The 56,172-nt window shown below is 37.8% G+C and carries 70 protein-coding genes and 2 pseudogenes; 18 read left to right on the top strand and 54 right to left on the bottom strand.

The window, feature by feature from the left end; translation table 11 throughout:
* Positions 1-63 precede the first annotated feature (63 nt).
* Entirely contained in the window at positions 64-255 is a 192-nt protein-coding gene (locus EYB29_RS09840; protein WP_082238391.1) for a MerR family transcriptional regulator, read from the top strand.
* Positions 256-344: 89 nt separating this feature from the next.
* The gene (locus EYB29_RS09835; protein ID WP_166627148.1) at positions 345-1,385 is read left to right on the top strand and encodes a tyrosine-type recombinase/integrase; all 1,041 of its coding nucleotides are present in this window, start codon (positions 345-347) and stop codon (positions 1,383-1,385) included.
* Between the two features lie 68 nt (positions 1,386-1,453).
* On the opposite strand, the gene rpsI is transcribed toward EYB29_RS09835, so the two are convergent.
* From rpsI to EYB29_RS09650, 37 genes are all read right to left on the bottom strand, one after another.
* Entirely contained in the window at positions 1,454-1,846 is a 393-nt protein-coding gene (rpsI, locus tag EYB29_RS09830) for a 30S ribosomal protein S9 (RefSeq protein WP_166627147.1), read from the bottom strand.
* Positions 1,847-1,865: 19 nt separating this feature from the next.
* A complete protein-coding gene (rplM, locus tag EYB29_RS09825; RefSeq protein ID WP_026865779.1) occupies positions 1,866-2,303 on the bottom strand; it encodes a 50S ribosomal protein L13 in 438 nt (145 codons plus the stop codon).
* 174 nt (positions 2,304-2,477) lie between these two features.
* On the bottom strand, positions 2,478-3,212 hold the full coding sequence (gene truA, locus EYB29_RS09820; protein WP_166627146.1) for a tRNA pseudouridine(38-40) synthase TruA: 735 nt from the start codon (positions 3,210-3,212) through the stop codon (positions 2,478-2,480).
* Between the two features lie 5 nt (positions 3,213-3,217).
* Positions 3,218-4,015, bottom strand: coding sequence for an energy-coupling factor transporter transmembrane component T family protein (locus EYB29_RS09815; protein WP_166627145.1), 798 nt, complete (start codon positions 4,013-4,015; stop codon positions 3,218-3,220).
* Complete coding sequence (locus EYB29_RS09810; RefSeq protein WP_026865781.1) at positions 4,008-4,868, bottom strand: energy-coupling factor transporter ATPase; 861 nt, start codon at positions 4,866-4,868, stop codon at positions 4,008-4,010. The genes EYB29_RS09815 and EYB29_RS09810 overlap by 8 nt, the downstream gene beginning before the upstream one ends.
* Positions 4,865-5,653, bottom strand: coding sequence for an energy-coupling factor transporter ATPase (locus tag EYB29_RS09805; protein WP_026865782.1), 789 nt, complete (start codon positions 5,651-5,653; stop codon positions 4,865-4,867). Before EYB29_RS09805 ends, EYB29_RS09810 begins: the two co-directional genes overlap by 4 nt.
* Positions 5,654-5,800: 147 nt before the next feature.
* A complete protein-coding gene (rplQ, locus tag EYB29_RS09800; protein WP_026865783.1) occupies positions 5,801-6,199 on the bottom strand; it encodes a 50S ribosomal protein L17 in 399 nt (132 codons plus the stop codon).
* A 19-nt stretch (positions 6,200-6,218) separates the two neighbouring features.
* Entirely contained in the window at positions 6,219-7,163 is a 945-nt protein-coding gene (locus EYB29_RS09795) for a DNA-directed RNA polymerase subunit alpha (protein WP_026865784.1), read from the bottom strand.
* 80 nt (positions 7,164-7,243) lie between these two features.
* Positions 7,244-7,633 carry a 30S ribosomal protein S11 gene (gene rpsK / locus EYB29_RS09790; RefSeq protein ID WP_026865785.1) on the bottom strand — a complete coding sequence of 130 codons (390 nt, stop codon included), beginning with the start codon at positions 7,631-7,633 and terminating at the stop codon, positions 7,244-7,246.
* A gap of 30 nt (positions 7,634-7,663) precedes the next feature.
* Positions 7,664-8,029 (bottom strand): 30S ribosomal protein S13, encoded by a 366-nt coding sequence (gene rpsM / locus EYB29_RS09785; RefSeq protein WP_026865786.1) that lies wholly within the window; start codon positions 8,027-8,029, stop codon positions 7,664-7,666.
* Between the two features lie 24 nt (positions 8,030-8,053).
* Positions 8,054-8,167, bottom strand: coding sequence for a 50S ribosomal protein L36 (gene rpmJ / locus EYB29_RS09780; RefSeq protein ID WP_003156543.1), 114 nt, complete (start codon positions 8,165-8,167; stop codon positions 8,054-8,056).
* Between the two features lie 30 nt (positions 8,168-8,197).
* The gene (gene infA / locus EYB29_RS09775) at positions 8,198-8,416 is read right to left on the bottom strand and encodes a translation initiation factor IF-1 (protein WP_017547668.1); all 219 of its coding nucleotides are present in this window, start codon (positions 8,414-8,416) and stop codon (positions 8,198-8,200) included.
* A 138-nt stretch (positions 8,417-8,554) separates the two neighbouring features.
* Positions 8,555-9,202, bottom strand: a complete 648-nt coding sequence (locus EYB29_RS09770) for an adenylate kinase (RefSeq protein WP_026865787.1) — start codon at positions 9,200-9,202, stop codon at positions 8,555-8,557.
* Between the two features lie 16 nt (positions 9,203-9,218).
* On the bottom strand, positions 9,219-10,520 hold the full coding sequence (secY, locus tag EYB29_RS09765; RefSeq protein WP_026865788.1) for a preprotein translocase subunit SecY: 1,302 nt from the start codon (positions 10,518-10,520) through the stop codon (positions 9,219-9,221).
* Entirely contained in the window at positions 10,520-10,960 is a 441-nt protein-coding gene (gene rplO / locus EYB29_RS09760) for a 50S ribosomal protein L15 (RefSeq protein ID WP_026865789.1), read from the bottom strand. Before rplO ends, secY begins: the two co-directional genes overlap by 1 nt.
* A gap of 27 nt (positions 10,961-10,987) precedes the next feature.
* Positions 10,988-11,167 (bottom strand): 50S ribosomal protein L30, encoded by a 180-nt coding sequence (gene rpmD / locus EYB29_RS09755; protein ID WP_026865790.1) that lies wholly within the window; start codon positions 11,165-11,167, stop codon positions 10,988-10,990.
* Between the two features lie 14 nt (positions 11,168-11,181).
* Positions 11,182-11,685: a 30S ribosomal protein S5 gene (gene rpsE / locus EYB29_RS09750; protein WP_026865791.1), complete on the bottom strand. Its 504-nt coding sequence runs from the start codon at positions 11,683-11,685 to the stop codon at positions 11,182-11,184.
* Between the two features lie 22 nt (positions 11,686-11,707).
* Entirely contained in the window at positions 11,708-12,070 is a 363-nt protein-coding gene (gene rplR / locus EYB29_RS09745; protein WP_026865792.1) for a 50S ribosomal protein L18, read from the bottom strand.
* Positions 12,071-12,094: 24 nt separating this feature from the next.
* Positions 12,095-12,631 carry a 50S ribosomal protein L6 gene (gene rplF / locus EYB29_RS09740; protein ID WP_026865793.1) on the bottom strand — a complete coding sequence of 179 codons (537 nt, stop codon included), beginning with the start codon at positions 12,629-12,631 and terminating at the stop codon, positions 12,095-12,097.
* A 25-nt stretch (positions 12,632-12,656) separates the two neighbouring features.
* Positions 12,657-13,055: a 30S ribosomal protein S8 gene (gene rpsH / locus EYB29_RS09735; protein ID WP_026865794.1), complete on the bottom strand. Its 399-nt coding sequence runs from the start codon at positions 13,053-13,055 to the stop codon at positions 12,657-12,659.
* 29 nt (positions 13,056-13,084) lie between these two features.
* Positions 13,085-13,270, bottom strand: coding sequence for a type Z 30S ribosomal protein S14 (locus tag EYB29_RS09730; RefSeq protein ID WP_017547659.1), 186 nt, complete (start codon positions 13,268-13,270; stop codon positions 13,085-13,087).
* Positions 13,271-13,289: 19 nt separating this feature from the next.
* Positions 13,290-13,829 carry a 50S ribosomal protein L5 gene (rplE, locus tag EYB29_RS09725; RefSeq protein ID WP_026865795.1) on the bottom strand — a complete coding sequence of 180 codons (540 nt, stop codon included), beginning with the start codon at positions 13,827-13,829 and terminating at the stop codon, positions 13,290-13,292.
* A 26-nt stretch (positions 13,830-13,855) separates the two neighbouring features.
* Complete coding sequence (gene rplX, locus EYB29_RS09720; protein WP_026865796.1) at positions 13,856-14,164, bottom strand: 50S ribosomal protein L24; 309 nt, start codon at positions 14,162-14,164, stop codon at positions 13,856-13,858.
* A gap of 27 nt (positions 14,165-14,191) precedes the next feature.
* Positions 14,192-14,560, bottom strand: a complete 369-nt coding sequence (rplN, locus tag EYB29_RS09715) for a 50S ribosomal protein L14 (RefSeq protein ID WP_026865797.1) — start codon at positions 14,558-14,560, stop codon at positions 14,192-14,194.
* A 28-nt stretch (positions 14,561-14,588) separates the two neighbouring features.
* Complete coding sequence (gene rpsQ, locus EYB29_RS09710; protein ID WP_026865798.1) at positions 14,589-14,852, bottom strand: 30S ribosomal protein S17; 264 nt, start codon at positions 14,850-14,852, stop codon at positions 14,589-14,591.
* A gap of 18 nt (positions 14,853-14,870) precedes the next feature.
* Positions 14,871-15,080, bottom strand: a complete 210-nt coding sequence (gene rpmC / locus EYB29_RS09705) for a 50S ribosomal protein L29 (protein ID WP_026865799.1) — start codon at positions 15,078-15,080, stop codon at positions 14,871-14,873.
* Positions 15,070-15,504, bottom strand: a complete 435-nt coding sequence (gene rplP, locus EYB29_RS09700) for a 50S ribosomal protein L16 (RefSeq protein ID WP_026865800.1) — start codon at positions 15,502-15,504, stop codon at positions 15,070-15,072. Before rplP ends, rpmC begins: the two co-directional genes overlap by 11 nt.
* 18 nt (positions 15,505-15,522) lie before the next feature.
* Positions 15,523-16,164 (bottom strand): 30S ribosomal protein S3, encoded by a 642-nt coding sequence (gene rpsC / locus EYB29_RS09695; RefSeq protein WP_026865801.1) that lies wholly within the window; start codon positions 16,162-16,164, stop codon positions 15,523-15,525.
* 21 nt (positions 16,165-16,185) lie between these two features.
* Positions 16,186-16,563 carry a 50S ribosomal protein L22 gene (gene rplV, locus EYB29_RS09690; RefSeq protein WP_026865802.1) on the bottom strand — a complete coding sequence of 126 codons (378 nt, stop codon included), beginning with the start codon at positions 16,561-16,563 and terminating at the stop codon, positions 16,186-16,188.
* A 34-nt stretch (positions 16,564-16,597) separates the two neighbouring features.
* Positions 16,598-16,876, bottom strand: coding sequence for a 30S ribosomal protein S19 (rpsS, locus tag EYB29_RS09685; protein ID WP_026865803.1), 279 nt, complete (start codon positions 16,874-16,876; stop codon positions 16,598-16,600).
* 54 nt (positions 16,877-16,930) lie between these two features.
* Complete coding sequence (gene rplB / locus EYB29_RS09680) at positions 16,931-17,761, bottom strand: 50S ribosomal protein L2 (protein WP_026865804.1); 831 nt, start codon at positions 17,759-17,761, stop codon at positions 16,931-16,933.
* A gap of 38 nt (positions 17,762-17,799) precedes the next feature.
* Positions 17,800-18,072 (bottom strand): 50S ribosomal protein L23, encoded by a 273-nt coding sequence (rplW, locus tag EYB29_RS09675; protein WP_026865805.1) that lies wholly within the window; start codon positions 18,070-18,072, stop codon positions 17,800-17,802.
* Positions 18,072-18,692 (bottom strand): 50S ribosomal protein L4, encoded by a 621-nt coding sequence (rplD, locus tag EYB29_RS09670; RefSeq protein WP_026865806.1) that lies wholly within the window; start codon positions 18,690-18,692, stop codon positions 18,072-18,074. The genes rplW and rplD overlap by 1 nt, the downstream gene beginning before the upstream one ends.
* 21 nt (positions 18,693-18,713) lie before the next feature.
* On the bottom strand, positions 18,714-19,376 hold the full coding sequence (gene rplC / locus EYB29_RS09665) for a 50S ribosomal protein L3 (protein WP_026865807.1): 663 nt from the start codon (positions 19,374-19,376) through the stop codon (positions 18,714-18,716).
* A 22-nt stretch (positions 19,377-19,398) separates the two neighbouring features.
* Positions 19,399-19,707, bottom strand: a complete 309-nt coding sequence (gene rpsJ, locus EYB29_RS09660) for a 30S ribosomal protein S10 (RefSeq protein ID WP_026865808.1) — start codon at positions 19,705-19,707, stop codon at positions 19,399-19,401.
* Between the two features lie 289 nt (positions 19,708-19,996).
* Positions 19,997-21,328 carry an NCS2 family permease gene (locus tag EYB29_RS09655; protein WP_026865809.1) on the bottom strand — a complete coding sequence of 444 codons (1,332 nt, stop codon included), beginning with the start codon at positions 21,326-21,328 and terminating at the stop codon, positions 19,997-19,999.
* A 23-nt stretch (positions 21,329-21,351) separates the two neighbouring features.
* On the bottom strand, positions 21,352-21,963 hold the full coding sequence (locus EYB29_RS09650; protein ID WP_483299987.1) for a YczE/YyaS/YitT family protein: 612 nt from the start codon (positions 21,961-21,963) through the stop codon (positions 21,352-21,354).
* Between the two features lie 236 nt (positions 21,964-22,199).
* On the opposite strand from EYB29_RS09650, the gene EYB29_RS09645 reads away from it, so the two are divergent.
* The 4 genes from EYB29_RS09645 to EYB29_RS09630 are packed head-to-tail and all read left to right on the top strand — an operon-like array spanning position 22,200 to position 24,143.
* Positions 22,200-22,367: an SE1832 family protein gene (locus EYB29_RS09645; protein ID WP_166627144.1), complete on the top strand. Its 168-nt coding sequence runs from the start codon at positions 22,200-22,202 to the stop codon at positions 22,365-22,367.
* Between the two features lie 44 nt (positions 22,368-22,411).
* Complete coding sequence (locus EYB29_RS09640; RefSeq protein ID WP_240921859.1) at positions 22,412-23,542, top strand: MFS transporter; 1,131 nt, start codon at positions 22,412-22,414, stop codon at positions 23,540-23,542.
* Positions 23,539-23,856, top strand: a complete 318-nt coding sequence (gene mspA, locus EYB29_RS09635; protein WP_235678838.1) for a membrane stabilizing protein MspA — start codon at positions 23,539-23,541, stop codon at positions 23,854-23,856. Before EYB29_RS09640 ends, mspA begins: the two co-directional genes overlap by 4 nt.
* Positions 23,857-23,867: 11 nt before the next feature.
* Complete coding sequence (locus EYB29_RS09630) at positions 23,868-24,143, top strand: hypothetical protein (RefSeq protein ID WP_084145634.1); 276 nt, start codon at positions 23,868-23,870, stop codon at positions 24,141-24,143.
* On the opposite strand, the gene EYB29_RS11715 is transcribed toward EYB29_RS09630, so the two are convergent.
* Both EYB29_RS11715 and EYB29_RS09625 read right to left on the bottom strand, forming a co-directional pair.
* On the bottom strand, positions 24,138-24,374 hold the full coding sequence (locus tag EYB29_RS11715) for a hypothetical protein (protein ID WP_370545421.1): 237 nt from the start codon (positions 24,372-24,374) through the stop codon (positions 24,138-24,140). The two genes, EYB29_RS09630 and EYB29_RS11715, sit on opposite strands and share 6 nt — an antisense overlap.
* Positions 24,268-25,446 (bottom strand): annotated as a pseudogene (locus tag EYB29_RS09625) (lipid II:glycine glycyltransferase FemX); the annotation flags it as partial. The pseudogene EYB29_RS09625 and the gene EYB29_RS11715, both read right to left, overlap by 107 nt.
* Before the next feature lie 64 nt (positions 25,447-25,510).
* On the opposite strand from EYB29_RS09625, the gene EYB29_RS09620 reads away from it, so the two are divergent.
* The 4 genes from EYB29_RS09620 to serA all read left to right on the top strand — a co-directional run bounded on the left by EYB29_RS09620 (position 25,511) and on the right by serA (position 29,670).
* Positions 25,511-25,759: a hypothetical protein gene (locus tag EYB29_RS09620; RefSeq protein WP_026865814.1), complete on the top strand. Its 249-nt coding sequence runs from the start codon at positions 25,511-25,513 to the stop codon at positions 25,757-25,759.
* Positions 25,760-25,826: 67 nt separating this feature from the next.
* Positions 25,827-26,879 (top strand): AAA family ATPase, encoded by a 1,053-nt coding sequence (locus EYB29_RS09615; protein ID WP_026865815.1) that lies wholly within the window; start codon positions 25,827-25,829, stop codon positions 26,877-26,879.
* A gap of 60 nt (positions 26,880-26,939) precedes the next feature.
* Entirely contained in the window at positions 26,940-28,073 is a 1,134-nt protein-coding gene (locus tag EYB29_RS09610) for a pyridoxal-phosphate-dependent aminotransferase family protein (protein ID WP_026865816.1), read from the top strand.
* Position 28,074: 1 nt separating this feature from the next.
* Complete coding sequence (gene serA / locus EYB29_RS09605; RefSeq protein WP_026865817.1) at positions 28,075-29,670, top strand: phosphoglycerate dehydrogenase; 1,596 nt, start codon at positions 28,075-28,077, stop codon at positions 29,668-29,670.
* Between the two features lie 89 nt (positions 29,671-29,759).
* Here the strand turns inward: serA and EYB29_RS09600 are convergent, their stop codons facing one another.
* Positions 29,760-30,872 carry an HAD family hydrolase gene (locus tag EYB29_RS09600; protein ID WP_026865818.1) on the bottom strand — a complete coding sequence of 371 codons (1,113 nt, stop codon included), beginning with the start codon at positions 30,870-30,872 and terminating at the stop codon, positions 29,760-29,762.
* Positions 30,873-31,103: 231 nt separating this feature from the next.
* Here EYB29_RS09600 and EYB29_RS09595 point away from each other — a divergent pair, with 231 nt between their 5' ends.
* A complete protein-coding gene (locus tag EYB29_RS09595) occupies positions 31,104-32,768 on the top strand; it encodes a Na/Pi cotransporter family protein (RefSeq protein WP_026865819.1) in 1,665 nt (554 codons plus the stop codon).
* Between the two features lie 85 nt (positions 32,769-32,853).
* Here EYB29_RS09595 and glnA read toward each other — a convergent pair whose 3' ends face one another.
* From glnA to EYB29_RS09575, 4 genes and pseudogenes are all read right to left on the bottom strand, one after another.
* Entirely contained in the window at positions 32,854-34,191 is a 1,338-nt protein-coding gene (gene glnA, locus EYB29_RS09590; RefSeq protein ID WP_026865820.1) for a type I glutamate--ammonia ligase, read from the bottom strand.
* 134 nt (positions 34,192-34,325) lie between these two features.
* A complete protein-coding gene (locus EYB29_RS09585) occupies positions 34,326-35,678 on the bottom strand; it encodes a sodium-dependent transporter (protein WP_240921862.1) in 1,353 nt (450 codons plus the stop codon).
* Positions 35,679-35,789: 111 nt separating this feature from the next.
* The gene (locus tag EYB29_RS09580; protein ID WP_166627143.1) at positions 35,790-38,147 is read right to left on the bottom strand and encodes an FdhF/YdeP family oxidoreductase; all 2,358 of its coding nucleotides are present in this window, start codon (positions 38,145-38,147) and stop codon (positions 35,790-35,792) included.
* A gap of 56 nt (positions 38,148-38,203) precedes the next feature.
* A pseudogene (locus EYB29_RS09575) lies at positions 38,204-39,445 on the bottom strand (L-lactate MFS transporter).
* 113 nt (positions 39,446-39,558) lie between these two features.
* On the opposite strand from EYB29_RS09575, the gene fdhD reads away from it, so the two are divergent.
* Entirely contained in the window at positions 39,559-40,356 is a 798-nt protein-coding gene (gene fdhD, locus EYB29_RS09570; protein WP_035855233.1) for a formate dehydrogenase accessory sulfurtransferase FdhD, read from the top strand.
* 25 nt (positions 40,357-40,381) lie between these two features.
* Here the strand turns inward: fdhD and EYB29_RS09565 are convergent, their stop codons facing one another.
* From EYB29_RS09565 to EYB29_RS09555, 3 genes are all read right to left on the bottom strand, one after another.
* Complete coding sequence (locus EYB29_RS09565; protein ID WP_026865824.1) at positions 40,382-41,161, bottom strand: N-acetylglucosaminidase; 780 nt, start codon at positions 41,159-41,161, stop codon at positions 40,382-40,384.
* A gap of 78 nt (positions 41,162-41,239) precedes the next feature.
* A complete protein-coding gene (locus tag EYB29_RS09560) occupies positions 41,240-41,416 on the bottom strand; it encodes a hypothetical protein (RefSeq protein ID WP_156889119.1) in 177 nt (58 codons plus the stop codon).
* Positions 41,417-41,619: 203 nt separating this feature from the next.
* Positions 41,620-42,933 (bottom strand): Na+/H+ antiporter family protein, encoded by a 1,314-nt coding sequence (locus tag EYB29_RS09555; RefSeq protein ID WP_166627142.1) that lies wholly within the window; start codon positions 42,931-42,933, stop codon positions 41,620-41,622.
* Between the two features lie 105 nt (positions 42,934-43,038).
* Here EYB29_RS09555 and EYB29_RS09550 point away from each other — a divergent pair, with 105 nt between their 5' ends.
* Positions 43,039-43,962 carry a homoserine O-succinyltransferase gene (locus EYB29_RS09550; protein WP_166627141.1) on the top strand — a complete coding sequence of 308 codons (924 nt, stop codon included), beginning with the start codon at positions 43,039-43,041 and terminating at the stop codon, positions 43,960-43,962.
* A gap of 33 nt (positions 43,963-43,995) precedes the next feature.
* Here EYB29_RS09550 and EYB29_RS09545 read toward each other — a convergent pair whose 3' ends face one another.
* Together EYB29_RS09545 and aroF are read right to left on the bottom strand one after the other, a co-directional pair.
* Positions 43,996-44,286, bottom strand: a complete 291-nt coding sequence (locus EYB29_RS09545; protein WP_166627140.1) for a chorismate mutase — start codon at positions 44,284-44,286, stop codon at positions 43,996-43,998.
* A gap of 15 nt (positions 44,287-44,301) precedes the next feature.
* The gene (aroF, locus tag EYB29_RS09540; RefSeq protein WP_026865828.1) at positions 44,302-45,339 is read right to left on the bottom strand and encodes a 3-deoxy-7-phosphoheptulonate synthase; all 1,038 of its coding nucleotides are present in this window, start codon (positions 45,337-45,339) and stop codon (positions 44,302-44,304) included.
* A 407-nt stretch (positions 45,340-45,746) separates the two neighbouring features.
* Here aroF and EYB29_RS09535 point away from each other — a divergent pair, with 407 nt between their 5' ends.
* On the top strand, positions 45,747-46,601 hold the full coding sequence (locus tag EYB29_RS09535) for a prephenate dehydrogenase (RefSeq protein WP_166627139.1): 855 nt from the start codon (positions 45,747-45,749) through the stop codon (positions 46,599-46,601).
* A 51-nt stretch (positions 46,602-46,652) separates the two neighbouring features.
* On the opposite strand, the gene guaC is transcribed toward EYB29_RS09535, so the two are convergent.
* Positions 46,653-47,636 carry a GMP reductase gene (guaC, locus tag EYB29_RS09530; protein ID WP_035855240.1) on the bottom strand — a complete coding sequence of 328 codons (984 nt, stop codon included), beginning with the start codon at positions 47,634-47,636 and terminating at the stop codon, positions 46,653-46,655.
* Positions 47,637-47,769: 133 nt separating this feature from the next.
* Entirely contained in the window at positions 47,770-48,687 is a 918-nt protein-coding gene (locus tag EYB29_RS09525; protein WP_166627138.1) for a prolipoprotein diacylglyceryl transferase, read from the bottom strand.
* A gap of 193 nt (positions 48,688-48,880) precedes the next feature.
* Here EYB29_RS09525 and EYB29_RS09520 point away from each other — a divergent pair, with 193 nt between their 5' ends.
* Positions 48,881-49,972, top strand: coding sequence for a PLP-dependent transferase (locus EYB29_RS09520; protein ID WP_166627152.1), 1,092 nt, complete (start codon positions 48,881-48,883; stop codon positions 49,970-49,972).
* A 59-nt stretch (positions 49,973-50,031) separates the two neighbouring features.
* Here the strand turns inward: EYB29_RS09520 and mqo are convergent, their stop codons facing one another.
* From mqo to EYB29_RS09505, 3 genes are all read right to left on the bottom strand, one after another.
* Positions 50,032-51,543 carry a malate dehydrogenase (quinone) gene (gene mqo / locus EYB29_RS09515; protein ID WP_256370671.1) on the bottom strand — a complete coding sequence of 504 codons (1,512 nt, stop codon included), beginning with the start codon at positions 51,541-51,543 and terminating at the stop codon, positions 50,032-50,034.
* Between the two features lie 178 nt (positions 51,544-51,721).
* Positions 51,722-52,051 carry a hypothetical protein gene (locus EYB29_RS09510; RefSeq protein WP_166627137.1) on the bottom strand — a complete coding sequence of 110 codons (330 nt, stop codon included), beginning with the start codon at positions 52,049-52,051 and terminating at the stop codon, positions 51,722-51,724.
* An 11-nt stretch (positions 52,052-52,062) separates the two neighbouring features.
* A complete protein-coding gene (locus EYB29_RS09505; protein ID WP_166627136.1) occupies positions 52,063-52,734 on the bottom strand; it encodes an HAD family hydrolase in 672 nt (223 codons plus the stop codon).
* 103 nt (positions 52,735-52,837) lie between these two features.
* Here EYB29_RS09505 and EYB29_RS09500 point away from each other — a divergent pair, with 103 nt between their 5' ends.
* From EYB29_RS09500 to EYB29_RS09490, 3 genes are all read left to right on the top strand, one after another.
* On the top strand, positions 52,838-53,278 hold the full coding sequence (locus EYB29_RS09500) for a YtoQ family protein (RefSeq protein ID WP_026865836.1): 441 nt from the start codon (positions 52,838-52,840) through the stop codon (positions 53,276-53,278).
* 170 nt (positions 53,279-53,448) lie between these two features.
* Positions 53,449-55,014 (top strand): sodium/proline symporter PutP, encoded by a 1,566-nt coding sequence (gene putP / locus EYB29_RS09495; RefSeq protein ID WP_166627135.1) that lies wholly within the window; start codon positions 53,449-53,451, stop codon positions 55,012-55,014.
* Positions 55,015-55,127: 113 nt separating this feature from the next.
* Complete coding sequence (locus EYB29_RS09490; RefSeq protein WP_166627134.1) at positions 55,128-56,135, top strand: YeiH family protein; 1,008 nt, start codon at positions 55,128-55,130, stop codon at positions 56,133-56,135.
* Positions 56,136-56,172: the final 37 nt, after the last annotated feature.

The raw sequence follows: 56,172 nt of genomic DNA, 5'->3' as shown, positions 1-56,172 counted from the left end.
TTAAAATACAATCGCCTCAAGACTTCAAAATGACCAATTAAAAACCATAATGAAGGTGATTTAATGTATAGAGATACCCATTATCCATTTTTATTAACACGAGAACAAGCTTCCCACTTCTTAGGCATTGACCCGAAATCTTTTGATAAGTATATTCGATCTCATAACGATTTAAAGCGTTTCATGATTGGAAAACAAGAACGATTCACTGTGGAGGAATTGGTCTATTTCGTTAAGAAGTATTCAGTTGCCTGAATTTATTTGTTGATAGATCAGTAAAATCATTCTAAGATAAACATGTATTCATTTTGCTGTCTATCAACTTTCTGAAAGGAAAATGATAAATGGCAAGTATTCAAAAAAGAGGCAAGTCTTGGCGAGCGACCGTCTCACTTTATAAGCACAGTAAACATGATAGAATCACGAAAACTTTCAATACAAAAAAAGAAGCAACGTTATGGACACTACAAACTGAATTAGCCAAAGGCAATGGGAAACAACTTGCAAAAAGAACTACTACATTTGCAGACTTTTTTGAGGATTGGCTTTATATCGTCAAAAAGAATGATATCAAGGAAACAACTTTCCAAAACTATGTCAGAACGCTTGCGGTTATTCGAAGTTTATTTGGAGATATTAAGTTGCAAGATTTAAATGATATTGTCGTGCAAGGGAAAATTGATGAATATGCGAAAACACATTCCCGCAAGACAACCCATGAAGTTCTACTCAAAATTAGAACTGCTCTACGTGATGCATATGCCCGTGGATATATTACAAATGATTTTGCACATTTAGTTAAAACCCGGGGAGAAAATCCGCCAAAAAGGAATAAAGCTTTATCCATCACAGATTTTAAAAAGCTGCGTAAATATGTTCTTGACCATACTGATGATGAATTTAATGTCCTGGTATTGGTTGCTTTAGAAACTGGTATGAGACGAGGAGAACTGCTCGCAATCCAACCTGACAGTCTGTTTGAATATGGTATTAAAGTCAGACATTCTATCAGCCCTACTTCTGAAGATATATCATTAAAAACAGATAATTCAAGAAGAGATGTCTCAATCAATAAAGAAGTATATGATATTTTGAAAAATATCGAAGCAAAAGAAAATGGATTCATTTTCAATTTCGATGGTTTCAAACAATCCGAACGTTTAGCCAGTTTATTGAAAAAATTAGATATTGAAAAAACTACATTTCATGGATTACGAGATACTCACGCCTCATTTTTGTTTGCTCAGGATATCGATATTTCTTATGTATCAAAGCGACTTGGACATATTAATATTCAAACAACGCAGAATTACTATCTCGAATTAATGCCAGAAAAAAGACACCAGCAAGATGCTGATGCCTTAAATCTACTCAATGCATTATAAGATTAACGTTAATTTGCACCAACTTGCACCAAAAATTGCTTGCAAACGTTGATATATCAACAAGTCTATTAACGTTTTGAGAACTGTGGAGAACGACGAGCCTTTTTAAGACCTGGTTTCTTACGTTCTTTCATACGTGGGTCACGTGTTAATAGTCCAGCTCTTTTCAGTGCTGAACGGTGTTCTGGATCTGCTTCTAGTAAAGCTCTTGCAATACCGTGACGGATTGCTTGTGCTTGACCAGTAAATCCACCACCGTGAACATTTACTAATACATCATAGTTACCTGCAGTTTCAGTTACTGCAAATGGTTGACTTAAATCTAAGATTAAACTTTCAAATGGAAGATATTCTCTCATGTCGCGTCCGTTTACTGTTACGTTACCTTCACCTGGTACTAAACGTACGCGTGCTACTGAATGCTTACGACGACCAGTTCCTAAATATTCTACTTTAGCCAAATGTTTTCCCTCCTAATCCTTAACCACGTAACTCGTAGTTTTCAGGTTGTTGTGCTACGTGTGGGTGATCTGCTCCACCGTATACGAATAATTTCTTACCTTGCTTACGTCCAAGTGGATTCTTAGGAAGCATTCCTTTGATAGAAGTTTCCAATAATCTCACAGGGTTGTTCTCTCTTAATTCACCAGCTGTAACAGATTTGATTCCACCTACGTGACCTGAATGTCTGTAGTAGATCTTTTGTGATTCTTTTTTACCAGTTAATTCGATTTCACCAGCATTGATGATGATTACATAGTCACCAGTATCAACGTGTGGTGTGAATGTTGGTTTATGTTTTCCGCGTAATAATGTAGCAACTTCTGTAGAAAGACGGCCGAGTGTTTTACCAGCTGCATCTACAACGAACCATTTACGCTCGATGTTTGACTCATTAGCCATAAACGTTTGACGCATATTATTTCCTCCTAAATCCATTCTATATTTCGTGTTTTTTTAATAGTCGTTTTTGTCTTTTTATATTCATAATCTTAAAAGGTTCCGGGGCCTTATAATCATGGATGGATATAAAAATGTACCGTTAGTTATTATATAATTATCCACCAACAAAGTCAATATGATTGATAGATTTTATATGTCTTCATACCAGACTTTTTCCAAATATAGTCCTTCTGCCGGTGCGGTTTTTGGAATGATTGTTCGATCTTTCGCCTTCAGCATATTCAAAGTATCCGCTTCTCTTTTACCCTTACCGACTTCAAGTAGATAGGCCACGATGATTCTGACCATATTATATAGAAAACCAGTGCCAGTAATGACGATATCAATGCCGTCTGTTGTTTCTTCGATGTCGAGTTGTTTAATCTCTCTTACCTTATTTTTAATCTCCGCTTTCGCACTGGAGAATGTGGTGAAGTCATGCACTCCAACAAAGGGTGCTGCTGCATCTCTAATCTTTTCTAAACTTAAGGTATCCATACAATGGGTCTTCAACCCTGCATAGAAAGGGTTCTTATTGCCAGTATAAATTTTGTAGCGATAGGTTTTTCCCTTGGCATTAAATCTCGAATGAAAGTCGTCATCAACGATATCTACTTTTTTAATATAAATATCGTCTGGCATAGATCTATTCAAAATAAATTGCCACTTATCTCGTGGTAAATCGATTGTCGTATCAAAGTGAATATATTGATCTATGGCATGCACACCACTATCGGTTCTAGAAGCACCGTGTAGTCTAGTATGTGTCTTATGCATGCGTTTGAGTTGTTTTTCTATAGTGCCTTGGACCGTACGGTAATCATGTTGATACTGAAAACCACTAAAGTTTTGACCGTTATAAGAAATGTTTGCTCTTACTCTCATTTTATTCACTGCCTTACCCATAATAATATCAATCCTAATATTAAGAGAATAATAATGGCGACCGTATCTTTTAACTGCCAATTTAATACTCTGTAGTGTGTTCGTCCTTCTTCACCCTTGTAGCCTCTCACTTCCATAGCAATTGCCATCTCATCTGCACGTTTAAAGGCAGACATGAATAAGGGAATGAATATCGGCACTAAGGCTGTGATTCTTGATTTTAGACTTCCCGTCATAAAAGTAGACCCACGGGCACTTTGTGCTTTAATGATTTTCTCTGTTTCATCCATTAGAGTTGGAATGAAACGTAATGAGATGGACATCATCATGGCGATTTCATGAACAGGTATCTTAACTGCTTTTAACGGTTTACATAGTTTTTCTATAGCATCTGTTAATTCTATTGGACTCGTCGTTAAGGTCATCAGTGTAGTGATAACCACTAGTAGAGCAAGTCGAATTGTAATATAAATCCCGGTAATCAGACCGTTGGATTCTATCGTAAAGAAGCCACCGTCAACAAGTATAGTACCACCCTTGGTTAAGAATATATGCATTAAGAAGGTGAATATCAACAGTATCAAAACGAGTTTTAAACCATTGAAGAGGAAGCGAACTGATAAGCCGGCAAGTTTAGTCACAGCCAGTACAAAAAGTATGAGTATGCCGTATCCTAGCCAATCTTTTGCAAAGAATACAATAATCATAAAAAGAATAACTGAAATCAACTTAGCCCTAGGATCTAAGCGGTGAATCACACTCTCACCAGGAATATACCGACCAAGTAACATTGAACTAAGCATGACTATCCCTCCACTCTTTATAGAGAGAAATAAAGTCCTTAGTATTTAAAGGGATTTCTTTAAGATATACCCCTTTTTTCTCGAGGTCCTTAGTCAATCTAATAATATGTGGTATTTCAAGATTGTAAGCTGTCATAAAGCTTTCATCGGTTAAAATATCTGTCGTTTTTCCTTCTCTAACTAGTTCTCCTTGATCCATCACCTTAACGGCATCTGTATACTCTAATACATCATCCATATCGTGCGTTATCAAAATAACAGTCACATCAATCTTGTTGAAGACATCGTTAAATAATCGCATTGTCTCATCATGACTCACCGGGTCTAGGCCGGCTGTAGGTTCATCTAAAATTAGAATATCTGGTTCCATAGAGAGAATTCCCGCAATCGCTACTTTTCTCATCTGTCCACCAGATAATTCAAACGGACTACGCTCATAGAGTGTTTCTGGTACGCGGAGGAGTTCTAAGTATTGAAGTGCCTTTTCTCTTGCTTCTTCTTCACTCGCTCCCATATTCATCGGTCCAAACATGACATCTTTTAAGACTGTACTTTCAAACAATTGATGCTCCGGAAACTGAAACACCATACCCACTTTCATTTTAGCTTCATGAATTACCTTTTGCTTGGTCTTCTTAGAAAGCTTAATGCCATCAACATTTAAGTCACCTGTTGTCGGTAAAATCAAACCATTCATTGTTTGAATTAAAGTCGACTTACCACTACCTGTATGACCAATTAATCCATAGAACTTACCTTTTTCAAAAGACGTTTCAATCTGTTTTAAAGCTCTGAACTCAAATGGGGATTTCGGATTATATACTACACTCACTTTATGAAAATCTATAATCATAGGCGGTCCACCAACATTTCATGCGTCAGGTAAGTCCCATCTAAAAGTGCTTCTGATAGTTCCATTGTATAAGGCACCTTCAGGTTGCTTTCTTTTAGCAGCTCTTTGTCCCTGTAGATTTCATCAATGCTACCCTCAGCAACTGCTTTTCCTTGGTTCATAACAACGACCTTGTCACTTCTATAAATTTCAGTCAGATCATGGGTGATATATATAATGGTCGTCTCCAACCGTTCATGTAAATCACAAAGTATGCTCAGCACTTCTTGTCTGCCTTTTGGATCTAACATAGAAGTTGCCTCATCAAGGATGAGGACCTCAGGTTTCATAGCCAAGGCTCCCGCGATCGCAATTCTTTGTTTTTGACCACCTGATAAACGATGTGGTTCATGTTTTTTAAAATCAAGCATGTCAACTAACTTTAAGGCATAGTCTGTTCGTTCAATCATTTCTTCTCTTTCTATGCCCATATTCTCTAAACCAAAAGCGACATCATCTTCCACTGTCGCACCAACAAATTGATTATCAGGATTCTGAAACACAATTGCAAAACGACTACGCAAGTCTTTCATATTATCATTATTTAACTGTTTACCATCTATATATATGTTGCCTTCATAGGACTCTGTAATCCCCATCAGGACTTTAACAAGCGAACTTTTACCAGAACCATTATGCCCGATAATCGATGTCCACTTTCCTTTTTCAAAGTTAATGGAGATATGATCAAGAGCATATGCTTCTTCTTCTCTATACTTAAAAGCGACATTCTCTAGTTTAATCATATCTCCACTCCTTTAAAAATTTATGTAAAAAAAGCGCGTACCCTGCAATAAGAGTCGCGCACTGATTATTTACTGCAGGATACGTCGAGCTAGACGAAAGAGCCCTGATGGGCTCATCATCATAACACTCACTCTGCTTTTAAGAATTTACGCTTCTTCAGTTGTAACTGGAGCGCCTTCTACGAATTCAATAATTACAAGTTCAGCTCCGTCACCGCGACGGCTACCAAGTTTCTTAATGCTTGTATAACCACCTTGACGATCAGCAAAACGTGGAGCGATATCTTCAAATAACTTTTGAAGTGCATAACTTGTTGAACCATCTTCATTGATGATTTCTACGTTGCGTACAGTTTGACCAGCACGTCTTTTAGCTGCTAAGTCGCCTTTTTTACCAAGTGTAACAAGACGGTCAGCTAATTTACGAAGTTCTTTAGCACGGTCTTCAGTTGTAGTGATTCTTTCACTAACGATTAAAGACGTCGCTAAGTCGCGTAACATTGATTTTCTTTGGTCAGATGTACGTCCAAGTTTTCTGTAACCCATTATTTCTCCTCCTTTATGACTAGTCTTCTTTCTGTAGACCTAAGCCTAAGTCTTCAAGTTTAAATTTAACTTCTTCAAGTGACTTACGTCCTAAGTTACGTACTTTCATCATATCAGCTTCTGTTTTATCAGTGAGTTCCTGAACAGAGTTGATACCAGCACGTTTTAGACAGTTGTATGAGCGTACTGACAAGTCAAGCTCTTCAATTGACATCTCAAGTACTTTTTCTTTCTGATTTTCTTCTTTTTCGATCATGATTTCAGCATTTTGAGCTTCATCAGTCAGACCAACAAAGATGTTTAAGTGTTCAGTTAGAATTTTAGCACCTAATGATACAGCTTCTTGAGGCGTAATTGAACCATCTGTCCATACGTCTAAAGTAAGTTTATCGAAGTTTGTACTTTGTCCTACACGTGTATTTTCAACCGTATAATTCGCACGTTCTATCGGTGTGTAGATAGAGTCGATTGGAATTACACCAATTGGCATGTCAGCTTTATTGTTGCCATCTGCAAGTGTGTAACCTCTACCACTATCAGCAGTCATGCGTAATTTCAAGCTTCCACCTTTAGATACTGTTGCAATCTTAAGATCTCTGTTTAAAATTTCAACATCACTATCATGAGTGATATCAGCTGCAGTAACGACACCTTCACCGCTGAAATCAATTTCTAAAGTTTTCTCATCTTCAGAGTAGATTTTCAGTGCCAGGCTCTTGATGTTGGTAATAATTGTAGTCACGTCTTCAACAACATTGTCGATTGTCGAAAACTCATGAAGTACATTTTCTATTTCAATCGTCTTAACTGCCGCACCTGGTAATGATGATAAAAGAATGCGACGCAAGGAGTTCCCAAGTGTTGTTCCATAACCTCTTTCCAAAGGTTCTACAACAAACTTACCAAACTTAGAATCTTCCGATACTTCTACTGTCTCAATTCTAGGTTTCTCGATTTCGATCATGTGTAACATATCCTCCCTTTAAACGCCGAAAATATTAGAAAATTATATTGTTCCCAACTACTTAAGCGATTAAATAATTATTATACACGGCGGCGTTTAGGTGGACGGCAACCATTGTGTGGAACTGGAGTTACGTCTTTAATAGCTGTAATCTCAAGACCAGCAGATTGAAGTGCTCTGATTGCTGCTTCACGTCCCGCACCAGGACCTTTTACTGTAACTTCTACAGTTTTAAGACCGTGTTCCATCGCTGCTTTAGATGCTGTTTCAGAAGCCATTTGTGCTGCGAAAGGTGTAGATTTTTTAGAACCTTTAAAACCTAAGGCACCAGCAGATGACCATGATAAGGCATTACCGAACTCGTCAGTGATTGTTACGATTGTATTATTAAATGTTGAACGGATATGTGCAATTCCTGCTTCGACATTCTTTTTCACTCTGCGTTTACGACTAGTTTGTTTGCGAGCCATTTGTTATCCTCCTTTACTAAAGTAAGCTATTTATTTCTTCTTGTTCGCTACTGTTTTGATTGGTCCTTTACGTGTTCTTGCATTGTTTTTAGTCTTTTGACCATTAACAGGCAAGCCACGACGGTGACGCATACCTTTGTATGATCCAATTTCCATTAAGCGTTTAACGTTAAGGTTTGTTTCACGGCGTAAGTCACCTTCAACTTTGTAACCATCAACGACTTCACGGATCTTGTTTAATTCATCTTCAGTAAGGTCTTTAACACGAGTACTTTCATCAACTGAAGCTTCAGCTAAAATTTTAGCAGCTGTGCTTGGTCCAATACCGTATACGTAAGTTAAAGAAATTACAACACGTTTGTCACGTGGTACGTCAACTCCTGCAATACGAGCCATATTTTTGCACCTCCAAATTATATATTAACCTTGTTTTTGTTTGTGTTTAGGGTTTTCACAGATTACCATTACTTTTCCTTTTCTGCGGATAACTTTACATTTCTCACAGATAGGTTTAACTGATGGTCTTACTTTCATGTTTTTTACCTCCTTAGAATATGGAGTCTCTTATTTAAAACGATAAGTGATTCTGCCACGTGTTAAGTCATATGGTGACATTTCAACTGTTACCTTATCACCAGGAAGTATGCGTATATAGTTCATACGAATTTTACCTGATACATGAGCTAAGATCTCATGACCATTTTCTAATTCTACTTTGAACATTGCATTTGGTAAAGTATCAAGCACTGTACCTTCCAGTTCAATTACATCTTGTTTACTCACTTTTTATCCTCCTTATACAGCATTTCAATTCCGTATTCGAAATTTGCTCTAGGTGACGATTCACTACGTCTAATAACGACTCACTCGTATACATATAGACAATAAACATTCACCTAAAGGCTGCGAAGGTGAATATCTCTATAAGTCATTAAGAATTTCATCGATTTCCTCGAATACTTCTTCTATATCTTTTGAGCCATCTACAGTAGACAGAACTCCAAGTTCTTTATAGAAATCTAAAAGCGGTGCTGTTTGTTTAACATTAACTTCAAGACGGTTCTGAACAGTTTCAGGATTATCATCTTCGCGTTGGTAAAGTTTACCGCCATCTAAATCACAGATACCCTCTGTTTTAGGTGGGTTAAACACGAGGTGATAAGTTGCTCCGCAAGTTTCACAGATGCGTCTACCTGTCAGTCTATTCATTAACTCTTCTTCAGGCACCTCGACGTAAATCGTTTGGTCGATCTGAGAACCTAACTCTTCCATAATCTTATTAAGGGCTTCAGCTTGTTCAACAGTTCTTGGGAAACCATCTAACAAGAAGCCACCTTTAGCATCACTTTGAGATAGGCGCTCTTTGACGATACCGATTGTTACTTCGTCAGGAACAAGTTCACCTTGATCCATAAATTCTTTAGCTTGTTTCCCTAAATCCGTCTCGTTTTTAATAGCGAGTCGGAACATGTCTCCCGTAGAGATATGAGGAATTGAATGTTTCTTAATTATCTTGGCAGCTTGAGTGCCTTTACCGGCACCTGGCAAGCCCATAATAATAATATTCATCTATATTTCCTCCTGCTTATCTGCGCTTTCTAAATCCACGATATTCCCTCTGATTCGCTTGTGCTTCGAGTTGTTTCATCGTTTCAAGTGCAACACCGATAACGATGAGTAGACTTGTACCGCCGATTTGAATCGCTTGTGGTAAATCCATAAACTTAGTAATCAACAGTGGCAAGATTGAAATACCTGCTAGGAATAATGAGCCAACAAATACTAATCTATATAGTACTGAAGTGATATAATCCTGAGTATTTTTACCCGGTCGGATACCCGGAATATAGCTACCTTGTTTTTTCAAGTTGTCAGCCATTTTCTCTGGGTTCACTTGCACAAATGAATAGAAGTAAGCAAATGCAATAATTAGAACAACGTAAAAGATCATTCCTACCCAATCAGATGGGTCAGCAAATCTTGCGACAGTCTGTGCCCAGTTAGCATCTGGGAAGAATAGTGTTAACGTCTGTGGCATCATTAAGAATGCCATGGCAAAGATTACCGGGATAACACCTGCTGGATTCACTTTCAATGGTAAGAAAGTTGCTTGTGGTGCAAGCTGTGAACCTGCATTTCTTTGACCTTTTGCGTACTGAATTGGGATTTTACGAATTGCTTGTAAGATAAACACCGCAAAGGCTGTGAGTAATAATAGGAATATTACTAAACCTGCAATTTGCAGAACCGCCATTGTCGTATCCGATGTGCCAGTAAATCTAGACTGGAACAATTGAATCAATGAACTTGGTAAAGCACCAAGTATCCCCGCAAAGATAATGATTGAAATACCATTACCTACACCGTGAGATGTGATTAACTCACCCATCCATAAAAGGAAGGCAGTTCCTGTTGTTAAGATTAATGCGATCAGCAAGTACGATCCAATGTTGTTATTTTCAATAAGTGCGCCTCCGAACATTTGGTTAAATGCGAAAGACATACCAATTGCTTGAATAAAAGCTAAAACGATCGTGAAATACCTTGTAAACTGAGCAAGTTTCTTACGGCCAACTTCGCCCTGTCTTGCCCACTCAGCAAACTTTGGCACTATATCCATCTGTAACAACTGAGTAACAATTGATGCTGTGATATACGGCATAATCCCCATTGCGAGAATAGAGAAGTTACTCAGCGCGCCACCACCGAACGTATTCATTAAGTCCAGGACGCCTCCACTAGAAGCACCCGTGTCAAATACGCTAGGGTCAACGCCTGGAACAGGAATATAAGTTCCTATCTTAAAGATAATCAGCATGGCCAAAGTAAAAAGTATCTTATTACGTATTTCTTTAATTTTAAAGAAATTCGATATCTTGCCGATCATTAGATCACCTCATGAGTTCCGCCTTGTTGCTCAATAGCTTCTTTAGCTGAACTAGAAAATTTGTGCGCTTTTACAGTTAATTTCTTATCAAGGCTACCGTTACCAAGAATTTTAATTCCAGCTTTTTCATTTTTAACAAGACCTGTCTCAACTAAGAGTTCAGGTGTTACTTCTGTACCATTGTCGAAACGGTTTAGTGAATCAACATTGACAACTGCGTATTCTTTACGGTTAATGTTTGTAAAACCGCGTTTAGGAATACTACGGAATAATGGTAATTGACCACCTTCGAAAGTAAGGCTCACTTTACCACCAGAACGTGATTTTTGTCCGTTGTGACCACGACCAGATGTCTTACCGTTACCTGATGACATACCGCGCCCTACTCTGTTACGTTTGTTACGCGCGCCTTCAACTGGTTTAAGTTCGTGTAATTTCATCTTCGCACCTCCTATATCATTTTATCATTAAATTTCTTCTACTGTAACTAAATGACTAACTTTGGCAATCTGACCTCTAAGTTGAGGTGTATCTTCGTGTTCAACAGTTTGATGCATTTTCTTAATACCTAATGACGCAACTGTTTGTCTTTGAGTTTCAGGTTTACCAATAATACTTTTAGTGAGGGTAACTTTCACTTTTGCCATTGACTATTCCCTCCTTAGTTTAGAATCTCTTCTACAGTTTTATCTCTAAGCTTAGCCACTTCTTTAACATCTTTAAGTTCAGTTAAGCCTGTAAGTGTTGCACGAACAACGTTAATTGGTGTATTCGCACCTAATGACTTGCTTAGGATGTCAGTAACACCTGCAAGTTCAAGTACGGCACGTACTGGACCACCAGCGATAACCCCTGTACCAGGAGCAGCAGGTTTCATGAATACGTTACCTGATGAGAAACGACCTTTAATTTCGTGTGGAATTGTACCGTTAACGATAGGTACTTCAATAAGATCTTTCTTCGCAGCTTCGATTGCTTTTTTAATTGCTTCAGGTACCTCTTGGGCTTTACCTGTACCGAAACCTACGCGACCTTTTCTGTCACCAACTACTACTAAAGCTGAGAAACGGAAACGACGTCCACCTTTAACAACTTTTGCGATACGGTTGATTGTCACAACGCGCTCTTCAAATTCTTGTACTTTCTCTTCTTTCTTGTAAGCCATGTTTATTGTCCCTCCTTTTTTATTAGAAATCCAGTCCGTTTTCACGTGCTGCATCAGCTAATGCTTTCACACGTCCATGATATAAATATCCACCACGGTCAAATACTACTTTTTCGAAACCTTTGTCTTTTGCACGAGTTGCAATAAGAGCACCGACTTCTTTAGCTGCTTCCACGTTAGAACCTAGTTCACCTTTGAACTCTGGATCTTGTGTAGATGCGCTTGCAAGTGTAATTTGCGCAGTGTCATCAATTAATTGAGCATAGATATGCTTGTTTGAACGATAAACATTTAAACGTGGTCTTTCAGTTGTGCCTGAAAGCATGTTACGCACGCGGCCATGTCTTTTTTGACGAACTTTATTCTTGTCAATTTTCGCGATCATTGATGGTCACTCCTCACTTATTTATTATTTACCAGTTTTACCTTCTTTACGGCGAACAAGTTCACCTTTATAGCGAATACCTTTACCTTTATAAGGTTCTGGTGGACGTACACTACGGATGTTTGAAGCTAAAGCTCCAACTTCCTCTTTATTAATACCTTCGATTTTGATGTTAGTGTTACCTTCTACAGAAATCTGAAGGTTTTCACCTGTTTCAAACTCAACAGGGTGAGATAAACCAACGTTTAATGAAAGTTTATTACCTTGCATTTGTGCACGATAACCAACTCCGATTAGTTCAAGTTCTTTTACAAAACCTTGTGAAACACCTTCAACCATGTTGTTGATAAGTGCACGAGTAGTACCGTGTACTGTACGGTGTTCTTTAGAATCACTTGGGCGTACTACTTCTAGTGTAGTATCTTCAAGATTGTATGTCATTTCTTCATTGAATGTGTTAACTAGTTCACCTTTAGGGCCTTTAACAGTAATAGTATTACCCTTGATGTCGATAGTTACATCACTTGGAATGTCAATAAGACGTTTACCAACACGACTCATTACTTTGCACCTCCTATAATATTAATTACCAAACGTATGCGAGAACTTCCCCGCCAAGATTTCTTTTACGTGCTTCTTTGTCTGTAAGCACACCTTCTGAAGTAGAGATAAGCGCAATTCCAAGACCGTTAAGTACTCTTGGTAACTCTTCTCTCTTAGCATAAACACGTAGTCCAGGTTTAGAAATACGTTTTAAACCAGTGATAACGCGTTCGCTATCGTTTGAGTATTTCATGAATACGCGGATAATACCTTGCTTATCATCCTCGATAAATTCTACGTTTTTTACAAAACCTTCAGTTTTTAAGATACCTGCAATTTCTTTCTTAATGTTTGATGCAGGGATTTCTAAAGTTTCATGTCTAACAATGTTCGCATTTCTAATGCGTGTTAGCATATCTGCAATTGGATCTGACACTGTCATTTAAGTTGCCTCCTTTCGAATAATGTTTCTTACCAGCTTGCTTTTTTAACGCCAGGAATTTGCCCTTTGTAAGCAAGTTCTCGGAAACAGATACGGCAAAGCTTGAATTTACGAATTACTGAGTGTGGACGTCCACATCTTTCACAACGTGTATATTCTCTAACTTTGAATTTTTGTTCTTTTTGCTGTTTAGCAATCATTGATTTTTTAGCCACTATTTCGCCTCCTTAGATCTTACTTTTGGAACGGCATACCGAATTGTGTTAGCAGTTCACGAGCTTCTTCGTCCGTGTTAGCTGTTGTTACAATTACAATATCCATACCGCGTACTTTTGATACTTTATCGTAGTCAATTTCAGGGAAGATAAGCTGTTCTTTAACACCTAGCGTGTAGTTTCCGCGGCCATCAAATGCCTTTTTAGAAATACCTCTAAAGTCTCTTACACGTGGAAGTGAAACCGAGATTAATTTGTCTAGGAATTCATACATTCTTTCTCCACGTAGTGTTACTTTAGCACCGATCGGCATACCTTCACGAAGACGGAAAGTAGCGATAGATTTTTTTGCTTTAGTGATAACTGGTTTTTGACCTGTGATTGCAGTTAATTCCTCAACAGCTGTGTCGAGTACTTTTGCGTTTTGCACAGCGTCACCAACACCCATATTAACAACGATTTTTTCGATTTTTGGTGCTTGCATTACAGAAGTGTAATTAAATTTATTTACTAATTCTTGTTTAATTGTTTCATTGTATCTATCTTTTAAACGTGCCATTTATGTGACCTCCTTCCGTTTGAACCTTATTTAATTTCTTTACCTGATTTCACAGCGATCTTCACTTTTTTACCATCTTTGATTTCATGACGGATACGAGTGCGTTCACCTGATTCAGGGTCAACGTGCATAACGTTAGAAACATGAATTGGCGCTTCTACCTCTAGAATCCCACCTTCTGGGTTCATTTGAGATGGCTTCTGGTGTTTCTTAACGATGTTTACATTTTCAACAATGACACGGTCTTCTCCAGGAATTGCTTTTAATACATTCCCTTTTTTACCTTTGTCTTTCCCGCTGATTACAATGACTTGGTCACCTGTTTTTACGTGCATAGTTGTCGCACCTCCTTCGGATTAAGATTATAGTACTTCTGGTGCTAATGAGATAATCTTCATGAAGTTACCTTCGCGAAGTTCACGAGCAACTGGTCCGAAAATACGAGTACCTCTTGGACCTTTATCATCACGGATGATTACGCATGCGTTCTCATCGAATTTAATATATGAACCATCTTCACGACGGATACCTGTTTTTGTTCTAACGATGACAGCTTTTACAACTTCACCTTTTTTGACAACACCACCTGGTGTTGCATTTTTAACAGTTGCAACAATTACGTCACCGATGTTAGCTGTTTTACGACCAGTACCACCAAGTACTTTGATTGTAAGTACTTCACGAGCACCAGAGTTGTCAGCAACTTTTAAGCGGCTTTCTGACTGAATCATGCGTGATTCCCTCCTTCTGTTTCAAGTATTATATAATTACAGACTCTTTAACGATTTCAACAAGACGGAATCGTTTAGTCGCTGATAATGGACGTGTAGCCTCAATTCTTACGATGTCGCCCATTTTCGCTGTATTGTTTTGGTCATGTGCTTTGTATTTCTTAGAATATCTAACACGTTTACCGATGATCGGGTGTTTTTTGTAAGTTTCAACGAGTACCGTTACTGTTTTATCCATTTTGTCGGATACTACGCGGCCCTGGAGAACTTTACGTTCGTTTTTCTCTTCCACGATTTGGACCTCCTCTAATTATTGATTCGCTTGTGCTTCTGCAATCTCTCTTTCACGAACCGTCGTTTTCATTCTAGCGATAGTTTTTCTAACTTCTTTGATACGAGCAGTGTTCTCTAGCTGACCTGTAGCTAGCTGAAAGCGCAGATTGAAAAGTTCTTCTTTCAATTCTTTGACATTTGATTCAATTTCAGAATTCGTTAAATCACGGATTTCTTTAGCTTTCATTCGTATCACCACCTAATTCTTCACGTTTAACGATCTTAGTTTTAACTGGAAGTTTGTGGCTCGCAAGACGAAGTGCTTCTTTAGCAACCTCTTCTTGAACACCTGCAACTTCAAACATAATACGGCCTGGTTTTACAACTGCAATCCATCCTTCGATTGCCCCTTTACCAGATCCCATACGTACTTCTAAAGGTTTCTTTGTATATGGCGTGTGCGGGAAGATGTTGATCCATACTTTACCGCCACGTTTCATGTAACGTGTCATTGCAATACGCGCTGACTCAATTTGTCTTGCAGTAATCCAAGATGTTGTTGTAGCTTGTAGCCCGTATTCACCAAAACTTACTTGATTTCCGCCTTTTGAACGTCCTTTAGTATCCGGACGGTGCTGACGACGGTATTTTACTCTTTTTGGTAATAACATTCCAATTTTCCTCCTTACTTATTTATTATTCTTTGTAGGAAGAACTTCTCCACGGTAGATCCATACTTTGACACCTAGTTTACCGTAAGTAGTGTCTGCTTCTTCGTGTGCGTAGTCAATGTCTGCACGAAGTGTATGAAGTGGAACTGTTCCTTCACTGTAGCCTTCAGCACGTGCGATATCTGCACCGCCTAAACGCCCTGATACTTGAGTTTTGATTCCTTTAGCGCCAGATTTGATTGCTCTTTGTAGCGCTTGTTTTTGTGCTCTTCTGAATGAAACACGGTTTTCTAATTGACGTGCAATGTTTTCAGCAACAAGTTTAGCATCCATATCAACTTTCTTGATTTCAATAACATTGATATGAACTTTCTTGCCAGTTAGGTTAGTTAGAGCTGTACGAGTTTTGTTGATCTCGCTACCACCTTTACCGATTACCATACCTGGTTTACCTGTGTGCAATGCAATGTTAACTCGGTTTGCAGCACGTTCGATTTCTACTTTAGAAATTGATGCATCTTTGAGATTAGTCTCGATATATTTACGAATCTTTAAGTCTTCGTGTAATAGAGTTGAGAAATTTTTGTCAGCGTACCAGTTTGCTTCCCAGTCACGGATGACACCTACACGAAACCCAATTGGATTTATCTTTTGGCCCAAGTTAATTACCTCCTTATATTATTAAGCGTTCTCTACTTCTTGATTTTCTTCAGTATCTACTTCATCAGCATATTCTTTTACAACTACAGTGATATGACTAGTGCGCTTGTTGATCTTAGAAGCACGGCCTTGAGCACGTGGACGGAATCTTTTAAGCGTTGGTCCTTCATCTGCAAAGATTTCAGAAATATACAAGTTATCGATATCCATATCGTAGTTATGTTCTGCGTTAGCAACTGCAGATTTAACTAATTTCTCCACTACCGGTGAAGATCTCTTGTTTGTAAGTTTTAAGATTGAGATCGCTTCTCCAACTTCTTTACCTCTTACTAAGTCAGCAATAAGACGTACTTTACGTGGTGCGATTCTCACAGTTCTAGCAACAGCTTTTGATTGCATGAGTCTTTCCTCCTTTACCGCATATGGTTAGTGTTTATCTTCTTGTTTTCTTGTCGTCAGCTGCGTGACCTTTAAACGTTCTTGTTGGTGCGAATTCACCAAGTTTGTGGCCAACCATATCTTCTGTGATGTACACAGGTACATGTTTACGTCCGTCGTATACTGCAATTGTATGTCCGATAAAGTTCGGGAATACTGTTGAACGGCGTGACCATGTTTTAATTACACTTTTTTTGTTACCTTCGTTTTGAGCCTCAACCTTGTTCATAAGGTGTTGGTCGACGAAAGGTCCTTTTTTAAGACTGCGTGCCATGTAGGCGCCTCCTTCCAATAATGCGTGCGGAGTAAATCCGCACACTTAACTCATTTATTTTTTACGTCCTCTAACGATTAATTTGTTAGAACGGTTCTTACCTTTACGAGTTTTCTTACCAAGCGTAGGTTTACCCCAAGGTGAAACTGGAGATGGACGACCGATTGGTGCTCTACCTTCACCACCACCGTGTGGGTGGTCGTTAGGGTTCATTACAGAACCACGTACTGTAGGGCGTTTACCTTTCCATCTAGAACGTCCGGCTTTACCAACGTTAACAAGTTCGTGTTGCTCGTTACCAACTTGACCGATTGTTGCACGGCAATCAAGTAGGATCATACGTACTTCACCTGAAGTTAATTTAACTAGTGCATATTTACCTTCTTTACCTAGTAACTGTGCACTTGCACCTGCAGAGCGAGCGATTTGACCGCCGGCACCTGGTTTAAGTTCAATGTTGTGAATTGTAGTACCCATTGGGATATCAGAAAGTACTAATGTGTTACCTACTTTAATATCCGCATCAGCACCACTCATAAGTTCAGTACCAACTTTAAGTCCTTTTGGTGCAAGAATGTATCTCTTTTCACCATCTGCATAAGCAACTAACGCAATGTTAGCTGAACGGTTTGGATCGTACTCTATCGTTTTAACTTTTGCAGGAATTCCATCTTTATTACGTTTGAAGTCAATAATTCTATAATGACGTTTGTGTCCGCCTGCTTGGTGACGCACTGTGATTTTACCTTGGTTGTTGCGTCCCGCTTTTTTCGGAAGCGGCTGTAATAATGAACGTTCAGGAGTCGTTGAAGTGATTTCAGCGAAATCTAAACCAGTCATATTACGACGACCATTCGTGGTAGGCTTATATTTTTTAATTGCCATCCTCGTTATACCTCCTTAATGGTATGTGCTTATATTTATTAGAAGATTTCGATTGAACCTTCTTTAAGTTTTACAATCGCTTTTCTTCTTCTGTTTGTATAGCCTTCGTAACGGCCCATACGTTTTTTCTTAGGTTTAACATTCATAATGTTAACTTTATCTACTGTTACATCGAAGATTTCTTCAATCGCGTGTTTAACTTGTGTTTTGTTCGCTCTGACGTCTACATCAAATGTGTATTTGTCTTCTGACATTAAGTCAGCAGAACGCTCAGTAATTACTGGGCGCTTGATAATGTCGCGTGCATCCATTATACAAGTACCTCCTCTGCTTTTTTGATTGCTCCTTCAGTGAAAATCACATGGTTAGCAGATAGGATATCTAGTACGTTAAGACTAGCTGGAGTTAACACTTTAACACCAGGGATGTTACGTGCTGATTTTTCAACAACTTCGTCTTTAGTATCAAGTACTAGAAGTACTTTCTTAGCAGCACCAAGGTTTTCAAGAACTTTTACGAATTCTTTAGTTTTTGGCGCTTCCATTGCTAGGCTATCTACCACTTGGAATACTTCTTCATTCACTTTAGCTGAAAGTGCTGAACGAAGTGCAAGTTTTCTCATTTTCTTAGGCATGCTGTAACCATACGATCTTTTAGTTGGTCCGAATACTACACCACCACCACGGAATTGTGGCGCACGGATTGTACCTTGACGTGCATTACCAGTACCTTTTTGTCTAAATGGTTTTTTACCACCACCGCGAACTGCAGAGCGGTTTTTTACAGCATGATTACCTTGTCTTAATGAAGCTCTTTGTAAGTTAACTGCTTCAAAAAGTACGTGTTGGTTTGGCTCAATACCAAAAATGTCTTGGTTTAATTCAATAGAACTCACTTTAGTTCCTTCTTTTGATAAAACATCGATTGCCATGTGTTTATCCTCCCTTCCTTATTACTTATTACCTTTTTTAATTGATGATGAGATTTTTACAAAGCTCTTTCTAGGGCCAGGTACGTTACCTTTGATAAGAATAACGTTTTTGTCAGCGTCAACGCGTACAATCTCAAGATTTTGCATTGTGATTGTTTTACCACCAGTTTGTCCAGGTAATTTTTTACCTTTAAATACTCTTGACGGGCTCGCAGCCATCGCCATAGCACCTGATTTTCTGTGGTAGCGTGAACCGTGGCTCATTGGTCCGCGTGCAAAGCCGTGACGTTTAATAGAACCTTGGAAACCTTTACCTTTAGAAGTTCCCGTCACGTCTACAAAATCACCTGTCTCAAATGTATCAACAGTGACTTCTTGACCTACGTTGAATTCGTCTACGTTTAAGTTCTTGAATTCACGTACGAAGCGCTTAGGAGCAGCACCTGATGCTTTAGCGTGGCCTGCTTCTGCTTTGTTTGCATACTTGTTACTTCTTGCTTTCGCGTTATATTCGCGTTTGTCATCAAAACCGATTTGAATCGCGTTATAACCGTCTGTTTCTTCTGTTTTCTTCTGAACTACTACGTTACCAGCAGCTTCTACTACTGTTACAGGGATTAATTCTCCGTTTTCACCGAAAACTTGAGTCATCCCAATTTTTCTACCTAAGATTCCTTTGGTCATCGAAAGTCGCACCTCCTATAATTTATAACTTGATTTCGATGTCTACACCTGATGGTAAGTTTAAGCCCATCAGAGCATCAACTGTTTTTGGTGTAGGGTTTAAAATGTCGATAAGACGTTTGTGTGTACGTTGCTCGAATTGTTCACGAGAATCTTTGTACTTGTGTACCGCACGGATAATCGTGTAAACAGTTCTTTCAGTTGGTAACGGAATTGGTCCTGATACATCTGCACCTGAACGTTTAGCCGTTTCTACGATTTTTTCTGCTGATTGATCCAGCACTCTGTGATCGTACGCTTTCAAACGAATACGAATTTTTTGTTTTGCCATTATTTATACCTCCTTATGGTCGTCATCCTATTATGGTAGACTCTCTCAGCGAAAATTTTCTCACGCATCAGCCATGGCAATGCGGCCGGGTGTGTCAGTAACCTCTCGCGTCATCGATGTGTGATGTGCATGAAATCAGCACTTCACTTATAAAGGACACATTGGTGTCCACTCAAGTCCAACGTTAGATATAATACAGCAAAATAGCGAAGAAATCAATAGTATTCTAGAGATTTCTTCGCTATTTTAATTAATTATATCTTTTCTTCTATAGTAAGTACTATTAGTTCTAGTTTATAAAGACAAAGTACAGTATGAATACCACGAAAAGTCCATACATAATCGGGTCAATCTCTTTACGTCTACCTGCCATAATCATCGTAATTGGGTAGAAGATAAAACCAACCGCAATACCTGTCGCTATACTATAGGTTAACGGCATCATGAAGACAGTTAGAAAGGCAGGTACCGCAAGTTCAAAACGTCCCCAGCTAATTTTAGATAAGTTAGAAGCCATTAATATTCCTACTATTATAAGTGCAGGTGCAGTGACTTCCGATGTGAAAGTAACGATGAGCGGTGAGAAGAATATCGCTGCTAAGAATAGCACACCTGTCACGACTGCTGCAAATCCACTTCTCGCTCCGGCTGCAACACCTGCTGTTGACTCAACATAAGATGTTGTCGTCGATGTCCCAAATACTGCGCCAGTAATCGTCGCAAAGGCATCTGCTAGTAGAGCTTTTGAAGCACGTGGCAACTTATTGTCTTTAATTAGGTTAGCTTGTGAAGCGACTCCAACAAGTGTGCCTGCTGTATCGAAGAAATCAACAAATAGAAACGTTAAAACGACAATTAGAAATTGAACGTTTAATATTGAGTCTAAATTCATAAAGCCTTCAAAAGCTGCACCAAATGTCGGTGCCACACTTGGTACTGAACCGACAATTGCATTAGGCATTGGAACAATTCCTACTATAACACCGATGATCGCTGTAACAATCATACCGAAAAATATTGCTGCAGGCACTTTCTTTGTCATAAGTATAACTGTAATCACTAGACCAACAAAAGTGAGGATGACCCCACCATCCTGTATATTACCTAAACTAATTAAAGTTGCATCGTCATTCGCAATAATTCCGGATGACTGAAGACCAACGAATGTTATGAAGAATCCAATCCCCGCGGAAACAGCCATCTTCATCTCCATCGGAATAGAGTTAATTATGTATTCTCTCAGCCCGGTTAAAGTTAAAATTACAAAGATCAATCCTGAGAATAAAACTCCCGTCAAGGCAGTTTGCCAAGGAATGCCCATTGTTAAGACTACTGTAAAGGCGAAGAATGCGTTCAGTCCCATCCCCGGTGCAAGTGCGATTGGATATTTCGCAATAATCCCCATGAATAAGCAACCGACAAAGGCTGCTAAACAAGTGGCAACAAAGACCGCATTAATATCCATCTTCATGTCATCCGGTACACCTTCAACACCCTGAAGAGAAAGGATCGAAGGATTGACTGCTAAGACATAAGCCATTGAAAGGAAGGTCGTTAGCCCTCCGATTATTTCTTTCTTAAAGTTTGTGCCTAGCTCATCAAACATAAAAAACTTTTTCATAACTGACTCCAATCCATTATAGATTATTTTAATTGCAAGATTTTCGGATCATTATATCCGATGAATCGTATGAGCATCTCTCTTGTATATGGGAAAAACATATTGATTAACTTACCGTAAAACAAGACGATTAAAATCGTACCTATAAATACTGGACCACCCAAAAGTAAACCGATAATCGCAACGACTAATTCTATTAAGAATCTCGCTCGGTCCATTCTCAAATTAAATTTCCACACGAGTATCATCATCAATGAGTCCCTAGGACCAGCTCCAAGGTTCGGCGTAATGTAAAAAGCAGTGCCGAATGAAGCGACAAAAACCCCGAGAGTAAAGTAGACTGCTTGAACTGGCCATGAAGCCACATCAGGTAAGAGCCAAACAAAGAAATCAATAAATGCTCCCATAACCACTAAGTTGACATAGACACCACCTTTTGGTAATTTCCTAACCAAAATTGATGTGGTAATCACGATGGCGATCCCGACAATAACTGACCATGATCCAAAGGTGAGGCCGAGTGACTGCCAGAGCCCAAAATGTAATACATCCCAGGGTGATAAACCCATCACAAAACCCTTAACTTGTAGGGCAACGCCCAGGGACATAATCAACAGTCCCACGAAATAAAACAAGCAACGTTTTATAAAGCTTTCGGACAAGTTACCACTCCTAATATTCCAAGTTATTCTTTAAGCTTCCCGTTAAATACATATATATTATACACCTCATTACAGAAAAATCCATGAAAATCCGTACATTTATCAATAAAAACGTTTTATTGTTTGTTAAAATGTTATTTTTGATTTCTCTTCACATTCAAGTAATTATTATTATGATATGATATGAGTTAAGTTTAGGTGGTGGTAAAATGGACTTAGAAAGTAAGTTACAAGAGCTCAAGTATGAGTACGTACATTTACAAGGTGACCTAGAAAAAATTGAATCTACAGGTCATCCGACTAAAAAAATGACCGACCGACTTGCTGCACTTGAAAAAGAAATAAAAGAAGTAAGACAAGCTATTAAAAATCAATAAGTCAGGATGCGTGTATATAGATGAAACAATTGATATCCGTCATTATGATTATACAATTTTTGATTTACTTCGGCTTTAGTATGATCATCCCTGTTATACCGGAACTCGTTAACCAACTTGGTGTCAGCACTTTACATATGGGACTCTTGCTTGCCATATATTCCTTGGCGAGCTTCTTATCTGCACCTTTTTTCGGCCGCTTATCGGATAAAATAGGTCGACGTCCATTATTAATTGGCGGCTTATCTACATTTGCATTTAGCTTCTTAATATTTGGGTTGTTCATCGACAACTTACCTATTTTATATATAAGTAGAATTATCGGTGGTGCCGCTTCAGGGGCGTTATACACTGCGACGACCAGTATGGTAGCAGACATTACAACAAGAGAAGAACGTACGAAATACATGGGCTTAATCGGTATGTGCATCGGCTTTGGCTTTATCTTTGGTCCTGGGGTTGGCGGCTTATTAGCAGGCATTAGTTTGAGTTTCACTTACTATATGACGACAGTGGTTATACTTGGCGCCCTAGTATTTAGCTTGATTAAAGTACCTGAGACATATAAAAGACAAACTAATGTGGCACCTAAGAAAATCGGTCTCACGATTGATTACTTTACTCAACCCATTGGTATTCTTTTGGTCGGCACATTTTTCGTTATGTTCTTCATGAGCGGAATGGAGAGTACCTTCCAACTACTTGGTCAAGAAAGAATAAATATTACACCGACAGAGATGGGTGTCCTGTTTTTCATCGGGGGTATATTTAACGCCCTAACTCAAGGTGTATTTATTAGAAGGATTAAAGACGGCGACGAAAAAATGCCGATGGTAATCGGTCAAGTCATGGCAGTAGTCGCATTTATAATGTTGCCATTCATGACTGGCCTAGTTTACGCGGGAATTTGCATTGTCTTATTAATGACAGGCAATGCCCTTGTTAAAACATTGATGACGTCATTGATCACAAAAGAAGCATCTCAAGATGATATGGGTAGAGTGACTGCAACGACCTACTCTTTAGATAGTTTAGGAAGAATTTGTGGCCCTCTTGTGTTTAATGCACTATTCCTATTCACACCAGGAATACCATTCTACTTCGGTGCTTTAATGACAATATTCTCAACACACTTTATTTTTCAATATTATAAGAAGAGAAGGAGACTGGCATGATTCTCTTATCCATACTCATCGTTTTAATCTACATCGTAGTCAGCGCGGCAACAATTCTAACCTTTCGTTCTAAAACTTTAGACATTGCACGCCTATTTTCAGGGTTAGCATTTTTAATCATGATCATTACAACATCGATGTCCTTAGACGGTAGTGATATTTACCTGACAATTGCCTTAGCGATTTGTATTGTTTTAAGTGTAGAAATAACTGCTTTTAAGGAAAAACAAGGTGATCAAAAGAACTTATTTTTAATTCACGCTTTTACACTAACTATGACACTTGTGTTGATTATAATGTTAATTACACTTTAGGGAGATAAATTATGAGACGCGTTATTTTAATACTGCTGATAATCATTCAAATCTTATTCTTTATTAATTATTCTATTAATGATGGTATTATTTTTTATAATATCTATATTTGGTTTACCTTATCAGCCCTTTCAGTCATTACGGGTATTAGAGCCTTTCGCTCTGAACCTAATTTGAACGAAAGTCGACAAATACATTCGTACTTCTCCCTATCATTAATTATTATTTCTATATCTTCTATCTTGTTCATTGTGTATATTGCAATAATGCAACCTTACTATTTATAAAATAACTAAAAGCTGAGTGCGCACCTTATCATGGTGCACGCTCAGCTTTTTATTATCGACGGAGTATTTTTCCGATTTGCATCTTCGCTTTTTGAAATAATGGAACCATAGATTCGGATAGGGTGTAAAGAGGTTTATTAATGACATAATCAAATTCTCCGATTTTGTCAGATACTTCTGTTCCCCAAACCTTTTTAAACTGCCATAAGCCGAAGTGTTCATCATCCTTATCGGGTGATACTGATACACCACCAAAGTCATAGCTTTTAGCACCATGTTCTCTCGCATATTGCATCATGTGCCACTGCATGTGGTGATTCGGTAGGTATTCTCGGTACTCATTAGATGAAGCCCCGTATAAGTAATAGGCTTTTCGTCCGGCTAAAGCAAGCAATGCGCCGGATAATAAGACCCCATCAGGGTGCGTACTTCTGATTTCTTTCATATCCGATAGTTGGCTATTCAACTTTTCTAGTCGGTTGTTTAAGTTTTCTAGCTGGTTATTTCTTTTCTGGTCATCTTTTATTTTGTTAGCTTTCGACGTTTCCTTATGCACTTTTTCAATCGCCGCTTCTGTTGATAGAATCGCTTCTTGAGGTAATAGCTTCACTAAAAATAATTCCATGTGACCCGCTGGGTTTAAGTGGTCGTATAAGGATTCAAAATATGTGATATCTCTTGTTAAGAAACCATCCCTATCTCCTGTTTCTTTCATAAGCTTCACAAAGTCAGGCAGGTCTTCACGTTTTGCTTTAACAACAGTTGTTCCCGCTTTTAAGGCATTTCTAACCTTGGTGCGGTTATTACGTTCGAAGCTTTGTAAGAGTGTCTTATCATCTACTTCTATGTCAGTGACCATCGTCGTTCTTGGTTGAATTACTTTTTTACTCATACCATCTGTTAAGCCGTGATGTTTAAATCCTAATGTCTCTAAACTTTCAATAATATCTTCATTACCCTCTACTTGGATATCTGGATCAATCTTAATGGTATAAGATTTCTCGTCCTTAGCAATTCGCTTCGCTTCAGCTAAGAGTACTTCAAGGACTTCTCTGTCTCTGTAGTCACAAACAAAACCTCTTGAAACATAACACATTGTAAATGGGGTCTTTGGCACTTTCTTAAACAGGAGCAAGCCTACACCTTCTACTTGCCCATCACGCCCGACGGCAATCCTTCTACTATACCAGCCCGTCAATGTCTTTGTGCCTGCCCATGAGCTTAACTGTAATAGGTCACCATTCGGATGTGACATTACAAATTCATCGTGTGTTTTATCGGTAATATTTAACTTCTCTACCATAGTCTCCACCAATCATTTCTTCATTATTTCTGCTATAATAAGTCCCCAAAGGGAGCGTATAAAAATGAAACAAATCATTCTAATCTTACTTACTGCATTTAATATTTATAGCTTGATCAATATTAATTTAACATATCAACATGATGACCTCATTGCCTTGCTCAGTTCAAGGATTATTTTACTTGCTGTCTCTATTATCTTACCTGTTCTTTTCTTTATAGTCGGTTCATCCAAAAGCATTAAATTACTATCTATTATTTCTATTTTAAGTGGTATTGCTCATTTTGCAATTATCGCTTTAATTTACATTTAATTTCTTAAATATTGTAGCATATTTAACTCAATTGTTCTTTTCAGAGTACCTTTTAGGAGTCGATTATATGAGAGATTTAGGCGTTTATTTCGGAACATTTGCCCCATGTCACGTCGGCCATTTTGAACAAATTGTTCGTGCAAAAAGAGAAAATCATCACGCCGTCATCATCGTTTCAGGTTATGACGGCGATCGAGGCGATAAGATCGGTATGAATGTTGAACACAGAACACGTGCGATGCGTCAACTTGTTAAAAATGATACCAATGTCACTGTCTTACAACTTAATGAGACTGATATCCCGCGTTATCCAGATGGCTGGCAGTCTTGGCTAAAGATGCTTTCTAGCCTAATTAAGAAGACCAAAGATGAACTTGACTTTGATGTACAAAAGCTAACTCTTTACGTTGGAGAAAGCGAATATGTGGAACCACTTGAAAGCTTTTTTACTGACTACTGGCCAGAACTCGACATCAAAATGACTATGGTTGACCGAAAAATTTTAGGAATTAGTGGTACAGAGATTAGAGAGACCCCTATTTTGAACTGGGATTACGTCACACGTCCATTTAGACGTTACTTCGTGCAAAATGTATTAATAACAGGCGCACCTAACAGTGGCAAATCAATGTTGACTGAGGATTTAGCAAGACGGTATTCATCGAGTTATTCACTTGAGTACGCTAAAGAATATTTTAAAACACATCAACTCTTGCCACATGAACTGGATGCGAAAGATTACCATGCAATTGGCATCGGCCAGTTCGACTTAAACCGTGAGCATATACACTCAAGTGCGACGCGTAAGATTTTTTTCGCCGATACAGATGTGATGTATTCGAAAGTCTACAATATGTTAAGCAACCAAGAAGATAAAGCATATGTCAATCAAATATTCGAACATTATATCCAACTTCAAAACTGGGCATTGATATTTATCTTACCTCCAAAGTCACATGCAAATGATGATGAAATTAAGTTTTACAACAAACTACTAGAGGAATTAAAAGCATATAATCTCATGGACCAGGCGGTCATTTTAAATGAAAGTTACCAAGAAAATTACCTCCGTGCACATCAATTATGTGATGAATTACTAGAAGATGGCAAAGATAACTGAATTTTAAATTTATTTTGTTATAATTAATGTTAATCTATCCAAGAATTAGGAGTGGTATTTGTGCAGGAAGAATTGTTATTAACTCCAGGCCCTACGCCTGTTGCTAGACGAACATACCAAGCAATGTCGCAGGGTATTATCCCACATCGCACCCAAGCCTTTAAAGATTTAAGTGTTAGAATTCAGAATCGTCTTCAACCACTATTCGGAACTACTCATCCTGTAGTGATTTTAACCGCTTCAGGTACGAGTGCACTAGAAGCAGCGATGGTCAACTTCGTAGAAGAAGGCGAAAATATCGCCATCATCGTAAGTGGTGTCTTTGGTGGTAAATTCAAGGATATCGCCGAGCGTTATAACTACAATGTCCATGTTTACAATGTTGAATGGGGACGTGCTGTTGACCCTGTGGCATTTAAAGATTTCTTAGCAACCATTGATAATGTATCTGCAGTCTTTACACAGGCATGTGAAACTTCTACTTCTGTACTCCACCCACTGAATGCACTCGGTAAAGTGGTAAAAGATTATAATGCACAAACACTTTTTGTCGTCGATGCAGTGAGTGCCTTAGGCGGTGCGGATATCAATATGAAACGTGACGATATTGACGTCTTAGTCTCGGGCAGTCAAAAAGCATTAATGCTACCACCGGGTCTTGCCTTCGTTGGCATTAACGACCTGTCATATGAAAAATTAAATCAAGCATCAGATAAGCGATATTACCTAGATTTAAGAATGTACTTAAAGTCACTCGAAGATGATTACACACCTCAAACACCAGCAGTGACCTTATATCAAGGTTTGGATGATGTCTTAGAAATGATTGAAGAAGAAGGGTTAGAAGCTATCTTTTCACGTCATAAAAAAATGCAGCAGATGATAAGAAGGGGTGTAGAGGCTTTAGACTTAGAACTATTAGTAGGAGAAGCTGATGCTTCACCCACTGTCACTGCTGTAAAATCGTCACCTGAAGAAATTACCTTAATTAAAGACAGTCTGTTTAATGATTATGGTATATCCGTTGCTGGTGGTCAAAAAGATCTGTCAGGAAAAATCATACGCATCGGACATATGGGCTTTATGTTCCCGAAAGATATGCTAACTATACTCAGCGCCTTAGAAGATATATTAAGTAAACTCAGACAAAAAAACTATTATGGAAAAGCCCTTACTGCCTACGAGGAGAGATGAAATGGTCAAACATAAGGTATTAGTTCTAGACCCAGTGAGCCAAGATGGAATTGAAGAATTAATCGCTCATGATGATTTTATCGTTAGCAGACAAGAAGGATTATCAGAAGCACAGATTATCGATATCATCAGTGACTTTGAAGCGGTCATTGTCCGTAGCCAAACGACCATGACCAAGAGAATCATTCAGCATGCTCAAAAATTAAAGGTGATTGCGCGCGCAGGTGTTGGTGTTGATAACATTGACATTGATGCAGCGACTCGACATGGCATCATTGTTATCAATGCACCTGAAGGTAACACGATATCTGCAACAGAGCATACGATGGCTATGCTCCTTACCATGGCAAGAGACATACCTGAAGCATATAAAGAACTTACATCTGGTATATGGAACCGCGGTGCGCATAAGGGTGTTGAACTCCAAGGTAAAACTCTCGGTATCATTGGCGCAGGTAAAATTGGTTTTGGCGTCGCTCGGCGTGCAAAGAGTTTTGGTATGAAAATAGTGGCGTTTGATCCGTACTTATCAGATGAAAAAGCCAATGATAATGAAATTGAAAAAATGGAAGTGGATGAACTAGCAGCAGTCGCAGATTTCGTCACTGTGCATACGCCACTCACCCCACAAACGAAAAGCCTGATTAACAAAGACTTCTTCAACAAGGTTAAAGATACAGGAATTTATGTAATCAACGTTGCTCGAGGTGGTATTGTAGACGAAGTTGACTTACTAGAAGCACTTGAAGCGGGAATTGTTAACGGGGCCGCCTTGGATGTGTTTGTAACAGAGCCCCCAGATAATACAGCTTTAATAGAACATCGCCGTACAGTGGTAACCCCACACCTCGGTGCCTCTACAGTTGAAGCACAGGAAAAAGTCGCTGTAAGTGTATCAAAAGAGATTATTGAGTACTTCTTAGACAACAAGATCACACATGCTGTCAATGCACCGCGTATTTCTAGTTCTGTAACCGAAGAACTGAGACCATATCTGTCTGTCGTTAAGCATCTCGGACAGTTTGGAATCCAACTCTTAGATGCCCCACCACACGAAGTTAAAATCAAATACTATGGCGACCTTGCAGTTGATGATACGAGTATTCTAACTCGTACTTTTGTCAAACATGTCTTAGAACCGCACTTTGCAGATGAGGTAAATATTATCAATGCACTCTATTATTTAAAAGAACTCGGCGTTACCTATAATATTGAAAAGAATCCTAAGGCTGATGGTTACACTAACTATTTAGAAGTCGAACTCATCAACGATAAAGAACACGTCACTATCGGTTCATCCAGTATCCCAGGATACGGTGAACGCTTGGTAAAACTGAATCAATACTCGATTGACTTCAAGCCAGAATCTCATATCCTAATTATTGAACACACTGACCGACCAGGTATTATCGGTGAACTCGGTGCCTTGTTAGGAGAAGATTTGGTCAATATCGCTTCCATGCAGCTCGCCAGACAAGTACGTGAAGGTGATGCGATGGTGCTCTTCACCCTAGATAATCAAGTACCGGATAAGACGTTAGAGAAAATCAAAGACATTAAAAACATTCATAAAGTGCACACTATTATTTTGGATTAGTAATAAGGTCCATCCGTTTCAGTTAACGGATGGACCTCTTTTCGGTGATAAGTCACTGCTTTTTAACTCACTTATCACCATTATCACTTCTAATGCTCCAGCTCTTTAATTGCTAAAGGGACATCTAATACATTTTCCATAAGGTGGCTCTCTTTTACACCGAGCTCATAAAATGTGTCTTTTATATCTTCTCCAGTTAGACCAGTTAAGGGGCATAAGAATGTCGCACCAATTGCCTTTGCACAGTAAAAGTCTGCAACAGAATCCCCTACAATATATATCTGTTCATCACTAACATTTTTACCGTGAACTGCTTCTTCGAACAATGTATCGTTGTGCATATATAAGCTCCATAGGTAAGAAAATGGATGTGGCTTAGTCAGTGCATGGTCTACCTCGCTCTTCTCCTGTGAGGCCATCACTTCACTTGCCGTAGAAATTCTACGCTGATCAAAGCACTCATCAAGCCCACCTTGTTCGAAAGGGAGCAAAGTTTCTTGTCTTGGTCGTCCAGTTGCCACACCAATGGTATAGCCCGCTTCCTTAAGTTTTTCTAGCATATCAACAATTAACTGAGGATCAACAATCCACTCTTCATCATGAATGAAGCCTGTCTTATCCAATTCTTCTGCAGCCTTCCCTGTATCCGCTTCGACTAAATCACTACCTAAATACCACTCTTGGTATTTATAGTGACCTAAAGACCATAGTGCTCCATACAATTGAAAGCTCCCTTGATCAGAAAAACCTTCTAGCTCACCTGCTTTGTCAATAAGCGCCTGGTAAATATCTTCCTTTGAGTTCAACGTCCCTTTTAAAAAGTCGAGTACTTTTTCTGGACGAACTGTCACGTCGCCTAACATATCGCCAACTTGATTTAAATCGTTCAAGTTCACACCGTGTAGATTTAATTTTTCCTGCTCTAAGATGTCTAAATATATGACAGAAAACGTTATAAACAGCATATCCCAATTGGAGTTTAAGCCCGCTTCTTTAAAGGATTGTAGGATTTTATCGTTAACAAAAATAGTATTACGGATGTCGGCAATCTCTTCATCCGTATATATTGCTTTAAACTTCCTACCGTCTAAATTTAAATAACGCGGATTGTATAATAATTCTTCAACTGTAAGCGCAGATACATCAAAGCATCGTTCTTCGCTTAAGAATACACCGTCAACATCAAATAAAATTGTGGCCATAATACCACTCCAGTTAATTATTTATATTATATTTTTAAGTTTGCCACAGCCTTTGCTAAATGTCGACTGATTTACCAAATTTTCAGGAAACTCAGACCTTTTATCAATTCTTAAATATATGTTTAAAAAAGCTGTCATTTGTAATATGATTAACGTAGATTGTAAACTTTATATTGAGTTTATTAATTTGTGAATAAGAATGTAAAATTATTATAATTTGGAGGACTTTTTATGTCTCTTAGTCCAATGGAAGTTATCTTTATGTTCCTCGGCGGACTCGGTATCTTCTTGTATGGTATTAAACAGATGGGGGACGGTCTTCAAGCCGCCGCAGGTGACAGATTAAGAGAAATCTTAAATCGTATGACTTCTAACCCTATCAAAGGTGTACTTGCTGGTATCATTGTAACTGCCTTAATACAAAGTAGTTCAGGTACAACAGCAATAACAATTGGACTTGTCAGTGCTGGATTTTTAACACTTAGACAAGCCATCGGCATTATCTTAGGGGCAAACATAGGTACGACAATCACAGCATTTATTATTGGTTTAGACGTTGGAGCGTACTCACTTCCAATTTTGGCTTTGGGTTCATTTTTATTATTCTTTTTTAAGAGTAATCAAGTAATCAATATTGGTCGTGTTTTATTTGGTTTTGGTGCCTTATTCTATGGTTTAGAACTCATGGGAGATGGCGTAAAACCACTAGCAGATTTACAATACTTTAAGGACTTAATGCTGGCAATGAGCGATAACTCATTCCTTGGATTAGCAGTTGGTGTCATTCTAACTGTTGTAGTACAAAGTTCTAGTGCGACAATCGCGATTCTGCAAAATTTCTATGCGAATGATCTAATAGATTTACAAGCAGCACTTCCAATACTTCTTGGGGATAATATCGGAACAACAATTACAGCTATATTAGCCGCATTGGTCGGTTCAATTGCCGCCAAACGTGCAGCCATGGTACACGTCATGTTTAATGTAATCGGTGCAACAATATTCATGATACTAATGCCATTCTTTGTTATATACGTGGAGCAACTACAAGGTTTACTTGCTTTAAATAAACCAATGACCATTGCCTTTGCTCATGGGTCATATAACTTTATAAACACATTAATACACATACCGTTTGTTGGTGTTCTTGCTTGGATTGTGATTAAGATTGTTCCAGGTAGAGATTTCTCGGAAGACTTCAAACCTAAACATCTCGACCCACTACTTTTAAAACAATCACCGAATATTGCAATTCAATCAGCACAAAGTGAAATTAAAAACCTAGGTGAACTTGTCCTCAGTACTTTACAAGATGCACGTCGTTATAGTGACAAAGAAGATGCGAAACTTTATAAGCAAATCGAAGACAAGATAAACGTCACATCAACTTTACAAGATAGCATCCGTAATTATTTATTAGACATTACTAAATATGAAGTATCGCAAGAAGATACTGAACGTATCAGTACCTTGCTCGAGATTTCTCGTATTTTAACAAAAGTTTCTACTCAAGCACATAATCTGGCTAACCAATACCATATTAAATACGAAGAAAAAATTGAGTTATCAGATGAAGCTAAAGAAGGACTTGAACATCTTTACAATCACGTATACGAATCATTTACGTTAGCGCTCGATTCAATAGATATATATAACCCACAAACACTTGAACATATCGTTAGATTAAGTCAGAAATCCAATCGTATAGAAAACAAACTTCGTAAAGAGCACATCAAACGCCTATCAAGAGGTGAATGCTCAACTGATGGTGGTATGCTATACGTTGAATTAATTTCTAATCTAGAACGTATTGGTTATAATGCTAGAAATATTTCTGAAACTAACTTAAGTACAGGTGTAGACGAATTCACTGAAGACTTCACAGTTTACGATTAAACTTAATACAGAGACTAAAAAGTCGTAAAATAAACCCACACTTAGAAATAATCTAAGTATGGGTTTATCTGTATTGAGTATATCCTTAATACTGGTCTAGATAGTGCTCTAATTCCCAATCGGATACGTTAGAACGATAACCATCCCATTCTACAAGTTTGTGCTCATAGAAAGCCTTAAAGAGGTGTTCACCAAGTGCTTCTTTAACAAGTTCACTATCACGCATTTCTTTAAGGGCATTATATAGCGTTGATGGTAAATCTTCTACACCGTTCTGAACACGTTCTTCACGAGTTAACTCATATAAATTAAGGTCGATTGGCTCTTGTAATTCCAATTTGTTTTTAATGCCATCTAAACCGGCCTTTAAAATAACTGCTAATGCGAGGTATGGATTCGCTGATGGATCTACAGAACGCACTTCTACACGAGTTGATAAGCCACGTGAAGAAGGAATTCTCATTAATGGTGAGCGATTACGTTTAGACCAAGCAATATAACTTGGTGCTTCGTAGCCAGGTACAAGTCTCTTGTAAGAGTTAACAAGTGGGTTTGTCACTGCAGTGAAGCTTCTGACGTGTTTTAAAACTCCAGCCATAAAGTATTTCATGTCTTGACTCAAGCCATCTTCAGCAGATTCATCAAAGAATGCATTCTCTTTTCCTTTAAACAATGAAACGTTAAAGTGCATCCCGTTACCGTTAATTCCAAATAATGGTTTTGGCATGAATGTCGCATGTAAGTTATGTTTTCTTGCTACTGTTTTTACGACAAGTTTGAATGTTTGGATGTTATCACAGGCAGAAATTGCATCAGCATACTTAAAGTCTATTTCATGCTGACCTTCAGCAACTTCATGATGTGATGCTTCAATATCAAAGCCCATATCCTCTAACTCAATGACAATATCTCTACGGCAGTTTTCACCGGAATCAGTCGGTGCTAAATCAAAGTACCCACCGTGGTCGTTAAGTTCAGTTGTCGGCTTCCCATTTTCATCCAATTTAAATAAAAAGAACTCAGGTTCTGGCCCGAGATTGAAAGATGTATAGCCCATGTCAGTCATTTCTTTAAGTACAGATTTTAAGTTTGTACGAGGATCACCTTCAAATGGCGTTCCGTTAATATTATATACATCACAAATTATGCGTGCCACTTTGTCACCTTTTGACGTCGTCCAGGGGAAAATTGTCCAAGTTGTTAGATCTGGCACAAGATACATATCTGATTCGTGGATACGTGTGAAACCTTCAATTGAAGAGCCGTCGAACATCATTTGGCCATCAAGGGCTTTATCCAATTGACTAAATGGAACCTCAACGTTTTTAATTGTTCCCAAAATATCTGAGAATTGTAGTCGGATAAACCTAACGTTTTCTTCTTTAGCGGCATTGAGAATTTGTTCTCTTGTTATATTTTCCATAACTCACACCCTTTATAAGATTTGGACCAAGGCCCTTAAAAACTCATGTTAAAATGTTACCACAAGTAAATATCAAACGCAATTAGCATATAAAATAAAAGAGAAGGAGTCCCACACTCCTTCTCTAAAATGTTTTAGAAAACACCTAAAATATTTACGATAAATATTAAAAAAATAATCGCTGGCAAAATGTATTTTAACATAAACATCCACGCTAAAAATACACCATAATACTTACCACCCTTAGTTAAATTGAATTGTTCCATTGTCAGGTTTTTATCCATTATATGACCGACAAAAATAGAAGAGAATAAGGCACCAACCGGGAGTAAAATATTAGAGACTAAAAAGTCTGCATTATCAAAAATAGTTCCGGTAAAAAATTGTACATCATTTAGCACACCTTCAGATAGAGCAGAAGGTATACCAATCATAAAGACAACCAATGCATATAAATAAGTGACTTTCTTACGATGTTTTTGATTACCTTTTAATGTATTCGCTACGTTGATCTCAATCATTGAGAACGATGAGGTTAACGTTGCGAATAAGAATGCTATTAAGAACATCAAATAGAAAATAATACCGAACGGAATGGCATTAAAGATTTCTGGTAGGACTATAAAGACTAAACCAGGCCCTTCGACACTTTCCATATTAAATGACGCAATTGCAGGAAAAATCGCTAAACCTACCATGACAGAGACAGCGATATTCATTATCACAATGTATCCTGCAGATTTTGGAAGGCTTTCATCACCTTTTAAATAAGATGAATATGTGATCATCTGTGTGATTCCCACACTCAATGCGAAGAATGATTGACCAAGCGCAAACATTACTGCATTAGCATTTAATTCACCAAAATTTGGTGTTAAGAAATACTTTACACCCTCAAATGCACCAGGGAGGCTAAGAGACCGAATAATAATAAATAAAAATAAAATAAATAGCAAGGGCATCATGATTTTAGAAGCGCGTTCTAAGCCTTTTTGAATCCCTTGTGCAACGACGAAGGCAGTAATAAAGATAAATACGCCTTGCCCTAAGACTGCAAACAATGGATTACTAATAACCTCTCCTAAAAGTGTTCCGTAGTCTTCAACAACATATAAACCGAGTAAATCCATTAAGGCAATGACAAGATAGATTAAAATCCATCCACCAATCACACTGTAAAAGGATAAAAGTACCATTGTACCTAGATGGCCTAACCACCCGAATATTCGTAAGCTTTTCTTACCACTTAAGTATTCAAATCCATCTATTGCATTCCGTCTTGATGCCCGCCCGATGACAAATTCACTTATTAATAACGGCAAACCGATGAGGATGGTAAATAATAGAAAGACAAATAAAAACGCGCCTCCACCATGTTCAGCTGTCATATAAGGGAATCTCCATACCGCTCCGAGACCAATAGCAGAACCTGCTGCAGCAAGGACGAAACCAAGTTTAGAGTTCCAGTTATTCTCTGACAAATTTATACCTCTTTTCAATACTAATGTTGGTATTCTATCATATATGTGAAACAAATAATATAACCAAAAAAGCTGAAAGAGTTAACAACTCTTCCAGCTAGTATACTCATTTTTACTTTAGTTCGGATTGTCTTCTAATTCTGGGATAGATTTCTCTAGATATTGACGGTCTTTATTTGCATTAAAATGATCTGCTTTCTCCATTTTTACATCTGTAACGTAGTCCGGCATTTCTACGAAGCTTTCGTAGATTCCTTTTTCTACTAAGAAGTTACCTTCTGGGAAGTGTGCTCCAATATTACCTTCTTTAATGTCCGCATAACGAACGAATCCTTGGAAGACACCATTCTTGTTGTAAAGTACGACTGCTTCCCCGTTTTCTAAACCTTCTTTACTCGCATCTTTCTCATTAACTAAGACGTCATAACGTCCCATAGCATTGAATGCGTCATTTTCACCGTAGATCATTGCGTTAAATTGTTTACCACGTCTCATCAACAATTTAAACTCTCCAGCTTTCTTATTGTTGTCTGGAATATCCATAGTAATTAAGTTCGCTCTACCATCTGGTGTCGGGCAAACACCGCCTTCACATAACCATGCACCACCGTATTGGTAAACATCTCCAGCTTTCTTAAGATATTGAACACCATCATACTGTGGGTTACCCTTAGCAATTTCATTACGGATATCTTGACCTGATTGGAAATCAATTAGGTGAGATTCTTCCGGTTTAACGCGTTTAGCAAGGTCAACATAGATTTGCCACTCACTTCTAGCTTCAGCAATTCTGTTGCGGTTACCTTCGATTTCTGGTGAGAAGTAAATCATTCTTTCAGTTGATGTAGATAAGCCACCGCCGTCTTGCTCATAACGCGTTTTAGCAGGTAATACAACAACTGCTTCTTTCGCATCAAGTAGCGTAGATGTGTTTAGGATAATATCTTGGTGCACACGAATATCTAGGTTCTCTAAAGCCTTAGCGACGAAGTTTGGATCTGGCATCGTTTCTAAGAAGTTACCACCAGACATGTAGTAAAGTTTAAGTTTTTTCTCATTGTCATCAGGTAGCATTGAGTTTTCAATTGTTACACCAACACTGTCCCCTGGCCATTCTGGAAGTTTGAAGCCCCAAAGGTCTTCAATACGTTTACGGTTTTCATCATTATAATCTCCACCAGGTAAGGAGAATGGATCTGCACCCATTTCACCTGATCCTTGCACTGAAGAGTGTCCACGAAGTGGCATAAGGCCTTTGTTCTTACCACCTAACCAACCACGTAGTAAGGCAAGGTTAGCAACTTGTGAAATATTGTCAGTTGCGTGTTTGTGCATTGTTAGACCAAGCGCCCAAACCATAACACCATTTTTAGCTTGAGCAAGTATGTTTGAAAACTCGATGATTTTCTCTTTAGACACACCAGATGATGCAACAATCTTATCCCAGCTCTGGCTCATCGCATTCTCTTTCATATCCTCATAGTTGTTAACGTGTTCTTTAACGAAATCATGGTTGATTGCTGAACCTGGATTCTGTTCTTCAAGATCAAACCAGTGTTTCATTACACCGTGCATTAAAGCGATGTCTCCACCAATGTTTACTTCGTAGAATTCATCCGCAATTTCTGTACCGAATAAGGCAGATTCAACCACTGAAGGTACCCAATAGTTTTCCATTGCCGGTTCTCTATAAGGGTTAATTACAATAATTTTTGCACCGCGTTTTTTAGCTTCCATCATATATTTAGTTGATACTGGTGAAGCATTTGAAGCCACACTACCCCAGAATACTAATACATCAGTACCTAACCAGTCTTGATAGTTACAAGTTGATGCCCCAACACCAACTGAACGTTTCATTGCTGATTTACTTGGTGAGTGACAGATACGTGATGCGTTATCAATATGATTTGTTTCTAAGTAACGCGCAATTTTTGCAGCGACGTAATAAGACTCGTTTGTAATACCACGACTTGTTAAATAGAACGCATATTGAAGTGGATCTAATTCTTTCATTTTGTCAGCAATCGTATTCATAGCCTCATCCCAAGAAACTCTAATGAATTTACGATCACCTTTACGACGAATCATTGGATAAGGAATACGACCAAGTTCACGTAATTCCGTACTGTCCATCTTGCGTAACTCATCTATGTCCTGGTGTAATATCTCAGGCTTGATTGGCGGTGCTGTATTTAAACGTAGAACGTTAAAACGTGTTGTACACATGTGTGGTCCATTTAAGGTTTGGTCTTGTAAACCAGATACACCTAGTGCACAGCCATCACACACACCTTTTAATATAATATTCTTAGCATAGTTCAAGTTGTCTCTATTTTTCCAAACAATCTTAGCTGTATCTCTCATGTGATGTGGTTTAACTTTTGTTAAACCGAATGGAACAGGACTGACCCATAGTTTAGGATCCCAACGCTTAGTCTTGTTTATAGGACCCGGGTGAAGAGTTTTCCCCATGATTACACTCCCTCTATATTATAATAATTCCATTGTACACTATTTTTAATCTTTGCTCAGACCCTGTGCTCATTTTTTACTTTAAGCTTTCTTATATCAAATCTTATAATAATCGAAATGATTAGTGCGACAACGAACATAGCCACAAAGATATAAAGTGACAAGGCATAACTTTGTGTTGCTTCATAGATTTCCGCAACAATAAACGGCCCTGCTAAACCAGCCGCTGCCCATGCTGTTAAAATATAACCATGGATGGCACCAAGCTGTTTCGTTCCAAAAATATCGCCAATGTAAGCAGGAATTGCTGAGAATCCACCACCATAACAAGTAATCATGATGAATAGTAAGATTTGGAATAGTATCCCGTTTGTTGTAAACGGTAAAATTGCGAAAACCCCAATCTGTAACACAAAGAAGATTGTATAAAGATTTGGACGTCCAATATAATCGGAAATAGATGCCCAGATTAAGCGTCCAGCACCGTTGAACACACCCATAATCCCCACCATGACAGCGGCTGCGCCAGCAGAAAGGCCTGCAATTTCAACACCCATTGGGCTCGCAACAGCTAATATAGCAATCCCACATGTGACGTTGATAAAAAGCATAAACCATAAGAAGTAAAAACGCTTAGTTTTTATAGCTTCATTTGCAGTAAGTTGCGCTAAGTCTTTACTCGCTGTTTTTGTTTCTTCTATAACTACACCAGCTGGTACATAACCTTCTGGCGGTTTCTCTAAATAAAGACTCGCAACTAACATAATAACAAAATAAATGGCACCTAAAATAAAGAAGGTATTTGGTATACCTACGGACTCAATAAGAAAACGCATGACTGGACTCGCAATCATCGCAGCAAAACCAAAGCCCATAATTGCCAATCCTGTTGCCATACCACGTCGATCTGGGAACCATTTAACAAGTGTAGACACTGGTGTAATGTAACCAATACCTAGACCTATACCTCCAAGCACTCCGTATCCGACATATAACAACCATAGCATTTATAACTGAATTCCAAAACCTGCTGTAATCATTCCTAAAGCAAAGAACACTGTAGATACTAACCCCGATTTCCTCGGCCCCTTGGCTTCTACAAAATGTCCCATGAAAGCTGCAGATAACCCCAAAAACAAAATAGCAATACTAAAAGTAAACGATACTTGGCTAAGTGACCATCCGATAGATTCTTGTAAAGGCGTTGTAAATACACTCCATGCGTAGACAGAGCCGATTGAGATATGTATTCCCACACCTGCAAGCGCTATCAACCAACGGTTTTTCTTTGTCTCCATTTTTATTCCCCCTGTTTGTTTGACGAAGTTCCGAAAATTGAAATTTCATCTTAGTTGTGATTATATTAAGAAAAACAGATATTTACAATATGTTTCGATTAGGAGAAATTAAAATGGAAATCGTTACTAAAAATACGATAAGACGTTATGACGATGGGAAGTTTACTGAAGTAGAAGATACGATAGCAGAAGAGTTTCCTCTAACGATATATTTAAATGATGTAGAGTTTGCCACTTTAGTATGTTCACCAGATGATTTAGAAGAACTTGTCATCGGTTTCTTAGCTTCAGAAGGTGCACTCAGATCATTTAAAGAAATCGAATCGATGAACATAGATGAGCGAGGTGGCTTTTGCCATGTCAAGATTTCAAGAGAACTCCCTAAAAATTTCGGTGATTTCTCAAAACGTGTAATCGGATCATGCTGCGGTAAAAGTCGTCAGTTCTATTTCCAAGCCGACGTAGAAACTTCTAAATTCTCACTGTCAGATACAAAGATCACACCAGACCAATGCATTAGTTTGATGAAAGAAATGCAGAATGCAAGTACAATTTTTAAGGATACAGGTGGTATCCACAACGCAAGTATCGCTTCACCAGATGGGACGATCATTCATAAAGGTGATATCGGCCGACACAATGCTCTAGATAAGTTATACGGTCACTGTTTACAAAACAACATCTCAGTCAAAGATAAGATCATTGTCTTTAGTGGAAGAATTTCATCAGAAGTACTCACCAAGGCATCTAAAATCGGTGTGGGTATTGTTCTAAGTAAGTCTGCACCAACTGATTTAGCAATCAATCTTGCTAATGATTTAAATATTACCGCTGCAGGCTTTATACGTGGTAGTTCATTTAACGTGTATAGTCATCCTTGGCGCATTGTTGGTGCTGATGATGTAGAGTAAAAGGGTGAGACTTAAGTCTCACCCTTTATTCTATATAGTTATCCTTATCAAGTTCACCGTGCTCTAGACCTAGGGCATTGTAGTGCCCATTCATAAGTTGCGCAATTTTTTCCGCCCAGGCGATATCTGTCGCGTAAAGATGTGTACCTGGATTCTCTGGATTCCATCTCATCCTATATAATGTGTTTTGATTGTTGTTGATATAGTTCTTCCTAATAAATTCTGCCCCACCATCAATGGCACGCGCTGGTGCTGACCAATTCGCTTGCTCGGCATAAGACGATCCTTCTAAAACAGCATCATGGTCAAAAGCCCCGATGCCAAAAAAGTTATAGTAAACCGTATCATTAACTTGGATTCCTGAAGCGAGTTCAGACTGGCCATGACCAGTTTCTAAAGTCGCGTGAGCAATTAAGTATATTGCATTAATTTGATGATTTTGCTCCGCATCATAAAATGCCTGACCTTCTCCCTCTAGGATGCCTTTACCTTCTAGTTCCTCATTTAATTGTTCTACAGTTGCACCAGATAATTCATCTAATCGGAGAAACTGATAATCATTACTATTATTCATGTTCATAGCATTTTTAATATCATTATCATTCGCCTGTTCTGTCGTTTCATCTACAAGTTTTAAGTCAGTTGTATCATTAGAAATTTGCATACTTACCGCTTCTTCAAAGGTATACGTATGTATCTCCTCCTCATCAAACAGTGACGTTTCAGACACTATAAATGCGAATACAAATAGTGCCATGACGATAATCAATAATATAAATGGTATATTCTCTTTTACCCTATCCATGAACGTCCTCCAAAAATAAATGAGACTGACAATGTCAGTCTCATTCTCATGTTATCAGTATATTGTATTATCAGGACCTTAATCAAACAACACTTTTTCAAGTTGCTTTAACTTCTCCTGACTTTCAGCATCAAGAGATTCGATAGTTATGCGATGCTCAAGAAGATCGGTTGCTTCTTCAATAGAAATACCAATCGCTTCACTAATCTGATATGCAGTTAAATTGCCTTTTAAAATGTTAAAATCTGTCTCCATAATATCACCTGTCTTAAAGATTCTAAATTATCAAGAGCTAAACTAGCATACAAAAATCGTACGCACGTCTATATGTGTATTTATGAAGCTCAAGACAAAAACGCTACGTATTAGTGAATTTTTTTTACTAGTAGATTCATTAAACTACATAATTCATTGCTTTTCAAGCTGACTTTATGAATTATTACAAACAGTTTACATTTTTATAGTATCATACCTGCAATAAAACCTGTAATGACAACTGGAATATTTAAAAAGATAAATGTAGGCACACAGGTATCCCATATATGATCATGTTGACCATCAACGTTTAAGCCTGCCGTTGGACCAAGGGTAGAATCAGACGCTGGACTACCTGCATCACCTAGAACACCAGCAGTACCGACAATTGCAATTATCGCTGACATGGACAGACCAAGTTCAGCACCCATCGGGACAAAAATCGCTGCAATGATTGGTAAGGTCGCAAATGATGAACCTATCCCCATCGTCACGACTAGGCCAACAATCATCATACCAAGTACAATAAATGCCTTATTATCTCCAAGTATATCAGAAATACTGTTAACCAGTGGTGTCACATCTCCAGTCTCATTAATGACGCCAGCAAAACCGTTAGCTGCTAACATTACCATTCCAATATACGCCATAATCTTAATGCCGTTGACAAGCTCGGTATCAAGTTCCGACCATTTAAATCTGAATGACAAGAAGAAAATCATAATTCCACCGAGCGCACCAAAGATCATAGAATCAGTATAGAACTGTACAGTAAAGGTAACGATAATAGCAATAATCGCTGTCACAATAGTGCTAGCACTGACTCTTATTTTCTTTGTAGCTAGCTCACTTTCTTTATCTATATACTTACGTGATTTTCTAAAATACCAAGTCGCGATAATTAAACCGAATATAAAACCAGATACTGGTATCAACATATTTGGTGCAACATCTTGAAAGCTGATTTCTACACCTGCATTGCTAAAACTTTTTACGATTGTATTTTGAAAAATTTGTCCGTAACCAAAAGGTACTATCGCATAGGTAAATGTCAAACCGAATGTAAGTACGATTGCTAGCAATCTTCTGTCTATTTCCAATTCATTAAACAAGCTAATTAAAGGTGGAATCAGTATAGGTATAAAGGCAATATGTACAGGAACTAGATTCTGACTCATCATTGCGATAATTAACAAGGCCAATACGATTGAAATTTTCGCAATAACTCTCGCTTTTTTCGTTTGATTACGCTGTAATATAGATAGGATTTTATCTACAAGGATATCGGTAATTCCACTGTATGCTATCAGGGCAGCAAATCCACCGAGTAAGGCGTAACTTAGGGCAATTTCTGAACCTTGAACAATGCCGCCTGTAAACACAGTAATTACTTCATTTAAATTCATACCTGCTATTAAGCCACCGGCTATCGCTCCGATGAATAACGCTAAAATAACGTTAAGCTTACACAGGCTTAAGACCACCATAATTAAGATGGCGATTAAAACTGAGTTCATTCTTTCTCCTCCATAATTTTTTGATAATTTAGATATTGACTACAAATCGCTTTCACTGATACATTGTATATTATTAATTACTGGGAAACGGAAGGTGCATTCCATATGCCTATTAAAATAATTGAAGGCTTACCTGTTAGAAAACAATTGCAACAGGAACAAGTATATACCATAGAATCGTCACGTGCGATATCTCAGGACATTCGTCCACTAAAAATTCTTATCTTAAATTTAATGCCGCTGAAGGAAACAACCGAGCTGCAGTTGTTGCGCCTACTTGGCAACTCTCCCTTACAAGTCGATATCGACTTTTTACATATGTCTACTCACAAAAGTAAAAATACGCCGACCTCATATCTGCAAAAGTATTATAAAACGCATGATGAAATTAAAGATGAACATTTTGATGGCTTAATCGTTACCGGTGCGCCAGTAGAGAAGTTCGATTTCGACAAGGTAGCCTACATCAATGAGCTTAAAAAAGTGGTTGATTGGGCACAATCACATGTCTTTAGTCGCTTCTATATTTGCTGGGGGGCACAATTCGCTTTAAACTATTATCACAATATCGATAAACTTCATTTAGATGAAAAACTTTTCGGCATCTTTGACTATCACAACGTCTTACCTAGCCACCCTTACATTCGTGGTTTTGATGACATCTATCAAGTTCCACAGTCTAGACATACTAAAATAAATGAAAAACAGGTGAGGGCTGTAGATGATTTAGAAATTCTGTCTGAGCATCCGCTTTTTGGACCAGATATTATCACTTCTACTAGTCAAAGAGATTTATTTATTTTCGGTCACTTAGAGTACGACCGTGACACGCTTAAAAAAGAATATGACCGTGACATAGAAGCTGGTGCGGATATTCAGCCACCATATAATTATTACCCGGGTGATAACCCGAAAGAAAAACCAATGTTTCAGTGGCGAAGCCATGGTCATCTACTCTTTAACAATTGGCTTAATGAAACTTATCAAAATACTCTTTATGATCTTTCTAAACTTCATAAGTTAAAATAAGAAACTGCTGCAGCGAACCTGCAGCAGTTTTTGTTAGCATGTTTTTGTAACCTTATTATTTAACGCTTCACTCTGTCTTGTTCTTGAGAGTTCCATGAGGCGTTTAGTGAATTCACGAGCGTATTTATCTAGCGTATGGTCTTTTAGATAAGTTACATTTTTCTCAATGACCTTATCTTCACGTGCTTGATCTAAGACAGGAATATCATTCGCACGCTTATAATCTGCAATTTCCCTTGTTATATTCATTCTTTCTTCAAACAATTTCATAAGTTGGCGGTCAATACGATCGATTTCATTGCGTAACTCTTCATGTCTCCCCATGGTAAACCTCCTCTATTATTTCGTTAAGATAGGACGATCAATTGTTTTACCCTCAAGCTCCAACAGGACATTTATTGACTGCATTAAGTCAGAGAACTCTGCAGGTGTCAGACATTGTTGGCCGTCACTCCAAGCATTCTCTGGATCTTCATGAACTTCGATTTGTAAACCACTTGCACCTGCAACTACTGCAGATTTTGCCATTGAAGGAATAACATATCTTGTACCTGCAGCATGGGATGGATCAACAATAATAGGTAGATGAGATTCCTTTTGTACTACCGGTACAGCTTGAATATCTAATGTATTACGTGTCGCTGTTTCAAATGTTCTGATACCACGTTCAACAAGTACTACATTTTCATTCCCGCCAGCCATGATGTACTCAGCTGACATTAACCATTCTTGAATTGTTGCCGACATTCCACGTTTTAAGTAAATCGGTTTGTTCGTTTGACCTAAGGCTTTAAGTAAATCAAAGTTTTGCATATTTCTCGCACCAATTTGGATGACATCCACCATATCAACGAATGTATCAAGATGGTCTGTACCCATGAGTTCAGAAACGATTGGTAATCCTGTTTCTTTCTTTGCTTCATTTAGAATTTTTAAGCCTTCGACACCAAGCCCCTGGAAACTATATGGTGATGTTCTAGGTTTGAATGCACCACCGCGCAGTGAATTTGCACCTGCTTCTTTAAGTTTAATTGCAAGTTCCACTGTGCTGTCTAGATCTTCAACAGAGCAAGGTCCTGCACACATCATAAAATGATCTGCCCCGACTTTAACACCATTTCCAATATCTATTACACTATCTTCTTCTTTAAAACTTCTGTTCGCTTTCTTATATGGCTTTTGAATTCTGTACACCCCGTCCACAATACTGTATTTTTTAAAATCATTTTCAGAGACTTTGGATGTATCGCCGATTAGACCGATGATTGTTCTTCTTTCACCATCAGAACGGTGCACTCTAAAACCCGCATTTTCTACTGCTGTAACCAATGTCTGAATGTCATTTTCCTTTGCGTCACGTTTTACATGAATAATCATAAATATAGCCTCCTAATAATTTTAAAAATAAAACTGCCACTTAACTTTAAAGATAAGTGGCAGTAGGTATAAAAAAATATATTAGAAGTCCCGACCTCTAGCCACTTATTTTTAAGTAAATGGCTAGACATTACAAAATCTTCAGCCATCATTGATACAAACAATTTGTTTTACGTTTGTACAAATGATGAGTACAAACGGTATCAAAAATAGCTAAAGTAAAGCGTGTTATTTGGTTGTATAATCTTGTGAGTTAACATAATAACCGCTCCTTGTAATGTATTTGATAGTTATTATAGACTCGGCTTTTTCGTTTGTCAAACCAAATCTCAAAATTGATTAAATCTTTACATAATTTAGTCATTTACTGTATAGTCATTAAGATAACAATACTTGGAGGCATATTTATGAACATCGCAATTATTGGTCTAGGAAATATAGGTGGCTCATTTGCCAAATCAATAAGAGCAAGTTTCCCTAACTATAAAATATATGCAATCGATATCGATACGGTTACTCTAGATAAGGCACAATCAATTGGGCTAATTGACGGAGGTTCTGATGATTTCACTGCTATTATACCTAAAGCAGATTTAATTATCTTTTCTGTTTACCCTACCTTACTCAAGAATTTAGTCGAAAGCTACGTCCCATACTTTAAAAATGGTGTTGTCATTACTGATGTGACCGGTGTTAAATCATCTGTAATCAATCAAATTGAACCCCTTTTACCTAAAAGTGCGGACTTCATTTTCGGTCATCCAATGGCAGGTCGTGAGAATCGCGGGCTAGAATTTAGTAGTCGTGAGGTGTTTATTGGCGCAAACTATTTAATTACACCCACTAGTCGGAATCTCGAAGAAAATATAGACTTCCTTAAAAACTTTGTTAAACAACTTGGTTTTGGTAATATATCTGTGATCACACCTGCTTTTCATGATGAGGTGATTGGTTTTACCAGTCAACTCGCGCATGTCATAGCGATTTCTTTAATCAATAGTGATGATACTAACCGCAATACAAAGCAATACACAGGGGACAGTTATAGAGATTTAACACGTATAACAAATATTAACGAAAAACTTTGGCCTGAATTATTTATGATGAATAAAGATCACCTTATTAAACATATTGATAATTTCAAAGTACAACTTGATAAACTGACTCAAGCAATTGAGAATGACGATGTTTCGACCATGGAAAACATGATGGTCGAGAGTACTAAACGCTACATGGATCTCCATGATTTGAATGAAGAGTAAACAAAAAAGGCGAGACCTGAAGTGATCACTTCAGGTCTCGCTTTTTGTTTCTTAGTATACTTTATCCCCGTTGAAAATTGAGTTTTTAACGATGACATAGTCTACATTTCTGATTGATTCTAAATCTTTACCGCCTGCATATGAAATAGATGACTGTAGGTCCTGTTGCATTTCTACTAAAGTGCCTTCAAGTGGCCCTTTATATTCAACGTACATTTTCTTACCTTCAACGTTTTTGTGTTCACCTTTTTGGAACTCTGAAGCTGAACCAAAGTACTCTTTATATTTCTTACCATTTTCTTCGTAAACTACGCCTGGCGATTCTTCGTGGCCAGCAAATAGTGAACCTATCATCACCATTGAAGCACCAAATCTTACTGATTTCGCAATATCTCCATGCGTACGAATCCCACCATCTGCAATAATTGGTTTAGATGCAGCTTTTGCACATAGACGTAGTGCAGCAAGTTGCCAACCACCTGTACCGAATCCAGTCTTAATTTTAGTAATACATACCTTACCTGGTCCAATACCTACTTTAGTTGCGTCTGCACCCGCATTTTCCAATTCACGCACGGCTTCTGGTGTACCGACGTTACCTGCGATTAGGAAAGATTCTGGAATATGTTTCTTAATGTGTTTAATCATATCCATTACACGGTCTGAGTGTCCATGTGCAATATCGATAGTAATATAGTCAGGTACTAAGTTTTCTTCTTTTAATTTAAGCACAAAGTCATATTCTTCAGGCTTGATTCCAACACTAATAGATGAGATCAAATCTCTTTCTTGCATCTTTTTAATAAAATCGATACGTGTCTCTGGGTTAAAACGGTGCATAATATAAAAATAACCATTTTCCGCTAAGTATGTAGCTATATTTTCGTCAATAATTGTTTGCATGTTAGCTGGAACGACTGGTAGTTTAAATGTGTGTTTTCCAAATTGAATCGAAGTGTCACACTCTGATCTGCTGTCAACAATACATTTGTTCGGAATTAACTGTATATCTTCATAATCAAAAACGCTATCCATGATAAATGCTCCTCTAATCCGTATATTAATTACATGATATTATTATCTCGTTCGCCAATAGGGATTATAAGGGATATGAATTATAAAGTCAACGAAAGACGTTGAAATAAAAAAGAACCGAAAATTTTCGGTCCTATCCTTTAAATATACTTGCAAGTTTACCGAAGAAGCCTTTCTTCGGTTCTTCAATTTGTTTTTCTACAGAATCACCATAGTTAAGGTTTTCTGGCTGTGTTTCTTTTTCCTCGTTAGATTGACTCATATCCACACTTGTTTTTGGCCGATCTATTGTGTCATCAGTAGATGGCTCAGGAGGTGCTTCCTCTGATATATGATTTTCCTTAGGTTCAGTTGCCTCAGATTCAGTTTTTGAAACTTCTTCTGTTGAAGTTCTAGTATCTTCAGCTTCCTCTGTTACATTTACTTCTTGTTCTATAGTAGAGTCATCAACTTCTTCCACACCAGGCGCCTCTGTTTTAATCGTTTCAGTTAATGCAGCCGGTTCCTCAGTGACTTCTTCAGATACAGTCGTTTCTGTCCCGTCTTCAGGTACTGTTTCAGATTCTAACTCATCTGCAGTTGAAAGTACCCCATCTTCTTCAAAAGCTGTATATTCAAGCGCTGCACGATCATATTCTTCAAGTCTTTGAACCAGAGTATTGATATTCGTTTTTAATGCTTTGTTTTCATTTTGTATTTCGTCTAATTTCTCTAATACAAGTGAAAACATTCTTGAAATATCGTGGTTCGACATATTAGAAACTTCGTTTGTCTCTTCTGAAGAATCTTCATCGAAACTATTTAAGTTCTCTATAATCTCATCTGCTGCTGAATCCAAAGTATTACCTGGAGATTTAGCAATTCTAATCATTTCCTGGAGGATGCTTACATCCTTTTTAGAGAAGAGTCTACGATTATATTCATCCTTAGCCACTTCATAATTTCTATCCTCAAGTAACCTAACATACTTTCTCACATTCTGATCGGATAACTCGACCATTTCTGTTACTTGTGCGGTTGTATAATATATAACGTTCCGAGACTGGTTCACCGTATCACTCCTGTAGGTTTAATACAATCATTATAACGCCTATCGTTACAAATTTCTAGATGTTTTATAGTGTTGTAACGGCGTTGCACCGTCTCAATTATCGAAATATTCTATTAAAACATTGACTTTGCTAACTACTTTTATATATATTTAATCTATCTTTCAACAAATACATAAGAAGAAAGGGCGTTACATATTGGATACTAAACTTTCACAAATATCATTAAATCCAGACCATACTGGAGCAACAACAAATCCTATTTATTTAGCCACTGCCTATGAACATGAAGGTGTAGGTAAATCAACTGGTTTTGATTATACAAGAACTAAAAACCCTTCAAGATCATTCTTTGAAGAGGCATTTGCTGACTTAGAAGGTGGCTATCAATCATTTGCAACTGCGAGTGGAATGGCCGCTGTTCAACTGTGTTGTAATCTATTCAACAGTGGAGATGAAATATTAGTAAGTTTTGACCTTTATGGCGGCACATTTAGAATTTTTGATTTCTACGAAAGTAAATATAATGTCAAATTCCACTATGTCGATTTTAATGATGAAGCAGCATTAAAAAATCACATAAACAATAATACTCGTGCGTTCTTTATAGAGCCTATTACTAATCCTTCAATGGAAAAAACTGATTTAAAACCTCTATATAAGCTCGCTGAACAACATGAAATTCTCACCATTATCGACAATACATTTTTAACACCTTATCTTTCGCAACCCTTGACTGAAGGTGCAGACATTGTACTTCATTCAGCAACTAAATATATTGGTGGACACAATGATGTATTAGCAGGCGTTGTCACCGTTAAGGATTCAGAATTAGCAGAACAATTATTCCTATATCATAATATGGTTGGTGCAACACTCTCACCAATTGATTCTTTCCTTTTACTTAGAGGGCTTAAAACCCTACATATTCGTATGGATCGCTCAATTGAAAACGCCAAAAAAGTGGCTGCCTATTTTAATGGACATAAGAGTATAAAAGACGTACTTTATGCTGGAACTACAGGCATGCTCAGCTTACGTTTCAATGACAACTATAGCGTCAATAAATTCTTAGAGAATATTGAAGTATGTACTTTTGCAGAAAGTTTAGGTGGAACTGAAACCTTTATCACATTCCCATTCACACAAACCCATGCAGAAATGCCTGATGAGGAAAGATTAAAACGCGGTATCGATGATACTTTAATCCGGTTATCAATTGGTATTGAAAATGCAGATGATATTATTAATGATATCGAACAAGCTTTAGAAAAATCTATAAAATAGAATGCACTATAAAAACCCCTTTCGTTAGCATTATCAACGAAAGGGGTTTTCCTATTCAATTAGCTTAACAAAGCACCTTCTTCATGGCTTTTTAAGCCAAGTGCCTTTGTAGTTCGTTCATTTACTTCTTTAAACAACTCTGGATTTTGGGACAAGGAAGTACCGTAAGTTGGTATCATTTCTTTAATTTTGTCTTCCCAGCCCGGGAACTCTTCTGGGAAGGCTCTACTGATTAAATCAAGCATCGCATCTACACAGACTGAAGCCCCTGGTGATGCACCTAGTAAGGATGCTATCGAACCATCTTCTGATACGATTGTTTCCGTACCAAACATCAATGTACCTTTTCCGTCTTTGTCTGTATCCTTGATAACTTGAACGCGTTGACCAGCAACTACTGTTCTCCAGTCCTTACTTTTGGCATCAGGAATAAATTCTCTTAGCTCTTCGATACGCTCTTCTTGCTTTAATAATACTTGTTGTATTAGATATTTTGTTAATCCCATTTCCTTAGCACCAGCGGATAGCATCGTTAAGACATTATAAGGTTTTACCGATGCAATTAGGTCTAAATATGACCCTGTTTTTAAGAACTTAGGAGAGAAGCCTGCAAATGGTCCAAATAATAGTGAACGTTTACCATCGATGTAGCGTGTATCTAAGTGAGGTACAGACATTGGTGGTGCACCCACTTTCGCTTTACCATACACTTTCGCTTCATGTTTATTGACGATTTCTTCATCTTCACAAACTAAAAACAGGCCACTGACAGGGAATCCACCGATTTTTTTAGACTCTGGTAATTTCGTTTTTTGTAAGAGTGGTAGACTCGCTCCACCTGCACCAATAAATACAAAATCAGCGGTATGAAATTCTAGTCTACCCGTATTTAAATCTTTTACTTTCACTTGCCATTTGCCAGATTCTGTACGTCTTAAATCTTGCACCTCGTGCTTATACTCAACTTCAATACCATCATTTGCTAGGTTATCAAATAATTTTTCTGTTAGACTTCCGAAGTTAATATCCGTTCCGGAGTCAATTTTAGTCACTGCAATTTCTTCAGATGGTTGGCGGCCTTCCATCATTAAAGGCACCCATTTTTTCAATACTTCATGATCATCTGAGATTTCCATACCTTCAAAAAGTGGACTTTCAGTTAACTTGTCGACACGTTTTTTAAGGAATTCAATATTCTTTTCACCTTCAACAAAACTCATATGCGGCACTGTATTTATAAATTCAGATGGCGAAGATAACTTGCCATTTTCTACTAGATAAGACCAGAATTGTTTTGATAGTTGGAACTGTTCATTGATTTTAATTGCTTTTGTTGCATCAATTGTCCCATCCTTCATTTCCGGTGTATAGTTTAGTTCACATAAAGCTGAATGCCCTGTCCCAGCATTATTCCATGCATTTGAACTTTCACTTGCCACAGCATCCAGTTTTTCGAATACCTTGATATTCCATTCAGGTTTTAATTCTTTTAAAAGCGTTCCAAGCGTGGCACTCATAATTCCACCACCGATTAGAACGACATCAGATTTGCTAATAGAAGTAGCCATAATCTTATCTAAGCCCCTTATTCTCTTATTAATTGTTTTATTTATATACAGTATACTCTTTTTACTCAAGTTCTTAAAGTCAAATTACGTAATGCGTTATACTAATTAAAAAATGTGTCATACTAATAAAATATTCAAAAAAGTCACCTGTTTATAACAAACAAGTGACTAAAGAATTTCATTATGAAAGTTGATTGTTAACAAACTGTGCAAATTCATCCGCATCACCTGAAGTGATATTTACCATTGCGATTTTGCCCATACCATCTGGGAATTCTATAATCAGTGAGTCATTCTCAACACTTGCTTTAACGATGTCAGTATAAGCAAACACGCGAGTGTAAGCCTCGCCGTTCATATCAACATTCATAAACATACGTTCATTCGTTGTCATGTACGCTCCCTGGAAATAATTCTGATCTCTCACTTTATATAGTAGAGTCCCCGTTAGTGACGGCCCAAATTTTTCCGTCGGATACAGGTCTGCCTCTGTTAAATTGAGCAAATCCATGTTGTTACCTCCTATATATTATTCAAGATTTTCCAGTTGTTTTTCTGTGCAACGGATAAAAGGTCAGAATCTGGCGAAACAGCAACCGGCTTACCTACAAGTTCTAACATTTTTAAATCTGAAATGCTATCACTATAAGCACGACTGTTTTTCCAGTCAATTTCCTTATTCTTGAAGTGATCTTTTATGATATCAATTTTGCGTTCAGCAAAGACACGCTCAAAACGGGCCTTATAGTCAAGTTTTCCTTTAGTGTTATAGTTTACAGATGACCCCACAATTAAGTCAAAACCTATACCTTTAAAGAGGGCTTCTAATAAAGGAATAAAAGCACCTGATATTAAAACGACATAGTAATTGTCTTGTTTTAACTGTTTAATCTTATCTAGTAAGGGACGACGAAGCTCTTCAGACATAGACCTTGCAACATCAGTGAAGAATTCTTCTATATCAGTCTTTGAATAACCTTTAAAAGAAAGAATATACGACTCAAGCGCTCTTTGTTGCATTTTAATTTTAGGCACTAATTTTAATTTATAACCGAAATATGTAGGTGCAAAATAACGTACAAAACGTTTATAATTCTTTTTATATTTTGGATGACTTCGAAGATGCAAACGCAAAGTTTCGAAGGTTTCATGTGGGTACAATGTGCCATCAAAATCAAATAATGCTACTTTCATGTCGCTTTTGTCCTCTCCCTAAATAGTAATATCTATAGTAAATATTTTAACATAAATGATTTAGGGTATATACTATTATGCAATGACGATTAGGAGGGTAAAAATGGATTTAACAGTATATTTAGCCGGAGAAATTCATTCTAACTGGAGAGATGAAATCGAAACATTATCAAAAGAAAAGAACTTACCATTAACTTTTGTCTCACCACAAACCAACCATGATTTATCTGATGATATTGGTGAAAACATTCTTGGTGAGCAACCAAGTAAGTACTACCGTGATGATGCTGCTTCAAGCATCAATAATTTACGCACACAAGTAATGATGAACAAAGCTGATATTGTTATTGCCCTATTCGGTGAAGAATACAAACAGTGGAATACCGCAATGGATGCAACAACAGCGATTAATCTCGGCAAACCACTCATTCTAGTTCGCCCAGAAAAGCTTATTCATCCTTTAAAAGAAATCTCTCAAAAGGCGAATGTTGTTACAGAAAATGTTCAACAAGCGATGGAAGTTATCGAGTACATCTATAAATAAATTCACTTTTATTAAGCCGCTTCAGCACCTTACCTACGCGGCTTAATTTTTTTAAGTTTTTTTAATACTCCAATTGACGTTGTAAATTTTCCCGATGACCGCTATAATTGGCCCATGTGTCAGATATATTGCTCTTACTAAAATATATTACAAAAGGGGAGATTTATAAGATGATTTTAAATAGTGCATTAAATTCTGGCTTTACATTCTCTGTAGGTTGGCAACATTATCTAATGATTGCCTTATACTTTTTACTTCTTGCAGGGATTGGTTATTATGCGTACAAACAATCCACATCTACAATGGATGAATACACACTTGGTGGCCGCAATATCGGTCCTTGGGTGACTGCATTATCTGCAGGTGCTTCAGACATGTCAGGTTGGATGCTAATGGGACTACCTGGAAGTATGTATGAAGTTGGTATGTCCAGTTTATGGATTGCAATTGGTCTTACTGCCGGTGCATATGTGAACTACATCATTGTTGCACCAAGACTCCGTATCTATTCTGAAGTATCTGAGAACTCGATTACTTTACCTGACTACTTTGAAAATCGTTTTAAAGACGAAAAACATCTCGTAAGAATCATAGCAGGACTAGTTGTTGTTATATTCTTCGCTGTATATACAGCTAGCGGAATGGTGTCAGGAGGTAAACTCTTTGAAAATGCCTTTGATTTACAGTATCATTGGGGACTTTTCATTACAGCTAGTGTCGTCATTATCTATACATTTGTCGGTGGCTATCTAGCAGTTAGTCTAACCGACCTCTTCCAAGGCATAATAATGTTTATAGCCATATTTATGGTTCCTATTGCAACATGGTTAACCCTTACAGGTAATGGGGTTGAGCCTTTTGTAAGATTGGAAGACCTCGGTGCAATAAACGATGTTGATTACATGTCCATCATAAGTGGTGTTTCTTTTATTACTATAATTAGTAATCTAGCTTGGTTTTTCGGTTACTTTGGTCAACCGCACATTATTATACGTTTTATGTCCATTAAAACACATAAATTACTACCTGCTGCACGACGTATTGGTATAACATGGATGGCTATTTCACTAGCAGGCGTTTCACTTGCTGGTCTACTGGGCGTCGTTTTTATAGACCATACTCGGCACTATGTTGAAGATCCTGAAACAATCTTGATTTTAATGAGTCAGGTACTCTTCCATCCTCTTGTTGGTGGTTTCTTCTTAGCCGCTATTCTAGCGGCAATTATGAGTACAATTTCTTCTCAACTATTAGTGACTTCGAGTTCACTTGTACAAGACTTTTATAAAATGATTCGTCACCGTGTATTAAAAGGTAAGGAAACTAAAACAGAAGCTGAACTTGATAAAATTTACGTTGCGATGAGTCGCTTATCAGTAGTTATTGTTTCCCTTGTTGCGATTGTTATTGCATGGGACGATGAATCAGTAATCTTAAGTATAGTAGCCAATGCCTGGGCAGGATTTGGTGCTGCTTTTGGTCCACTCGTTGTAATGTCACTACACTGGAAAGGCATGACTCGCTCTGGTGCAATTGCCGCAATCATTGGTGGTGCCGCTACTGTAATCATTTGGATTGCAGCGGGTACATTTGGTACTGGCTTATATGAAATTATTCCAGGAGTTATCGTTTCAACACTCGCTGGTATAATCGTAAGTAAGATGACTCAGAAGAAAGAACTTAAACCAGAAATTACCCGCGAATTCGAAGAGACTGAACGTATTCTTAAAGGGTAGTAAATACGATTTGTCCATCACTCATTTGTTAATATAATGAGTGATGGTTTTTTATTTAAAAGTCTCTCCCCTTTAAAGATAGAGATATGATAATCTTTAAATGAGGTGGACAAATGACAGAAAAATATTTAAACAGAACATTTATATTGGGTATTGCTTTTACTTTACTTATTGCATTAATCAGTATGGGCTTAGCTCAACTGCCTATTGTACAGAACATTGGTGCTTTAGCTATTGCCTTACTTATCGGTCTAATTTACAGGCAAATATTGGGTTACCCTGAGTCCATTCGCCCAGGCATTACCTTTTCTGCTAAGAAACTCCTAAGAGTAGCGATTGTTTTCTATGGTTTTAAATTAAATTTACAACTTATTATCTCTGAGGGTTGGATTATGCTAGTACTTGGAGCAGGCGTGATTCTCTTATCCTTTTTACTCATGCATGTCTTTAATAAGTTCATGAATACAAATTCATCTATCATGTTCTTGCTTGCTGCAGGGACAGGTATATGTGGTGCTGCCGCTATTTCAGCAGTAAGTTCAATAACCAAAGCAAAAGAAGAAGATACAGCTATTAGTATTGGTTTAATCTCAGTTGTCGGAACAGTTTTCGCCTTAGTTTATACTTTTATTGGGCCAGCTATAAATATGGACAACAGTGTTTATGGTCTATGGAGCGGCTTAAGCTTACATGAAATTGCTCAAGTGGTTCTTGCAGGCGCAACTGGTGGGGATGATGGAATGGCCATGGCCCTATTATCAAAACTAAGTCGAGTATTCTTATTAATTCCAGTCAGCTTTATTATTATGTATGCATTCGCGAAGAGAAATCATACAGATGCAAAAGGAAAAGTTGATATACCTTATTTCTTAGTTTTCTTTTTAGTTGTCACAGTGTTGAACACTTTTATTTACATACCTGATAATATACGAAATATTATTGATCAACTCACTACCTTACTAATGGTTATGGCTATGGTTGGGCTTGGCTTAAGTGTCTCTCTTAAATCTATTAGAGAAAAAGCAATGAAACCACTGATTGCCTTAATTATTGTATCTATTATTTTATCCCTAGTTACTTACTATGTCGCAAGCTTTATAAGTAAGTATCCACCCGTATAACGGGTGGCTTTTTTTCAGCCCTATAAGGGCTCATTCC

This window comes from Jeotgalicoccus sp. S0W5 (assembly GCF_011634875.1).
In the GTDB taxonomy this organism is placed as follows: domain Bacteria; phylum Bacillota; class Bacilli; order Staphylococcales; family Salinicoccaceae; genus Jeotgalicoccus; species Jeotgalicoccus marinus.
Note: the sequence above shows the minus strand (reverse complement) of the source record. Positions and strands in the feature narration are given on the sequence as shown.

Excerpts from the sequence above, each read along its gene's own strand:
- EYB29_RS09840 (WP_082238391.1), top strand. The coding sequence starts at position 64 with ATGTATAGAGATACCCATTATCCATTTTTATTAACACGAGAACAAGCT.
- EYB29_RS09835 (WP_166627148.1), top strand. The coding sequence starts at position 345 with ATGGCAAGTATTCAAAAAAGAGGCAAGTCTTGGCGAGCGACCGTCTCA.
- rplM (WP_026865779.1), bottom strand. The coding sequence starts at position 2,303 with ATGCGTCAAACGTTTATGGCTAATGAGTCAAACATCGAGCGTAAATGG.
- truA (WP_166627146.1), bottom strand. The coding sequence starts at position 3,212 with ATGAGAGTAAGAGCAAACATTTCTTATAACGGTCAAAACTTTAGTGGT.
- EYB29_RS09815 (WP_166627145.1), bottom strand. The coding sequence starts at position 4,015 with ATGCTTAGTTCAATGTTACTTGGTCGGTATATTCCTGGTGAGAGTGTG.
- EYB29_RS09810 (WP_026865781.1), bottom strand. The coding sequence starts at position 4,868 with ATGATTATAGATTTTCATAAAGTGAGTGTAGTATATAATCCGAAATCC.
- EYB29_RS09805 (WP_026865782.1), bottom strand. The coding sequence starts at position 5,653 with ATGATTAAACTAGAGAATGTCGCTTTTAAGTATAGAGAAGAAGAAGCA.
- rplQ (WP_026865783.1), bottom strand. The coding sequence starts at position 6,199 with ATGGGTTACAGAAAACTTGGACGTACATCTGACCAAAGAAAATCAATG.
- EYB29_RS09795 (WP_026865784.1), bottom strand. The coding sequence starts at position 7,163 with ATGATCGAAATCGAGAAACCTAGAATTGAGACAGTAGAAGTATCGGAA.
- rpsK (WP_026865785.1), bottom strand. The coding sequence starts at position 7,633 with ATGGCTCGCAAACAAACTAGTCGTAAACGCAGAGTGAAAAAGAATGTC.
- rpsM (WP_026865786.1), bottom strand. The coding sequence starts at position 8,029 with ATGGCTCGTATTGCAGGAGTTGACGTACCACGTGACAAACGTGTTGTA.
- rpmJ (WP_003156543.1), bottom strand. The coding sequence starts at position 8,167 with ATGAAAGTAAGACCATCAGTTAAACCTATCTGTGAGAAATGTAAAGTT.
- EYB29_RS09770 (WP_026865787.1), bottom strand. The coding sequence starts at position 9,202 with ATGAATATTATTATTATGGGCTTGCCAGGTGCCGGTAAAGGCACTCAA.
- secY (WP_026865788.1), bottom strand. The coding sequence starts at position 10,520 with ATGATCGGCAAGATATCGAATTTCTTTAAAATTAAAGAAATACGTAAT.
- rplO (WP_026865789.1), bottom strand. The coding sequence starts at position 10,960 with ATGAAATTACACGAACTTAAACCAGTTGAAGGCGCGCGTAACAAACGT.
- rpmD (WP_026865790.1), bottom strand. The coding sequence starts at position 11,167 with ATGGCAAAAGTGAAAGTTACCCTCACTAAAAGTATTATTGGTAAACCT.
- rpsE (WP_026865791.1), bottom strand. The coding sequence starts at position 11,685 with ATGGCTTACAAGAAAGAAGAGAAAGTACAAGAATTTGAAGAGCGCGTT.
- rplR (WP_026865792.1), bottom strand. The coding sequence starts at position 12,070 with ATGATCGCGAAAATTGACAAGAATAAAGTTCGTCAAAAAAGACATGGC.
- rplF (WP_026865793.1), bottom strand. The coding sequence starts at position 12,631 with ATGAGTCGTGTTGGTAAACGTCTTATTGACATTCCAAGTGATGTAACT.
- rpsH (WP_026865794.1), bottom strand. The coding sequence starts at position 13,055 with ATGACAGTGTCAGATCCAATTGCAGATATGCTAACACGCATTAGAAAT.
- rplE (WP_026865795.1), bottom strand. The coding sequence starts at position 13,829 with ATGGCACGTTTAAAAGATAGATACAATGAAACAATTAAACAAGAATTA.
- rplX (WP_026865796.1), bottom strand. The coding sequence starts at position 14,164 with ATGCACGTAAAAACAGGTGACCAAGTCATTGTAATCAGCGGGAAAGAC.
- rplN (WP_026865797.1), bottom strand. The coding sequence starts at position 14,560 with ATGATTCAGTCAGAAAGCCGCTTAAAAGTTGCTGACAACTCTGGTGCT.
- rpmC (WP_026865799.1), bottom strand. The coding sequence starts at position 15,080 with ATGAAAGCTAAAGAAATCCGTGATTTAACGAATTCTGAAATTGAATCA.
- rplP (WP_026865800.1), bottom strand. The coding sequence starts at position 15,504 with ATGTTATTACCAAAAAGAGTAAAATACCGTCGTCAGCACCGTCCGGAT.
- rplV (WP_026865802.1), bottom strand. The coding sequence starts at position 16,563 with ATGCAATCAAAAGCTGTTGCTAGAACTGTGAGAATCGCACCACGTAAA.
- rpsS (WP_026865803.1), bottom strand. The coding sequence starts at position 16,876 with ATGGCACGCAGTCTTAAAAAAGGACCTTTCGTCGACCAACACCTTATG.
- rplB (WP_026865804.1), bottom strand. The coding sequence starts at position 17,761 with ATGGCAATTAAAAAATATAAGCCTACCACGAATGGTCGTCGTAATATG.
- rplW (WP_026865805.1), bottom strand. The coding sequence starts at position 18,072 with ATGGATGCACGCGACATTATCAAGCGCCCAGTAATTACTGAGCGTTCT.
- rplD (WP_026865806.1), bottom strand. The coding sequence starts at position 18,692 with ATGGCAATCGATGTTTTATCAAAAGAAGGAACTAAAGTGAGTTCTATT.
- rplC (WP_026865807.1), bottom strand. The coding sequence starts at position 19,376 with ATGACCAAAGGAATCTTAGGTAGAAAAATTGGGATGACTCAAGTTTTC.
- rpsJ (WP_026865808.1), bottom strand. The coding sequence starts at position 19,707 with ATGGCAAAACAAAAAATTCGTATTCGTTTGAAAGCGTACGATCACAGA.
- EYB29_RS09655 (WP_026865809.1), bottom strand. The coding sequence starts at position 21,328 with ATGAAAAAGTTTTTTATGTTTGATGAGCTAGGCACAAACTTTAAGAAA.
- EYB29_RS09645 (WP_166627144.1), top strand. The coding sequence starts at position 22,200 with ATGGACTTAGAAAGTAAGTTACAAGAGCTCAAGTATGAGTACGTACAT.
- EYB29_RS09640 (WP_240921859.1), top strand. The coding sequence starts at position 22,412 with ATGATTATACAATTTTTGATTTACTTCGGCTTTAGTATGATCATCCCT.
- mspA (WP_235678838.1), top strand. The coding sequence starts at position 23,539 with ATGATTCTCTTATCCATACTCATCGTTTTAATCTACATCGTAGTCAGC.
- EYB29_RS09630 (WP_084145634.1), top strand. The coding sequence starts at position 23,868 with ATGAGACGCGTTATTTTAATACTGCTGATAATCATTCAAATCTTATTC.
- EYB29_RS09620 (WP_026865814.1), top strand. The coding sequence starts at position 25,511 with ATGAAACAAATCATTCTAATCTTACTTACTGCATTTAATATTTATAGC.
- EYB29_RS09615 (WP_026865815.1), top strand. The coding sequence starts at position 25,827 with ATGAGAGATTTAGGCGTTTATTTCGGAACATTTGCCCCATGTCACGTC.
- serA (WP_026865817.1), top strand. The coding sequence starts at position 28,075 with ATGGTCAAACATAAGGTATTAGTTCTAGACCCAGTGAGCCAAGATGGA.
- EYB29_RS09600 (WP_026865818.1), bottom strand. The coding sequence starts at position 30,872 with ATGGCCACAATTTTATTTGATGTTGACGGTGTATTCTTAAGCGAAGAA.
- EYB29_RS09595 (WP_026865819.1), top strand. The coding sequence starts at position 31,104 with ATGTCTCTTAGTCCAATGGAAGTTATCTTTATGTTCCTCGGCGGACTC.
- glnA (WP_026865820.1), bottom strand. The coding sequence starts at position 34,191 with ATGGAAAATATAACAAGAGAACAAATTCTCAATGCCGCTAAAGAAGAA.
- EYB29_RS09580 (WP_166627143.1), bottom strand. The coding sequence starts at position 38,147 with ATGGGGAAAACTCTTCACCCGGGTCCTATAAACAAGACTAAGCGTTGG.
- fdhD (WP_035855233.1), top strand. The coding sequence starts at position 39,559 with ATGGAAATCGTTACTAAAAATACGATAAGACGTTATGACGATGGGAAG.
- EYB29_RS09565 (WP_026865824.1), bottom strand. The coding sequence starts at position 41,161 with ATGGATAGGGTAAAAGAGAATATACCATTTATATTATTGATTATCGTC.
- EYB29_RS09560 (WP_156889119.1), bottom strand. The coding sequence starts at position 41,416 with ATGGAGACAGATTTTAACATTTTAAAAGGCAATTTAACTGCATATCAG.
- EYB29_RS09555 (WP_166627142.1), bottom strand. The coding sequence starts at position 42,933 with ATGAACTCAGTTTTAATCGCCATCTTAATTATGGTGGTCTTAAGCCTG.
- EYB29_RS09550 (WP_166627141.1), top strand. The coding sequence starts at position 43,039 with ATGCCTATTAAAATAATTGAAGGCTTACCTGTTAGAAAACAATTGCAA.
- EYB29_RS09545 (WP_166627140.1), bottom strand. The coding sequence starts at position 44,286 with ATGGGGAGACATGAAGAGTTACGCAATGAAATCGATCGTATTGACCGC.
- aroF (WP_026865828.1), bottom strand. The coding sequence starts at position 45,339 with ATGATTATTCATGTAAAACGTGACGCAAAGGAAAATGACATTCAGACA.
- EYB29_RS09535 (WP_166627139.1), top strand. The coding sequence starts at position 45,747 with ATGAACATCGCAATTATTGGTCTAGGAAATATAGGTGGCTCATTTGCC.
- guaC (WP_035855240.1), bottom strand. The coding sequence starts at position 47,636 with ATGGATAGCGTTTTTGATTATGAAGATATACAGTTAATTCCGAACAAA.
- EYB29_RS09510 (WP_166627137.1), bottom strand. The coding sequence starts at position 52,051 with ATGGATTTGCTCAATTTAACAGAGGCAGACCTGTATCCGACGGAAAAA.
- EYB29_RS09505 (WP_166627136.1), bottom strand. The coding sequence starts at position 52,734 with ATGAAAGTAGCATTATTTGATTTTGATGGCACATTGTACCCACATGAA.
- EYB29_RS09500 (WP_026865836.1), top strand. The coding sequence starts at position 52,838 with ATGGATTTAACAGTATATTTAGCCGGAGAAATTCATTCTAACTGGAGA.
- putP (WP_166627135.1), top strand. The coding sequence starts at position 53,449 with ATGATTTTAAATAGTGCATTAAATTCTGGCTTTACATTCTCTGTAGGT.
- EYB29_RS09490 (WP_166627134.1), top strand. The coding sequence starts at position 55,128 with ATGACAGAAAAATATTTAAACAGAACATTTATATTGGGTATTGCTTTT.